Below are 55,402 nucleotides of genomic sequence, written 5' to 3'. Positions count from 1 at the left end.
GCCGAAGCCCGCGCGGGTCAGCAGGTAGGCGGCGACGAAGCCGCCGGTGCCGTAGAAGGCGGACTGGCCGAACGAGAGCAGGCCGGTGAAGCCGAACAGGATGTCGAAGCCGAGCCCGAACAGGCCCCAGACCAGGATCCTGTTCACGGTGTTCGGCGCGAAGCCGAGATGAGGCAGCACGAAGGGGGCTGCGATCAAGCCGATCGCAGTCAGGGCTTCGATCAGGAAGGGGCGTTGCTTGAGCATCAGGTGATCGCTTACTCGCGGCCCTGGACGCCGAGCAGGCCATGCGGTCGTACCACGAGTACGAGCGTCATCGCCGCAAACAGCATCACATAGGCATAGCCGGGGTTGAACATGGAGGTGACGCTGATGATCTCGCCGGCGATCAGGCCGCCGAGAATTGCGCCGGGGAACGAACCGACGCCGCCGATCACCACCACCACGAAAGTCTGGACCAGGATGTCGTCACCGATGCCCGGTGTCAGCGACACCACCGGCGCGTTGACGATGCCGGCAAAGCCGGCGGCCATTGCGCCGATGCCGAAGACCACCATGAAGACGCGATAGACATTGATGCCAAGCGAATCCACCATCACCGAATCCTCGATGCCGGCGCGCACAATCATGCCCAGCCGGGTCCGGTAGAGCACGATGAACAATGCGCCGAGGGCGATCGCGACGATGCCGACGACGGCGAGGCGGTAGGTCGGATAGAACATGAAGCCGAGATTGGTGATGCCCTGGAATAGCGCCGGCGGCGGCACCAGCTGCGACTGGCTCGAGAAGATCAGGCGCACGAGCTCGACGAAACAGATGCCGAGCCCGAAGGTCACGAGCAGCTGATCCTCGTGCGGACGATGATAGAAATGACGGATGATGACGCGTTCCATGAGAACGCCGAGCAGCATCACGAACAGGGAGCCCGCGATCACGGCAAGGATGAACGACTCCGTGTACTGATAGGCGACGAAGCCGGCATAGCCGCCGATCATGAACATCGCGCCGTGTGCGAGGTTGAGCACGCCGAGCGTGCCGTAGATGATGGTCAGGCCGGAGCTGATCAGCGCGAGCAGGGCGCCGAGCGCGAGCCCGTTGAAAAGCTGTGAAACGAGGTTGGGCCAACTTATCATGGGACAATCGCTGTTGTGGCGCGCGATGTTGCGCGTCAGAAAAAGGCGACGCCGCGGGACCGGAGTGCAGTCCGCGGCGTCACAGGGGTTGGCGAGGTCTCAGCTGTAGTCGCCGAGATGGCAGCCGAAGGCGTCGGGCTTCTGCATCAGGCCTTCACCCGGGACGATCTCGACGACGTCGTACCAGTCTTCCTTGTTCTTCATGTCCTTCTGCTGCTTGCCCTTGACGATGATCACCGGGCGGACGCATTGGTGATCCTCCGGGCGGTAATGGACGTCGCCGACCAGGGAGGGGATCGTCTCGCCCTTCTCGTAGGTCTTGATCACGTCAGGCGGACTGAAGCTGCCGGCCTGCTCGCACATGTGCGCCCAATGCGCGAAGCTGACATAGGCGTTCTCGGCGCCCCATTCGGGCTTGTAGCCGTACTTCTTCTCGAACGCTTCGTTGAACATTTTCGCCAGCGGGAACTTGTCCTCGATGGTCCACCAATAGTCGGTGGCGGCGTAGACGCCCTGCATCAGGCCCCCGGTCTCGCGCGCGATGAAAGGCACCTGGTACGGCACGACCAGCTTCATCTTGTCGAGCACGCCAAACTGCTTGGCCTGTTGTGTCGACAGTACCGCGTCGTGGCCCCAATTGACGTTGATCAGCACGTCGGCGCCGGAGTTGGCGACGTTCAGCAGGTATGAGGAATAGTCGGGGGCGCCGAGCGGGGCGACCTGGTTGGTCACGGTGGTCCAGCCGGCGGTCGCCAGGAAGTCCTGCATCGATTTGGTAACGGTGTGGCCGTAGGTGTAGTCGGGAGTCAGATACGCCGCCTTCTTGCCCTTGCCGAACTCACGTACCATCACCGGGCCGATCGCTGCGGCCGCAGTCTGGCCGTAGAAGTTCTGGCGAAAGCCGTAGCGGACGCAATCCTTGCCAGTGGTATCGTTCGAGCCGGAAATGCCGCACACGAAAATCACATGTTCGCGCTGGGCGAGCTTGTTCAGCGCCACCGCAACGGCGCTCGACGTGCCGCCGGTGATCATGATCGCCTTGTTCTCGCTGATGAAGCGCTGCTGCGCCTGCACCGCCTCGTTCGGCTTGGCCGCGGAATCGGCGACGCCGAACTTCAGCTCCTTGCCGAGCACGCCCTTGCTGGTCTTGGGCGAGATCTTCTTGATCAGCTCGTGGCCTTCATTGATGTGCTCGATCGCGAGCTGGTAGCCCTTGAGCTCGTCTTCACCCTGCACGGCATAGGTGCCGGTGCGCGGCACCGAGATGCCGATGAAGGCGGTGGAGCCCGAGACCCCTGCGGGGTAGGAGCCGATCGCCGGCTTGTCCTCGGCAAACGCCGGCATCCCCGGCAGAACCGCGCCACCGATGAGGCCCGCGGTGGTCTGAAGCAGGCCACGGCGCGAAAGGCCGCGGCGGATGAGATTGTCAGTCATGATCGTTTCCTCCGAACGTCGTTCTTGTTTGCAGGCAAAGCACGACCTGTCCGACGGCAGCCGGCCTCGAAGGCCTGTCCGCGCCGGGCACGTCACATCCGCGTGTAGCTCTTGGACGTAAGCATTGCTTGTGAACACCTTCTGTCAATTTCGTCTTTGGTCGAACGCCGAAAATTATCTCGTGAAAACATATCGTATCACGATATATATTAGCCTTTGTGAGTACGAGGCTGGCGGGTTCGGCGAGAGAAATGGCGCGGCAGACGACAGTGGCGGGCACCCGGAAGCGACGGTCATGGCCGCAAGGTGCGGAGCGGCAGGAGGCGGCGTGGCCGGTGGAGGAGGCGCACGGGCAGCGGGCGACACCGCAGTCCGGCGATGCCTCGCACATGCCCGATCCGCGCAACCGGCCGGCCGGCCGGCGCGGGCCCGTCGTCGGCCCCGTTCAGGCGAAGCGCGCACCAGGTCCGATGCAGAAGTTGAGCGTGCGCGCCCAGAACGTCCTCAAGGAGCTCGCGGTCGAGCTCACTGCCGAGCAGCCGCCGAAGGGGAACTGGTCGCCCTCGCGCGAATTGCTGCTTGCGCTGACGGCTGAACGCCTCGCGACCGCGCGCAATTGCGGTCCTCACACGATGAGGGAAATCATCGACTGGGCGCAGGGCTGTGGCGTGACGATCAAGCCGGTGATTCCGCCCGGGGGGTCGCTGTCGCAGATGTGGGCGGAGTTGATTAGCAATGCATCCGCGGGTGCCTTGACCAGCGCCGAGATTGCCGGCGCGCTGCAGCGCTCGATCCGGCGAAAGAGCGTCCGTATCCCGATCGCGTTCCAGGTCATCCTGGTGAAGATCCTGCTGTCCAGCTTCGAATAGGTGGCGATATTTGTGTGTCCGGGGCGCCGGTCGGTTGGTTCGGCTTGGCCTTCCTTGCTAGTCTCGGTGGGGCCGCCCGTTGCACCGGCTGGCTCGACGTCGCAGGCAGGGAATGGCCCCATCGAAGCGGAAGACGACACGCCCGGCGCGTGCTGTGCCCACAAAGGGTGGCGCGATGCGCGAGGCCGACTACGGGGCGCTTGCGCAGTTTCGCTATCAGCTCCGAACCTTCCTGGCCTTCAGCGAAGCCGCGGCCCAGAGCGCCGGCTTGACGCCGCAGCAGCACCAGGCGCTGCTGGCGATCAAGGGATTGGCCGCCCCTGACGGCGCCAGCGTCGGCGACATCGCGCGCTTCCTGCTGATCCGGCACCACACCGCGGTGGAGCTGGTGGATCGCATGGCGAAACTGAAGCTGATTGGCCGGGAAGCCGACCCCGATGATGCGCGGCGCGTCCTGGTCAAGCTGACAGCGAAGGGCGAGCGGAAGCTGCGATCCCTCTCGCGCATCCATCTGGACGAGCTCAGCGCCGCCGCGCCCGGTTTGGGCAAGATCCTGCGAGCGTTTCGAGCCAAGAGACGCTGAGGACACGCTGAAGAAAGCGCGAAGCCGCGAGCTCTACGCCGCCGCGCCCTGAGCGGCGAGCTGCGCGGCCTGGTGCTCGGTGGTCAGCGCGTCGGTCAGTTCGCCCAGCGCTTCGCCCGCCATCACCTGCGGCAGCTTATAGAGCGTCAAATTGATGCGGTGATCGGTGACGCGTCCTTGCGGGAAATTATAAGTGCGGATGCGCTCGCTGCGGTCGCCGGAGCCGACCTTCTCCTTGCGCTCGGCCGAGCGCGCCGCGTCGAGGCGTTGCTGCTCGGCGTCGTAGATGCGCGAGCGCAGGATGTTCATGGCGGAAGCGCGATTCTTGTGCTGCGAGCGGCTATCCTGCATCATCACCACGATGCCGGTCGGGATGTGGGTGATGCGGATCGCCGATTCGGTCTTGTTGACGTGCTGGCCGCCGGCGCCTCCGGCGCGCATCGTCTCGATACGCAAATCATCGTTCCGGATCTCGACGTCGACCTCCTCCACCTCGGGCATCACGGCGACGGTGGCGGCAGATGTGTGGATGCGCCCCTGCGTCTCGGTGTCCGGCACGCGCTGCACCCGGTGCACGCCGGACTCGAACTTCAGCTTCGAGAACGCGCCGCGGCCCTGCACCTCGGCGATGATTTCCTTGTAGCCGCCGACGCTGCCTTCGCTGGCCGAGATCACCTCGACCTTCCAGCCCTGCAGGGCCGCGAAGCGCTCGTACATCCGGAACAGGTCGCCGGCAAACAGCGAAGCCTCGTCGCCGCCGGTGCCGGCGCGGATTTCCAGCACCACGTTGCGATCGTCCATGGCGTCCTTCGGCAGCAGCGCGACGCGGATCTTCTGGACCAACTCCTCGATCTTCGGCGTCAGCTCGCCGCGCTCGGCTTCCGCCATGGCGCGCATCTCGGCATCGGTCGCGGGATCGGCGATCAGCGCCTCGGTGTCGGCGAGCTCCTTGAGGGCCGAACGATAGGTCTTGACCGCTTCGATCAATGGCGTGAGCTCGGCGAGCTCACGCGTGATCTGCACATAGCGTTCGGAGGCGAGCTGACCGAGCGATTCGGCCTCGAGTGAGGCGTGATGCGCGAGCAGGACGTCCAGTTTGGCTTCGGGGAGTGACGACATCGGTTCGGTCTCAAATGCGGAAAAGGGCGAGGCGGCAGGAGGGGGCGACAGGCCCGCTACAAGGCCAGGCCTTCGGCCTCGGCAAATTCCGTCAGCTTCTGCCGGATCGAGACGCTGCCGGCGGGCGCGTCCAGCAACGGCCCGAGCATCGCCTCGGCCTTCTTGGCGTCGAGATCGAGCACCATGGCCTTGACCGGGCCGAGCGCGGTGGCCGAGAGCGACAGCGAGCGATAGCCCATCCCGATCAGCGCCAGCGCGCCGATCGGTTTCGACGCCATCTCGCCGCAGAGCGACAGCGATTTGTTCGCGGCTTGCGTCTTGCGTGCGATGTCGCGAAGCGCGCGCAGGATCGGCGCCGACATGGTGTCGAAGCGCTCCGAGACTTTCGCGTTGCCGCGGTCGACCGCGAACAGGAACTGGAACAGATCGTTGGAGCCGACCGAGATGAAGTCGACCTTCTTCAGGAGCTCGTCGAGCTGATAAAGCAGCGCCGGCACCTCGACCATGGTGCCGATGTCGATCCGCTCCGGCAGCGTGTGGCCGTGCTGGCGCAGATAGGTCAGTTCGCGTTCGACCAGCGCCTTCGCAGAATCGAATTCACCCACCTCCGAGATCATCGGGAACATGATGCGCAGCGCGCGGCCGCCGCCGGCGCGCAGCAGTGCGCGGATCTGCCCGCGCAACAGGCCGGGACGGTCGAGCCCGAGCCGGATCGCGCGCCATCCGAGCGCGGGGTTCTCCTCGATTACCGCCTCCATATAAGGCAGCGCCTTGTCGCCGCCGATGTCGAGGGTGCGGAAGGTGACGGGCTTGGTGCCGGCGGCATCCAGCACGGTGCGATAGAGCGCGAGCTGGTCGCTGGTGCGCGGCAGGCTCTGGCCGACCATGAATTGCAGCTCGGTGCGGAACAGGCCGATGCCGGCGCTGCCGGTGTCTTCGATGTGCGGCAAGTCGATCGCTAGACCCGCATTGATCATCAGCTCGACCTTCTGGCCGTCCTTGGTGACGCAGGGCCGGTCGCGCAGCGCCAGATACTGCGCCTGGCGGCGGGCCCGGAAGCGCACGCGCTCGGCGAAGGCCGCTTCGACCTCCTGCGATGGGCGCACATAGATCATGCCGGAGGTGCCGTCGACGATGACGGCGTCGCCGGGATCGGCGATACCAGGCGCGTTCGGGACTTCGCCGACCGCGGGAATGCCGAGCGCGCGCGCCACGATCGAGACGTGGGAATTGGCGGTGCCTTCCTCCAATATGATGCCGCGCAGGCGCTTGCGGTCATAGTCGAGCAGCGCCGCCGGGCCCATCGCGCGCGCGATGACGATGGCGTTGTCGGGCAATTGTTCGCGTGACGGCGCGTGATCCTGGCCGACCAGCTGTCGCATCAGGCGATAGCCGAGATCCTCGAGATCATGCAGCCGGTCGCGCAAATAGGGATCTGTCGAGCGCAGCATGCGCGCGCGGGTGTCGGATTGCACACGCTCGACGGCGGCTTCCGCCGTGAGGCCGGTGGCGACCGCCTCGTGCAGCTTGTGCGACCAGCCCTGGTCGTTGGCGAACATGCGGTAGGCTTCCAGCACCTCGCGATGCTCGCCGCCCTCGGCGACGTCGCCGCGCTCCAGCATGCGGTCGAGATCGGCGCGCAGCTTGGCGAGCGCGGTGTCGAGCCGCTTGATCTCCTTTGGCAGGTCCTCGGCGATGTAGTCCTTGATAACCACGCGCGGCTCGTGCAGCACGACATGGCCGAGTGCGATGCCTTCCGACAGGATGGCGCCGACCTTCTGCGCCGAATGGCGCGCCGCGGGCTCATGGCCTGGCTGGGCCAGCGCAGACAGCTCGCCGGAGGCGATCAGCTCCGCCAGCACCATCGCGGTGGTCTGAAGCGCCTCGAGCTCCTCCTCGACATAGTTGCGCTTGGCGCGATTCTGCACCACCAGCACGCCGAGCGTGTTGCCGGCGCGCAGGATCGGCACGCCGAGGAAGGAGTGGTAAATCTCTTCGCCGGTCTCCGGGCGGAACGAGAAGGCCGGATGGCTTTGCGCATCGCTTAGGTTGAGAGGCGTTGCCTCGCTCGCGACCAGGCCGACCAGGCCCTCATGGGCGCTGAGCACGGTGTGGTGCACCGCCTCGCGGTTGAGGCCTTCGGTGGCATAGAGCTCGAGCGTGTTGTCGACGCGCAGCACATAGACCGAGCACACCTCGGCCACCATGTTGGCGGCGATCAGCACCACGATCTTGTCCAGCCGCTCCTGGGCCGAGACCTGCTCCGCCATGGTTTCGCGGAGCCGTCTCAACAAGACGCGGGGACCTCCCGACGCGCTCCGCATGAACCGTCAATCTCCTCCGTCTGCCGGGGCCGAAAGGACCCGCGGCGGCTCGCCCAGAAATCCAGAAAAACAACAAATTTGCTCGTCCGGCGCCAGCCCCGGCGGTTGCCTGGGCCGAATCAGCACCGCCTCAACTGGGGCACAGTTTCTGGCAGCCCACCCAGTTCGCCGTATAGCGAATTGGGGCTTGTTTTGCCAAGCAAAACGCCTGCCAAACGCGAAAGTGTGGACACCTTCGCGTTTGCTGCGACCGCTAAGAGAAAATTAGCCTAAGCCTGATCGAGACCGTAGAGCGTGTGCAGCGTGCGCACCGCAAGCTCGGTATAGGCGGTGTCGATCAGAACCGAGAATTTGATCTCGGAGGTTGTAATGGCCCGGATGTTGATATTCCGTCCTGCGAGGGCCGAGAACGCCTGGGCGGCAACGCCGGCATGGCTGCGCATGCCGCTGCCGATCACCGAGATCTTGGCGACATCGGTCGCGGTGTCGAGCCGGGCATAATTGATCTGGCTCTTGGCCGCGGTAATCGTCTCCTTGGCCCTGGTGTAGTCGGCGGCCGGGACCGTGAAGGTGAGGTCGGTGGTCTTGCCGTCCTCGGAGACGTTCTGCACGATCATGTCGACGTTGATGTTGGCATCCGCGAGCGGGCCGAAGATCGACGCCGCCACGCCGGGCTTGTCCTCGATCTGGCGTACCGAGATCTGGGCCTCGTCCTTCGAAAAGGCGATGCCGGTGACGACGTGGCTTTCCATGATCTCCTCCTCGCTGCAGATCAGCGTGCCGGGCGGCTGGTTGGCATGCGGGTCGATATCCTCGGGCTTGTCGAAGCTCGAGCGGACGAAAATTGGCATGTTGTGGACCATGCCGAGTTCCACCGAGCGGACCTGGAGCACCTTGGCGCCCTGGGAGGCCAGCTCCAGCATGTCTTCAAATGCGATCTTGTCGAGCCGGCGCGCCTTCGGCACGATTCGCGGATCGGTGGTGTAGACACCGTCGACGTCGGTGTAGATGTCGCAGCGGTCCGCCTTCACGGCGGCGGCGATCGCCACGGCCGAGGTATCGGAGCCGCCGCGGCCGAGCGTGGTGATGCGGTTGGTCTCGGGGTTGATGCCCTGGAAGCCGGCGATCACGGCGACTTCCTTGCGTTCCCTGAAGCGCTTGATGATCTCGCTGCCGTCGATGCCCTCGATCCGGGCCGAAGCATGGGCGTCGCTGGTCGTGATCGGGATCTGCCAGCCCTGCCAGGAGCGGGCCTGGATACCCATGCCCTGAAGCACGATGGCAAGCAGGCCGGACGTCACCTGTTCGCCCGAGGCGACCACGGCGTCGTATTCGCGCGCGTCGTGCATCGGCGAGGCCTCGGTGCACCAGGCCACCAGCTCGTTGGTTTTACCGGACATCGCCGAGACGACCACGGCCACTTCATGGCCGGCGTCGACCTCACGCTTCACATGGCGTGCGACGTTGCGGATACGTTCGATGTTGGCGACGGACGTGCCGCCGAATTTCATCACGAGGCGGCTCATGACGACGCGTGCATTCCTTCATAAGGATCAGTATGGTGGCCCGCACTGGACGGGCCTCGCGGACACCGACCGCGCGTATACATAGCGGCGGGGCCGGGGGCAAGCGGGTTCCTGCGGGGCAGGGTGCGGGGTAGTGGGTTAACCGAGATCATGGCGCGCTATATCGACGAGATCCTGCAGCCTGGCGAGAAGGTGCTGTATTCGACCAATGCGCACTGGATCTTCTATTTTCCGGCGATCCTGGCCTGGATCGTGGCGCTGGTCCTGTTCGTCCTGTCCCGGCAAACCACCGTCGAGGGGCTCGTCCTGCTCTGTCTGGTTGCGGCCGGCCTGGTCGCTCTGGCGGCGCTGTACTGGACTGTGAAGGGCTGGTTCCATCGCTTTACCACCGAGACCGACGTGACCAATTTGCGGGTCGTGCACAAGACCGGCTTCATCAAGCGCCGCACCTTCGAGATGGCGCTGGATAAGGTCGAGAGCGTCGATGTCGATCAGACCATTCTTGGACGAATTCTCAACTACGGCGATGTGACGATTCGCGGCGTCGGCGAGGGGATCGAGACGATCAAGACCATCGCCTCGCCGCTCGCCTTCCGTAGTTCGATCACCACGCGGTAGGACCGCGCGTAACCATGAGCATGCAGCAAAATACTTCCGCTACCGTAAGCCCGCAGCCGGGTTCGACCGTGGACGCCGCCGAGATCGCAAAGTTCTCAAAACTCTCGGCCGAGTGGTGGGACCCCAACGGCAAGATGGCACCGCTGCACCGGATCAACCCGCTGCGGCTCGGCTATATCCGCGATGCCGCCTGCCGCAAGTTCGAGCGCAACGCGCGCAGCCTCAACTGCCTCGGCGGTCTGCGCGTGCTCGACATCGGCTGTGGCGCCGGCCTGCTCTGCGAGCCGCTGTCGCGCCTGGGTGCGCAGGTCATCGGCGTCGATCCGTCGGTCAGCAACATCGCGGCCGCCAAGCTGCATGCCGACAAGGCGCACCTCGCGATCGACTATCGCTGCACCACGGTTGAGGAGATCGACCCGCGCGAGCGCTTCGACATCGTTCTGGGGATGGAGGTGGTCGAGCACGTCGTCGACGTCGGCGTTTTCCTGAAGCGCTGCGCCGCGATGCTGAAGCCGAACGGCCTGATGGTGGTCTCGACGCTGAACAGGAACTGGAAGAGCTTTGCGCTTGCCATCGTCGGCGCTGAATATGTCCTGCGCTGGCTGCCGCGCGGCACCCACGAGTGGAACAAGTTCGTCACCCCCGACGAGCTGACGAAATACCTGCTCGACAACCGCCTGGTCATCACCGAGCAGACCGGCGTCGTCTACAGCCCCTTCGCCGACAAATGGACCCTCTCGTCAGACATGGACGTGAACTACATGGTGGTGGCGGAAGGCATGGTGTGAGGCGTTGCCGCTTCCAAACATTCGGCGTCGTCCTGGCGAAAGCCAGGGTTTAGTTAGGCGAAAACTGATAATTACGAGTCTTCGCCAAACCACTCCCTGGGGTAATGGGTCCTGGATCTGCGCTTCGCTTGTCCAGGACGACACCGAATTCGTCAGGCAAGCATCGCACCCATGACATCCGCGTGATTGACCTGCTTGAGCGCGAGCGGCACGTTGACTCAACGTCCTCTCGCTCCCAGCGCAGTCCCACCCATGTTGACCATCGCCAGCCTCTGGATTCCCTTCACCGTCATTGCCGCGCTCGGCCAGGTCGCGCGCAATGCGATGCAGCGGTCGCTGACGAAGCCGCTGGGGACCTGGGGCGCAACCAATATCCGCTTCCTGTTCGGCTTTCCGTTCTCGCTGCTTTTCCTGGCGGTGGTGCTGGTCGCCACCGGCGATCATCTCGATATGCCGCCCGGTGTGTTCTGGCCGTGGCTCCTGCTCGGCGCGCTCAGCCAGATCGTCGCGACCGGCCTGATGCTGCTCGCCATGAACGACCGCTCCTTCGTGGTGACGACGGCCTATTTGAAAACCGAGGCGATCCAGACCGCCATCTTCGGCTTCGTCTTCCTCGGCGATCATCTGACATGGCTGAAGGTGCTTGCGATCGTGATCGCGACAATCGGCGTCGTCATCACCGCGCTGCGTCCCGGCGGCGAGAAGAGCTTTGCCGAATTGAAGCCGACCATCACCGGCCTCGTCGCGGCCGCGGCCTTCGCGCTCTCTGCGGTCGGCTTCCGCGGCGCCATCATCAACGTGCCTGATGTCTCGTTCGTGACTGCGGCATCGTTCACGCTGGTGCTCGGCCTGTTCGTGCAGACGCTGATCCTGACGGTCTATCTGCTCTGGCGGGCGCCAAAAGTGCTTCAGTCGATCCTGAGGCTTTGGAAGCCATCGCTGCTCGCCGGCTTCATGGGCGCCTTCGCCTCGCAGTTCTGGTTCCTGGCGTTCGCGCTGACGGCCGCCGCCAATGTCCGCACCCTCGCTTTGATCGAGGTGCTGTTCGCGCAAGGCGTGGCGTACTATTCGTTCAAGCAGCCGATCGCGCCGCGCGAGATTATTGGCATCGTGCTGATCGTGGTCGGCGTGGCGGTGTTGGTGGGAGTCTAATTCCGATCTTCCGGCAGCGTCGGCAGCGGCGACACCTCGATGCCTTCGTCGATCAGCGACTTGGCCTCGTCGGGCGAGGCCTCGCCATAGATCGGACGGTGCTCCTTGTCGCCGTAATGCATCGCGCGGGCTTCGGTGGCGAATCGCTCGCCGACATTGTCGGCGTTCTTCACGATGTGATCGCGCAGCTCCTTGAGCTTGGCGCGCAGCTCGCGCTCCTGCGCCATCAACAGCGAGGTCGGTGCGGATTGCGCAGCCTGAGGCGCGGTCGCCGTGGCGGTGGGCTCAGGCGGCGGCGTGGCGCGTCCGCGGCCCTTCTTGCCGACGATGCGCGGCGCCATGATCGCCTTGTCGACCTTGGCCGAGCCGCAGATCGGACAGGTCACGAGCTTGCGCTTCACCTGCTGGTCGTACGCGGCCGAGCTCTGGAACCAACTCTCGAAGTCGTGGCTCCGGTCGCAGCGGAGCGCGTAGCGGATCATGCCGATCCCCGCACCAGGTGCAGATGATCCGGCCCCGCCTTGGGGTCGGCGACGCCGAAGCGGCGGCCGTGCTGGAGTGAGGGTATCGCGCGGCGCGCGGTCTCGACCTTGGCCGGATCGATTTTTGCCATGATGATGCCGGGCTCGACATCGCCTTCGGCGAGGATCTCGCCCCAGGGATCGATGATCAGCGAATGGCCATAAGTCTCGCGCTTGTTCTCGTGCAGGCCTGCCTGTGCCGCGGCGAAGATGAAGCAACCGGTCTCGATCGCGCGCGCACGCAACAGCACGTGCCAATGCGCCTCGCCGGTCTTGCGGGTAAAGGCCGAGGGCACCGTGATGAAGTACGCGCCGCTTTCGGCCAGCGCGCGGTAGAGCGCGGGGAAGCGCACGTCATAACAGATCGTCAGGCCGACGCGGCCCCAGGGCAGGTCGGAGATCACGGCCGTCTCGCCCGGCTGGTAATTGGCGGATTCGCGATAGCTCTCGCCGTCAGGCAGCTCGATATCGAACATGTGGATCTTGTCGTAGCTCGCGAGCACATTGCCCTCGGGCCCGATCAGGAACGAGCGGTTGACCGCTTTCTCGTCCGAAAAGCGCAGCGCCAGCGAGCCGACATGGATGTGGATCTTCAGTTCCGCCGCGAGCGCCCGGTACGCCCTCAGCGAGCTGTCATCGTCTTGGCTCTGGAGGTGCTCGAACAGGGCCTTGCGGTTGAGCTGCATCATGTTGCTGACTTCGGGCGTCTGCACGTAGTCGGCGCCATTGGCTGCAGCCTGGCGGATCAGCCTGGTGGCCTGCGCGAGGCTCGGCTCGGGCATCAGGCCGGTGCGCATTTGCACCATAGCCGCCGTGAAAGTCCTGTTGTCGCTCATGACTCCGCCTTGACGCTCTCGAGCATGGCGTCGAGCTTGCCTTCGCGATCGAGCGCGTAGAGCTCGTCGCAACCCCCGACATGGGTTCCGGCGATCCAGATCTGCGGGAAGGTCGAGCCCTCGCCGGCGCGATCGTACATCTCCTGGCGCCAGGACGGGTTCTTGGCGATATCGAACTCCGTGAAGGTCGCCTTCTTGCGGGTCAGCAGCGACTTGGCGGCGGAACAATAGCCGCAGCCCGGCCTCGTGTAGATCTCGACAGCAGCGGTCATCTTGTCTGGCGCTCTCATGTCATGAATTCATTGAATTATATGGGACTTCACCGGCTCTCGACAACCCGGGCAAACACCAGCACGTCCACTTGCGCCGCTTTGGCCCGGAGCAGGGCCCGCGCACAGGCATCCAGCGTCGCGCCCGACGTCAGGACGTCGTCGATGAGGACAATGCGCCGACCCTGGACGTCCGCCTGGCGGTCGGGGGATACCTGGAATGCGCCCTGCACATTGGTGGCGCGCTGGGCCCGCGACAGGCCGATCTGCTGCTCGGTCGCGCGTACCCGGCGCAGCACCTCAGCCTTCACTTTCACTCCGCTCTGCCGCTCGATGATCCGCGCCAGCGCCCCGGACTGGTTGTAACGGCGGCGCCAGGCCCTTCGCCAATGCAGGGGAACGGGCACCAGCATGTCGGCTTCGGCGAGCAGTTCGCCGCCCGCGCGCGCCATCCAGCGGCCCATGGCGGGCGCCAAATCCGTGCGGTCCTGGTATTTCAGCGCATGCACCAGGGTGCGCGCGACGTCGTCATAACGCACCGCGGCGCGCGCCCGCTGGTAGGCCGGCGGGCTCGCGATCGCCTCCATCGACAGCATGTCGGGCCCGGGATCGTACACAAAAGGAATGCCGAGCCGCGGGCAGTAGGGCCGTTCGATGAACGACAGCCGCGCCCAGCACGCCGCGCACACGCCCTCGCCGTCGACCGGCTCGCGGCAGGACACGCACAGCGTCGGCAGCGCGATGTCGAGTGCAAGCCTTGGCAGATGCGCCATCACACCTCGGCAGGCCTGAAGCGCGCCGCGCAAATGGCTGGAAATGGAGCGTGGTGGTGATGCCTCGGCGTCCATTGGGCAAGGCTAGCGCCGTCCTGCGCCCCGCTCAAGTCAATGGGCTGTTCTCGTCCGCGCCGGCCTACGGCTCTTTCGGCAGCACGGGCCGGAAGAACGATCGCTCATAACGGCGAAAGCAGCGCGTTTGTCTTGCGAATTCGATCGCTTTCTGGACGTCCGGATCTTCGGCGCTGTCCTTCCGATATTGCTCGTACGCCGCGAAGCTCGGGAAGCTGAACATCGCGAGGGCGACGTCGCTGGCGCCTTCCGATGGCAGGAAGTACCCGTGGTGGATGCCGCCGAATCTTGGCACTAGTTCCAGCCACATCCTGCCATAGGCTTCGAATTCGGCGAGCTTGTCCGGGGGGATCTCGTATCGCAGATAACAGGTGATCATCGTTTGACGCTCCGGCGCCGCGGGCCTGGTGCGGATTGCTAGTTTGGAACACGGGGCCGGTGTCGGCTCCATGAGGCAAGGCTAGCGCCGCGCGCAGTGGATTGCCAGAACCAGCATGATCGGCGTAACCAGCGGCATGGCTCAAGACCCGCAAACCCCGCCCGCTTTGTTCGATCGTGCCTTGCTGCGCGCGCGACAGCGCCGCGCGCAGGCGCAAGGTGCCGCGAGCTTCCTGCTGGATCGGGTCGCCGAGGACATCTCCGACCGGCTGGCCGCGGTGATGCGAGAGTTTCACACAGCGGCCGATCTCTGGACGCCCGGCGAGGGTCTCGCGGTGCTGCGCGCGCGACTGCCCTCGATCGAGCGCATTGAGCTCGATGCGTCGGGTGCGGAGAAGCTGCCCTTTGTACCGGAGAGCCTCGATCTCGTGGTCTCGGCGCTGGCGCTGCAATTCGCCAACGATCTGCCGGGTGTGCTCGCGCAGATCCGCCGCGCGCTGAGGCCGGACGGGCTGCTGCTGGCGGCGATGATCGGCGGCGACAGCCTGACCGAGCTGCGCCAGGCCTTTGCCGCCGCCGAGGCCGAATGCGAGGGCGGCGTATCGCCGCGAGTCGCACCGTTCGCCGATCTGCGCGACGTTGGCGCGCTGTTGCAGCGGGCGGGGTTTGCGCTGCCGGTCACCGATGTCGACCGCGTCGTGGTGCGCTACGCCAACGCGTTCGCGCTGATGCAGGATATCAGGCGCATGGGCGCCGCCAATGTGCTGATCGAGCGGCGACGCACGCCGAGCCGGCGATCGACGCTGCTGCGGATGGCTGAAATCTACGCGGAACGCTTTGCCGACGCCGACGGCCGCATCCGTGCGACATTCGACATCATCTGGCTTTCCGGCTGGGCGCCGCATGCGAGCCAGCAGCAGCCGCTCAAGCCTGGATCAGCGAAGGCGAGCCTGGCGGAAGCGGTGAAGAAGGCCGGAGGGACGTAAGCTCTCTCCGCCGTCATGGCCGGCATGCCGTCCGAAGGACGGCGTCGCTTCCGCTCGCCTATGTCCCGGCCATCCACGCCTCTCGGTTCAGCACGAAGATCGTGGATGCCCGGGACAAGCCCGGGCATGACGCCGAGAGTGTGGTGCCCGCTTCGAATTCACATCAACAAATCAATCAAATGCGGGATCAGCGGAATGTCCGCGGGCGGCATGGGATAGTCGCGCAGCTTGTTGGCGCGAACCCAGGCCAGGGCCTGGCCTTCGCGCGGCGTGACCTGTCCCTCCCAGCGCCGGCAAATGAAGAGCGGCATCAGGAGGTGGAAGGTCTCGTAGCCGTAGCTCGCGAATGTCAGCGGCGCCAGACAGGGTTCGGCGACGGTGATGCCGAGCTCCTCGTGGAGTTCGCGGATCAGGCTCTGTTCCGGCCGCTCGCCGGGCTCGCACTTGCCGCCGGGAAATTCCCAAAGGCCGGCCAGCGTCTTGCCCTCGGGGCGCTGCGCGATCAGGACGCGCTTGTCGGCGTCGACCAGCGCGCAAGCCACCACGAGCGTCAGTTTGAGATCAGCCATGCCTGGAATTCCGCTCGCTGAAGGATCATCCGCAACGGTTCGTTAACCCTGTTACGGCCCGTGTTTCCGAGGTCTCCATAAGTCATATTTAATCCACGGTTCCTAGAGTGGACACGCTGAAACCATTTCGGGCCAGATCCATGCGCGCTGAGTGTCGTACCATCTTCCGTCGGTTCCTTCGCGACCGGCGCGGCAATGTCGCGGTGATCTTCGCAATCTGCTGCGTCCCCCTGATCACGTTCATCGGCACCGCGATCGACTACTCCCGCGCGACGCAGGTCCGGGCCAAGCTTCAGGGCGCGGCTGACGCGGCCAGCGTCGGTGCGCTCGCCAAGGCATCGCCGGGGTTTGCCGCCGCGGGCTCGATGACCACGGACGGCACGATCACGGCCGGCGTCGACGACGCCCAGAAAATCTTCGATGCCAATCGCGCCAACCTGACCGGCTATACACTCGACAGCGTCACCCCGACCGTCGTCAAGACCGGCTCGACCATCAACTCGACTGTCTCGTTCACCGCCACCATCAACACCATGTTTCTCGGCCTGATCGGCAAGACCACACTGACCATGAGCGGCACGTCGTCGTCGACGGCCAATATGCCGCTCTATGTCGACTTCTATCTCCTGCTGGACAATTCTCCGTCGATGGGCGTCGCAGCGACACCGACCGACATAACGAAATTGCAGGGAAAGACGGGTGGATGTGCATTCGCGTGTCACGACACCACCAAGGCCGCCGGCACAAGCAACTACGACATCGCCAAAGCAAACGGCATCACGACCCGAATTGACGTGGTGCGCCAGGCGAGCGCGAACCTGATGGACACAGCCCAGAACACGCAGACCTATTCGAACCAGTTCAGAATGGCGATCTACGATTTCGGCGCTTCGTCAGCGACGATCGGATTGAGAAATCTGTTCGCGCTGTCGTCGAGCCTGAGCTCCGCCAAGACTGCGGCGGGAAACATCGACCTGATGGCGGTCGCCGGTCAGAATGACTCGTATACTAAAGACAAAGATACTCCCTTCACCACGATTTTTCCCGCGATCAATAGCGCAATCGCCTCGCCGGGAGCCGGCACATCCGCGTCACCGCTGAAATACCTGTTTTTTGTATCCGATGGGGTCGCTGACGAAACCAACTCAGGCACGACGATGTGTAGTGTCTCGTCTTCTTCGTATCCTCTCGCGTCATCGAATCGCTGTCAGTCGCCGATCAATCCGGCGCTCTGCACGGCCATCAAGGACCGCGGTATCAAGATCGCGGTGCTGTACACGACGTATCAACCACCTACCGACACCTGGTACACCACCTGGATCTCGCCCTTTAACCCCGGGCCGTGGGGGCCGTCTCCGAACAGCAAGATCGCGCAGAACATGCAGAGCTGCGCTTCGCCGGGATTCTATTTCGAGGTCAGCCCCACCCAGGGCATTTCGGAAGCGATGAACGCGCTGTTCAAGAAGGCACTCGCGGATGCGCGGATCTCGGGGTGATTTTGATCACCCCGCCCGCTTGCGGGTCAAGCGGACTCACCGCGAGTCCGGCTACGACCTGTAATCCCCGTTGATCGCGACATACTCCTTGGTGAGGTCGCAGGTCAGTACGCGGTCGCGGCCCTTGCCGAGGCCGAGCGAGACCTTGATCGCGATCTCCGGCGCCTTCATCGCTTCCGACACCTGCGCCTCGTCATAGGACGGATCTCGCGCGCCGCTCTTGGCGACGCGGATGCCGTTGAAGGAGATCGAGAGCTTGTCGCGGTCAGCCGGCTCGCCGGCCTTGCCGACCGCCATCACCACGCGGCCCCAATTGGCGTCCTCGCCGGCGATTGCGGTCTTCACCAGCGGCGAGTTCGCGATCGACATCGCGATCTTGCGCGCCGAGGCCTTGGTCTTGGCGCCCTCGACGGTGATCTCGACCAGCTTGCGGGCGCCTTCGCCGTCGCGGGCCACTTGCTCGGAAAGATTGGCGAGCACCTGGTTGAAGGCCTTGACGAAGGCTTTCAGGAGCGGGTCGGTGGCGCGACTGATCTTCGGCGCGCCGTGTTCCGCAGCAGCACCGGTGGCAAAGGCCAGCAGCGTGTCCGAGGTCGAGGTGTCGCCGTCGATCGTGACCGCGTTGAAGGTGTCCTCGACGCCGCTTTTGAGCAGCGCCTGCAGCGCGGCAGGCGCGATCGGTGCGTCGGTGAAGATGAAGGACAGCATCGTCGCCATATCGGGCGCGATCATGCCGGCACCCTTGGCCATGCCATTGATGGTGACCTTGGCTTTGCCGAGCTTCACGGTCGCGGTCGCGACCTTCGGGAAGGTGTCGGTGGTCATGATCGCCTTGGCGGCCGCCAGATAATCGCCGGCCTCGGCGGTTTCCGCGAGCCGACCGAGCACGCCATCGAACTTGCTCGCATCCAGCGGCTCGCCGATCACGCCGGTCGAGGCCAGGAAGATCTCACCCTCGGTGCATCCGACGGCCTTGGCCGCGATCTTCGCGGTCAGTGCCGTGGAGCTGCGGCCGGTCTTGCCGGTGAAGGCATTGGCGTTGCCGGAATTGACCACCAACGCGCGGGCCTTGCCGCCTTTCAGCTTGGCGCGGCACCATTCCACCGGCGCGGAGGGACATTTCGACTTGGTGAAGACGCCTGCGACCGCGGTGCCCTTGTCCATCACCGCCAGCAGCACGTCGGTGCGGTTCTTGTAGCGAATGCCGGCTTCGGCCGTCGCGAGACGGACCCCCGCGATCACGGGCATGTCGGGAACGTGTTTCGGGGCGAGGGGGGAAACGGAGGAGGACATCGGGGCGCCTTGGTGGGATCTGGACATGCAGATGCCCGGCGCGGGGGCCGGGCATCACAAAGGCTTAGATACTCTTCACGTCACCGAAGTGACAGCGAATTCTTACTTCTTCGCCGGGGGCGCCATCTTGCTGTCGGACGGCTTGGCGTCAGCCGGCTTGGCCGCATCGGCCGGCTTGGCGTCCTTTGCCGCATCCGCCGGCTGGTCCAGCCGCTCGACCTTGGCTTCCGCGCGCAGCTTGGCGACGTAATCGGCCTGGGCCTTGCGGGTGACATACTGCTCGATCTGCGCCTTGACCTGCTCGAAGTCCGGCGCCTTGCGGCTGCGCTTTTCCTCGACCTTGATGACGTGCCAGCCGAACTGCGACTTCACGGGGTCAGAGATCTTGCCCGGCTCGAGCGCGAAGGCGACCGCCGAGAATTCCGGCACCATCTGCTCCTTGGTGAAGAAGCCGAGGTCGCCGCCGTCGGCCGAGCCCGGATCCTTGGACTTCTTCTTGGCGAGTTCGGCGAAATCGGCGCCCTTGTCGAGTTCGGCCTTCACCGCCTTGGCCTCGTCCTCGGTCTCGACCAGGATGTGGCGGGCGTGCACTTCCTGCTCGCCGGTGATCTGCTTGGAGGCCTCCTCATAGACCTTCTTCATGGCATCCGGGGTGGTGGCGGCCTTGCCCTCGCCGGCGAGCAGGCTGTCCATCAGCAGGCGGTTGCGGGCGAACGCGAGCCGCTTCTTGAACTCCTCGCCCTCGGCGAGCTTCTTGTCCTCGGCGGCCTTGCCGACGATCTTCATGTCGATCAGGAAGGACAGGACGTTCTCGTCCTTGGTCGCCGGGTCCATCTGGGCGAGGCTCGGCCCGAGTTCCTCTTCGGCCATGGCGACGTCGCTCTTCTTGATTTCCGCGCCATTGACCTTCGCCAGCACCGGATCGTCGGCAGCCCGGCCGGGACCCGCGATCAGCGCCAGCGCAAGGCAGCCCACGAGGGCGGTGGCGAGGCCGAAGCGCAGGCCGGTTCTGGTTACCGGGAACGAGGTGGTCATGGAAAATCCTTTTGTTGAAGCAGGGGGCTGCTCGAGCGGGGCGGACACTCGCCCAATTCAGGGGGCCTTGGCAACGCGAAAAGTCTGTCAAAATGATGAATTAGCCGCAATGCACCCGCCGTTGACAAGGCCCTGACCGGGCCATATCTCTGCCCGGTCGCGTCCATGCGATGGCGTTTATTTTGCTGCGTTTTTGGCCGTTGAACCCAGACTTGCCCAACTCCCACCCATATGGCGGATGGACCCCCCGCAGACGGGGCTCTGGCGCCCAGCAGGCGTCACGGTGAGTTGATAGGCAGGCGGGTGACAACCTCTTGGCTGCAACGCGAACGCGGTTGAATCGCGAACACAGGAACTAAGCATGATCGGCGCGCTCGCCCGCAAGTTTTTCGGCTCCGCCAACGACCGGCGGGTGAAGGGATATCAGTCCCGCGTCAACGCGATCAACGCGCTGGAGCCCGAGGTCTCGAAACTCTCCGACGAGGCCCTCAAGGCCCGCACCGTCGAGTTCAGGAAGCAGCTCGCCGAGGGCAAGACCCTTGACGACCTGCTGGTCCCCGCTTTCGCCACGGTCCGTGAAGCCGCCAAGCGGACGCTCGGCCAGCGCCATTTCGATGTCCAGCTGATCGGCGGCATGGTGCTGCACGAGGGCGACATCGCCGAGATGAAGACCGGCGAAGGCAAGACCCTGGTCGCAACGCTCGCGGTCTACCTCAACGCGCTCGCTGGCAAGGGCGTCCACGTCGTCACGGTCAACGACTACCTCGCCCGCCGCGACTCCGCCTGGATGGGCCAGATCTACGGCTTCCTCGGCCTGACCACCGGCGTGATCGTGCACGGCCTCGACGATTCCGAGCGCAAGATGGCCTATGCCTGCGACATCACCTACGGCACCAACAACGAATACGGCTTCGACTATCTGCGCGACAACATGAAGTACCGGCTCGAGGACATGGTCCAGCGGCCGCACTTCTACGCGATCGTCGACGAAGTCGACTCCATCCTGATCGACGAAGCGCGCACGCCGCTGATCATCTCCGGCCCGCTCGACGACCGCTCCGACTTCTACAACACCATCGACGGCTTCCTGCCCAAGCTCGACAAGTCCGACTACGACGTCGACGAGAAGCAGCGCACGGTGACGCTGACCGAAGCCGGCATGGAGAAGATCGAGACGCTGCTGCGCGATGCCGGCCAGCTCAAGGGTGAATCGCTCTACGACGTCGAGAACGTTTCCGTCGTGCACCACATCAATCAGGCGCTGCGCGCCCACACGCTGTTCACGCGCGACAAGGACTACATCGTCCGCGACGACGAGGTCGTCATCATCGACGAGTTCACCGGTCGCATGATGCAGGGCCGCCGCTATTCGGAAGGCCTGCATCAGGCCCTGGAAGCCAAGGAGCACGTGCAGGTCCAGCCGGAAAACCAGACGCTGGCCTCGATCACCTTCCAGAACTATTTCCGGATGTACGAAAAGCTCGCGGGCATGACCGGCACGGCGCTGACCGAAGCCGACGAATTGTTCGACATCTACAAGCTCGAGGTCGTGGAGATCCCGACCAATTTGCCGGTCGCCCGTCTCGACGAGGACGACGAGGTCTATCGCACCCAGAACGAGAAATACGCCGCGATTCTGGCCGAGATCGAGCGCGCCAATGCGCGGCTGCAGCCGGTGCTGGTCGGCACCGCCTCGATCGAAAAATCGGAAGTGATCGCCGAATATCTCAAGAAGCACGGCTATCGGCAGATCGATTTCGGCAACGAAAATTCGATGCAGAAGCTGTACGCGGCGGCCCGCGCCGGCAAACCGGCAAAGCTGTTCGCGGTGCTGAATGCGCGCTTCCACGAGCAGGAAGCCTACATCGTCGCGGAAGCCGGCGTCCCCGGCGCGATCACGATCGCGACCAACATGGCCGGCCGCGGCACCGACATCAAGCTCGGCGGCTCGCTGGAAATGCGCATCCAGCAGGAGGCCGCTTCGATCGAGGACGAGGCCGAGAAGGCCTTGAAGATCGAGCAGATCAAGGCCGACATCGAGCACTTCCGCGACATCGTGCTGAAGGCCGAGGAAGAGGTCGAGATCGAGCCCGCGAAGGGTTCGAAGCCCGCCAAGACCGTGAAGAAGCCCGGCGGCCTCTACATCATGGGCTCCGAGCGCCACGAATCCCGCCGCATCGACAACCAGCTCCGCGGCCGCTCCGGCCGTCAGGGCGATCCCGGCCGCTCGAAATTCTTCCTGTCGCTGGAAGACGATCTGATGCGCATCTTCGGCTCGGATCGCCTCGACAGCATGTTGCAGCGTCTCGGCCTGCAGGAGGGCGAGGCCATCATCCATCCCTGGATCAACAAGGCGCTCGAAAAGGCGCAGCAGAAGGTCGAGGCGCGCAACTTCGATATCCGCAAGAATTTGCTCAAGTTCGACAACGTCCAGAACGACCAGCGCAAGGTGATATTCGACCAGCGCGTCGACCTGATGAAGGACGACAGCGTCGCCGAGACCGTCGCCGACATGCGCCACGCCTTCATCGACGACCTCGTCGCCAAGCACGTGCCCGAGCATGCCTATGCCGAGCAGTGGGACGTCGCGGGCCTGAAGGAAGAGCTCAAGCGCGTGCTCGATCTCGACCTGCCGGTCGAGGACTGGGCCAAGGAAGAGGGCATCGCCGACGAGGAGCTGCTCACGCGCATCGAGACCCGCGCCGACGAGCACATGGCCGCAAAGGTCGCGCAATGGGGTCCCGACGTGATGCGTTACGTCGAGAAGACCATCCTGCTGCAGACGCTCGACCATCTCTGGCGCGAGCATCTGATCATGCTCGACCATCTGCGCCAGGTCATCGGCCTGCGCGGCTACGGCCAGCGCGATCCGCTGCAGGAGTACAAGACCGAGGCGTTCAACCTCTTCCAGGAGATGAGCGCGCATCTGCGCGAGGCCGTCACGGCGCAGCTGATGCGGGTCGAGATCGTGCCGCCGGAGCAGGAAGCCCCGGTGCTGCCTCCGATGGAAGCGCACAAGTTCGACCCGAACACCGGCGAGGACGAAATGGCGCTCGCCAGCGTCACGCTCGGAGCGCAGGCCACCGACGCGGCGTTGCGCGATCCCAAGAACCCGGCAAGCTGGGGCAAGATCGGCCGCAACGAGGATTGCCCCTGCGGCTCAGGCAAGAAGTACAAGCACTGCCACGGGCGGTACGCTTAGCGATCAGGTGTGAGGTGCGACGTCGGCGCCTCACATTCCACTGTCTTCGCCCGGTTTAGCCGGGCGACCCAGTACGCCACGGCTTCTCGGTTCAATCACGTCAGTCTCTGGAATACTGGATCGCCCGATTAAATCGGGCGATGACATCGAGTATGGGGCGCGCGGCTCCATCTCCTTCGCCGGGACGACCGTGTGGAGAGAGCTTGCTAAACACGCCAGCTCAATTCGAGCTGTCGATCAAGCTCTCCAGCAGCCGCTTCAATTCGCTCGTCGATTTGTCGCCGTAGCTCTCCAGGATGTGCTCTTCCTGGTCGACCGCGAGCGAGTTGAGCTTCTTGCTCAGCACCTTGCCGCGATCTGAGATGAACATCAGGACCTTGCGGCGGTCGTTCGGGTCCTGCACGCGGTAGACCAGCGTGTCCGAGACCATGCGATCGATCATCTTGGTCAGCGTCGGATGGTTGAGCAGCACGGCATCCGCGAGCTCTCCCATCGAATGGCCGTTGCCATCCGACAGGACTTTCAGAATGCGCCACTGCTCGACGGGCACGCCTTCCTTGCTCAACCGCAGTTCGAGCTGCCGGTTGATCTCCCGATTGGCTTGCGCGAGCAGGTACGCGAGGTGTTCGGTGATCGGGGTGTTCGGTTTTGCCACGGCTAAGACTTTGTCTTGACCCAAATGAGTGAATGTCTTGCAATCGATGCTGCATCTATATGCACTTCAATTCTTGAATATTCAATATTTTCAAAATAGGATATTGCCCAACAATAGGGCGGGTGCCGCGGCCGCCTGCTGAATGAGCTTTCAAGTCTGGTATCAGACAGGAGTTGGCGTGCGCGCGACGGTAAACTTCCCGGCTCACGGCGGTCCGGCGTTACCGCCGTCCTTGCTGTTCAGGAATCTGTCGCCCGCGGCAGCGGATTTCGACCTGTCGCCGGCTGATGCGCATTTCATGAAGCGCCGCGGCGCACACAACAAGCTCCGCATCGGGGGCTTCATTTGCTGCACCGGCTCGCCCGGTGTCTGGGGCCCGTGCGCGACAAGCAGCGCGCAGCTCGCGGTCGCCGAGATCAACAAGCGCGGCGGCATTCTCGGGCGCGAGATCGAGCTTTCGATCTACGATGCCGGCGGGCCGCTCGACGGGATTCTGAGCCGCGCCGAGCAGGCGATCGCTTCCGATGAGATCGACCTCATCGTGGGACTGCATACCAGCGCGGTGCGTGTGGCGCTGCGCAAGGTCACGACCCGCCACCGTATCCCCTACATCTATACGCCCGTCTACGAGGGCGGCGAGCAGACGCCGGGTGTCATGGCGATCGGCGAGACGCCGCGCTGGCAGAGCCGCCCCTCCATCCACTGGCTTGCCGACGTCAAGAAGGCGGCGCGCTGGTACCTGATCGGCAGCGATTATGTCTGGCCCTGGCAGTCGCACCGCGCGGTGAAGCGCTACATCAAGGAGGCCGGCGGCCATGTCGTCGGCGAAGAGTTCGTTCCCCTCGGCGAAGACAACCACGAGCCGCATCTGGAGCGCATCCGTGCCGCGAGGCCTGACGTCGTCCTGATCTCGTTGATCGGCACCGACAGCATCACGTTCAATCGCGCGTTCGGCGAATGCGGCCTCGGCGCCACGACGCTGCGGCTGGCCGGGGCGATGGACGAGACCGTGCTGCTCGGAATCGGCGCCGACAACAGCGAAAATCTGTTCTGTGCCTCCGGCTATTTCCCGGGCATCGGATCGCGGGCTAACGACGACTTCCAGAGCCGCTATCGCGCGATGTTCGGACCGAACGGCCCCCCGATCGGCTCGCTCGGTCAATCCAGCTATGAGGGACTGCGCTTCCTTGAGGCCGTGGCAAACAAGGCGGGCACGTTGGCGATGGGGCCCATGCTCGCGGCCGGCCGCAACATCGTCTATGGCGGCGCGCGCGGCCCCGTCACCGTCAGGAACGGTCATACCCGGATGCAAATGTATCTCGCCGGCGCGGATGGCCTCGATTTCAAGCTGATCAAACCGATCTGACGCCGGCGCCCCATCTGCAAACGCCCGAATCCAAAATAATACTTGAAAAGGAAAATATTTCCGTCTGTAATATCAAGGTAGAGCCGATGGGCGCGCGCCGCACATGCGCGCCGATGAGGCTCCAATGCCAGGGATTCCAATTCCAGGGATCAAGAAGCCTTTGAGGAGAGCGCCGTGACAGTTGTCCTTCCCACGCCAGCCCAATTGCGCAGTGTCGCCGACCAGTGCGGCCTTTCGCTGACCGACGACGATGTCGCCTCGTTCCGCGGTCTGATGCAGGGCTCGATCGAGGCCTACAATCTCGTCGGAGCCATGCCGGACGAGGTGCCGGAGGTCAAATATCCGCGCACGCCGGGCTATCGGCCCTCGCCGGAAGAGAACCCGCGCAACGCCTGGTATCGCAAGTCGACCGTGAAGGGTGCGGCGAGCGGCAAGCTCAAGGGCAAGACGGTCGCCCTGAAAGACAACATCATGCTCGCCGGCGTTCCCATGATGAACGGCTCGGCGACGCTCGAAGGCTACGTCCCTGATTTCGACGCCACCATCGTCACCCGCATGCTCGATGCCGGCGCCGAGATCGCCGGAAAAGTTCATTGCGAATCCTTCTGCATGTCCGGCGGCAGCCACACCAATGCGGTCGGCGCCGTCCACAATCCGCACAAGATGGGCTATTCGGCCGGCGGCTCGTCGTCAGGCAGCGGCGTCGTCGTCGCGCTCGGCGAGGTCGACATGGCGATCGGCGGCGACCAGGGCGGTTCGATCCGCATGCCGTCCTCGTTCTGCGGCACTTATGGCATGAAGCCGACCTGGGGCCTCGTGCCCTACACCGGCATCATGCCGATCGAGGTGTTCGTCGACCACACCGGCCCGATGACGGCGACCGTCGCCGACAACGCGCTGCTGCTGGAGGTGCTGGCCGGTGACGACGGCTACGATCCCCGCATCAAGGCGCCCAAGGTCGAGGAGTACACCAAGGCGCTCGGCCAGGGCGTCAAGGGCATGAGGATCGGCATCCTCAAGGAAGGCTTTGAGCAGGCGACGGCCGAAGCCGCCGTCAACGAGAGCGTGCGGGAGGCCGCAAAGCGTTTCAAGGATCTGGGCGCCACGGTCGAGAACGTTTCGATCCCGATGCATCTCATGGGCCCCGCGATCTGGACGCCGATCGGCACCGAGGGCATGACCCAGACCATGATGTATGGCGACGGTTATGGGCTGAGCCGATCCGACCTCTATTCGACCACTCTGATGGATTTCCATCGGGGTTGGCGCCGGCAGGCGGATTCTCTGTCCGAGACCACAAAGCTGTTCCTGCTGCTCGGCACCTACATCAACAACACTTTTGGTCCGCGCTATTACGGCAAGGCTCTCAACATTTCCCGACGCCTGACCGCGGCTTACGACAAGGCCTTCAAAGACTACGATTTGCTGCTGCTGCCGACGACGCCGATGAAGGCGACGAAGCTGCCGGAGCCCACGGCCAGCCGCGAAGACTATGTCGCGCGTGCGCTGGAGATGATCTCCAACACCGCGCCGTTCGACATCACCCATCATCCGGCGATGTCGCTGCCCTGCGGCATGGTCGACGGCCTGCCCGTCGGCCTGATGCTGGTCGGCCGCATGTTCGAGGAATCCACCATCTACCGGGCTGCCCACGCCTTCGAGCAGATCGGCGACTGGAAGAAGATGTGAGCGAGGCATTGATGCGGGCCAACGGAACAGGGAAGCGTTTTCGGACGCGTCAAGACAACGAGCCGGAGCCCCGTTCCGATTCCTTCGGAACGGGAAAGGCTCCGGCGCATGGCTAACGCGTTCGTCGCGGCGTTCGAGATCCTGAGCTTCGGCGCGATCATCGTCCTGATCGTGCTGGGGCTCGGGATCATCGCCAGCATGATGGGCATCTTCAACTTCGCGCAGGGCGAGTTCGTCCTGCTCGGGGCCTACATCACCTATCTTGCCTACGCCAATGGCCTGCCGATCTGGGCCGGCATGGTCGCCGCGCCCTTCGTCGTCGGCGCGCTCGGCTTCGTGCTGGAGGCGCTGATCATCCGACGCTTCTACGCAGCCCCCATCGTCGCCATGCTCGGCACCTATGCGCTCGGCCTGATCATCCGCGAATCCGTGCGCGGCTTGATCGGCGGCTTCTATCTCACCGTGCCGGAGCCGATCGGCGGCTCGATCGATATCGGTGCCATGCACATCTCGGCCTGGCGCTTCACCATCATCATCATCACGGCGCTGGTGATGGGCGGCTGCTATCTGCTGCTGGCGCGCACCAGCTTCGGCCTGCGCGTGCGCGCTACCCTGGAAAATCCTTCGCTGGCCCGCGCCTCCGGAATCTCCACGCCGCTGATCTACGGCGCCACCTTTGCGTTCGGCGCGGCGCTTGCTGGCCTTGCCGGCGCACTGATCGTGCCGGTGTTCAGCCTGTTCGCCGATCTCGGCCTGCGCTTCCTGATCCAGGGCTTTGTCGCGGTCATGGTCGGCGGCGTCGGCTCCTTCATCGGGCCGGTCGCGGGCGCCGGCGTCATCGGCACGCTCAGCGCCGCGCTGCCCTGGGTGATGGCGCCCGTCGTGGCCGATGTCCTCGTCTTCGTTCTCGCCATCGTCTTCATCAAATTCCGGCCGCAGGGCCTCATTGCTGGAAGAGGGGTTTAGTCACATGTCCGATCGTTCTCAGCTCTCCCGTCGCCGGTTCCTTTCGAATCTCGCCTTTGCCTCCGGTGCAGTCGCAACCGGCGTCGGCAGTTGGGTGATCCCGGCGCCCTGGGCCAATGCGGCCGAAGCCCCGATCAAGGTCGGCATCGCCACCGACCTCACCGGGCCGATTGCCTACGCCGGCAATGCCGACGCCAACGTCGCCAAGATGGTGATCAAGGAGATCAACGCCGGCGGCGGTCTGCTCGGCCGCCCGCTCGAGCTCTTTGTCGAGGACACCGCCTCGAACGAATCCGTCGCGGTCGGCAACGTCCGCAAGCTGATCCAGCGCGACAAGGTCGACATGGTATTGGGCGGCATCACCTCGTCGATGCGCAACGCCATCAAGGACCCGATCGTCGCGCGCGGCAAGACGCTCTACATCTATCCGCAGCTCTACGAAGGCAAGGAGTGCACGCCTTATCTGTTCTGTACCGGGCCGACGCCGGCGCAGCAGTGTGACGAGTTCATTCCCTGGCTGATCAAGAACGGCGGCAAGAAGTTCGCGCTGCCGAGCGCCAACTATGTCTGGCCGCACACGCTCAACGTCTACGCCCGCAAGGTGATCGAGGCCAACGGCGGCGAGGTCGTGTTCGAGGAATACTATCCACTCGACCAGGTCGACTTCTCCTCGACCGTCAACCGCATCATCTCCAACAAGGTCGACGTCGTCTTCAACACCGTCATCCCGCCCGGCGTCGGTCCGTTCTTCAAGCAGCTCTACGAGGCCGGCTTTCTCAAGAATGGCGGACGGCTGGCCTGCGTCTACTATGACGAGAACACGCTCAACATCAATCAGGCGGCCGAGATCGAGGGTCTCGCCAGCTGTCTCGATTATTTCAAGGTGCTCACCAAGGAGAACCCGTTCGACGCAAAGATCCAGGCGGCCTACGAGAAGGATTTCCCGGGCAACTTCCTGTTCGCTGCCGGCAGCGCCGCCACCGGCACCTATCGCGGCCTGAAGCTGTGGGAAGCCGCCGTCAAGGAAGCCGGCAAGGTCGATCGCGACTCGGTCGCCGCTGCGCTCGATCATGCCAAGATCGCCGAAGGTCCCGGCGGACCTGCCGAGATGGTGCCGGGCAAGCGCCACTGCAAGATGAAGATGTACACCGCTGTCGCCAAAGGCGGGAACTACGAGATCGTCGGACGCAGCGACGGACTCGTCGATCCCAAGGAATGCTAGAGTCGAATGCCGAAAGCGATGGGCGCAGTGAAGCAGGCAGTCCCCGCCGAGATCGGCGGGGAGCAGAACGTTGCCATGGTTGAACACGGATCAGCAGGGCAAGCCGGTTCGGCGCGGAAAATCCTGCCGATCGTGGAGGGCGTCGTGCTCGTCGCGGCGCTGCTCGCGCCGCTGGTGCTGCAGGACTACCTCACGGTGTTCGCGGCGCGCGTGATCATCCTCGCGCTGTTCGCGCTGTCATTCGACCTGGTGTGGGGCTATGCCGGCATCATGAGCTTCGGCCAGGCGCTGTTTTTCGGCTCGGCCGGCTATGGCGTGGCGCTGCTCGCGCGCGATCTCGACATTACCAACATCTTCCTGGTGCTGCCCGCGGGCACCATGATCGGGCTCACCTTTGCGCTACTGCTCGGCGGCTTCCTGCTGCTTGGACGGCATCCCTCCAGCGTGATCTTCGTCTCGCTGGGCACGCTGACCGGATCCTACGCCGCCGATCGGCTTGCGCGCGGCTGGTACTATCTCGGTGGCCAGAACGGCATCCCCTCGATCTCCTCGATGACGCTCGGCAGTTACGAGTTCTCGGAAGGGCCGCCGTTCTATTATCTCGTGCTTGGCCTGCTCGTCGTGGTGTATCTCCTCTGCCGCTTTCTGGTGCGCTCGCAGTTCGGGTTGGCGCTCGCGGGATTGCGCGAGAACGAGCAGCGCATCGCCTTTTTCGGCTACAAGGCGCAGCATCTGAAGGCGATCATTTTTGCGATCGGAGGCGCAGTGGCCGGCCTCGCCGGCAGCCTCTATGCCTTCCACGAAGGTTTCGTCTGGCCCAACATGGTCGGCGTCGTGGTCTCGACGCAAGTGGTGCTCTATGTGCTGTTCGGCGGCTCCGGCACGCTGATCGGCGCCGTCATCGGTGCCGTCATCGTTGAGGGCGTCAGCTTCTGGCTCTCGGACAATTACCGCGAGGTCTGGCCGATCATCCTTGGCGTGCTGCTCCTGCTGGTGATTCTGTTCCGGCCGCTCGGCCTGATCAGCTTCGTGCTCGGCGAGCGCGAGCGGGTCGGCAGCTTTGGTGGCAAATCCAGGAAGACCGGGAAGGAGAAGCGCGATGCCGCTCCTTGAAGCCAGCGGCGTCAAGAAGATCTTCGGGAAGCTCACCGCGCTCGACGGCGCCGCGCTGACCGTCGGCGAGAACGAGTTTCACGGCCTGATCGGCCCGAACGGCTCCGGCAAGAGCACGCTGATGAAGTGCATCGCCGGCGCCGAGGTGCCGACACAGGGCAAGGTCTCCTTCGTCAACGCCGATATCACCGCGTTCACGCCGACCGAGCGTGCCCGCGCCGGTATGAGCTTGAAATTTCAGATCACATCCGTGCTGCCGACGCTGACGCTCTACGACAACATTCTGCTCGCGCTGCAGGCGCAATCCTCGCTGTTCGATCTCGTGTTCTCGCGCACGCGCGGGCTCTTGCACGATCAGGTCATGACCATGCTGACGCAATTTCGCCTCGCCAACCGCGCTTTCGACGCGGCGGCGGCGCTGTCGCACGGCCAGCAGCAATGGCTGGAGATCGCGATGGCGCTGGCCTGCAAGCCGAAGCTTCTGCTGCTGGACGAGCCGACCGGCGGCATGAGCCTGGAGGAGCGCCGCGTCACCGGTGAATTGCTGCAGCCGATCAAAAAGCATTGCTCGCTGGTCATCGTCGAGCACGATCTCGATTTCATCCGCGACATCTGCGATCGTCTCACCGTGCTCGACCAGGGCAAGGTGCTGGCGTCCGGCACGGTGTCGGAGATCCAGGCCAACAAGGCCGTCCAGGAGATTTATTTGCGCCGTGCCTGAATTTTTGGACATCAAGCATCTCGACGCCGGCTATGGTCGCAGCCAGGTCCTGTTCGACGTCAACCTCGGCATTCCCTGGCGCGGCGGTGTCGCCGTGCTGGGCCGCAACGGCGCCGGCAAGACCACGCTGATGAAGACCATCGTCGGCGAACTGCCGGCGTGGAAGGGCGAGGTCGCCTTCGATGGCCGCGACATCAGCCGCCGCGCGACCCAGGAGCGCGTGCGCGCCGGCATCGGCTACGTGCCGCAGGAGCATTCGGTGTTCGCGCGCCTGTCGGTGCGCGACAATCTCGCGGTCGGGTCGCTCGCGAGCAGGAAAGCCGACGCGGTCGAGCACGTGCTGACCATCTTCCCAAAGCTCGGCCAGCGCCTCGACCAGCCCGCCGGCACGCTTTCCGGCGGCGAGCGCAAGATGCTCGCCATCGGCCGCGCCATGCTGGGCGATCCAAAACTTCTTCTGCTCGACGAGCCGACCGAAGGCGTCTGGATCGGCGTAATCGAGGAGATCACCGAGCGCCTGATCGAGCTTGCGAAAACCATCGCCGTCATCATCGTCGAGCAGCACCTCGACCTCGCGCTCCGCGTCGCCGATTACGCCTACGTGCTGGACCGCGGCCGCGTCGCGCTGCAAGGCGAAGCGGGCGAGGTGAGGGGCAATCCGGAGCTGCTGCGGTATCTGGCGCCGTAGGGCGCGCGTGAAGCGCGTCGCTCTCACACCGAACTCGGCTGTCATGCCCCGCGAAGGCGGGGCATCCAGTACGCCGCAGCTTCTCGATCGATAAGGGGTGCCTCTGGAATACTGGATTCCCCGCCTTCGCGGGGAATGACGGCGTCAGGCTGGGATGGATCGAAGAGATTAAGCGGAGCGCCCGCTTTACTTCACCGCCCCAAACCGGCTGTCGAACGAGTTCGATTGCACCACCGGCGCGGCGCCCATGATCTGGGTCGCTTCACCCGCGCCATCCGACACCGACGGCTTCAGCGTCGGGCGGGTTGCGGCGAGGCGGGTGTCGGGCTTCGCAGCTTCGGCGGGTTTGGCAGCGGCAACAGCCGGCTTCGGTGCATCCTTCGCTGCGTCCTTGGACGTGTCGCGGCCCGGTACGAACCGGGTCACCGCGGCCTTCAGCCGGGACGCTGCGGTGGTCGTCGTTGCAGCCGGAGCGACGGATGCCGTGGCCTGCGGCGGCGGCGTGGTCGCCGTGGCGTCGGCATTGCCCACACCCATCTTGCGGCCGAGATTGGAGAAGAAGCCGGATTTCTCGGGCGGAGCTGCGGTGGCGACGCGGGCGCTGGCGGCGGGCGCGCTGACGGCGACGACCGGCTCTTCCTGCGGCGAGGGCGCGGCTGCATCGAGATTCGGCTTCGGCGGATTGACGTGTCCAGGGATGGTGCCCGGCGCCTTCGCCATCGCCAACATCTGGAGCGTGGTGCCTTCGGCGCCCTCCGACAGGCCGGTCGAGCCTTCCGGAATCTTCGCGGCAAAGATCTTGTTCATGCCGCCGTCGATGCCGGTGTTCATGCGCGCAACGGGCGTGCCGCGCGAAACCAGCTTGTTGTACTCCGCCTGGTCGCGCGCATCCTTCTCGCGCACGGCGCTGGCGATCTCCTCGGGGATCACATAGGCCGGGCACTTAGCGGACGCGTCGAACACCGGATCGCGCTTGGCGTCGGGCGGCTTCGCCGCGTCGAACACGTACTTCTTCTCGCAGAAATCGACCTTCGGCTCCTGCCGCGTCACCTCGAAATGATCATAGCCTTCCTTGATCATCTTCCAGAACGGCATGTTCGGATTGTTCCGGTGCTTGGCCATGTTCACCGGCGTCATCTTGAACGGATAGGCCTGCAACTGGAACGCCTTCTGGCCGCCGAAGAAGGACTCGCGCCCGAGCGAATAGATCTCGGCGATCTGCTCGTCCGTCATCGCGTAGCAGCCGCGCGACGAACAATCGCCATGCACCATCAGCTGCGAGCCGCTGCGGCCCAAAGCCTTGTCGAACGCGTTCGGATAGCCCGTGTTGAACGACAAATAGTACGCCGATTGCGGATTCATCTGGCCCGGATTGATCGAGTAGAATCCTTCCGGCGCCTGACGATCGCCTTCGCGCACCTTCGGGCCGAGATCGCCCGACCAGCGACAGATCGGATAGGTCTTGAGCAGCGCGAACTGGCCGTTGCGGGTCTGCTTCCAGACCTCGAGCTCGGCCTCCTGCTTGAACAGGCGCACCAGGATCGGTGATTGCAGATCCATGTTCTTCTCGACCATCGCGGCGAGAAGCTTTGGCGGCACCGGCTGGTTGGCCTTGGCATTGGTCGCAAGCGAAACCTGGTCGGTGTCGCAGCCGGCCAGCACGAAGCTGGCGGCAAGCGCCACCGAAACCAGAAACGCGCGAGCAAGCGAACGAGAAATCAAGATGGACCCCACACCGTCCAAGGCATCGCGCGCAAACCCCAATCTTGAAGCATGATCCGACCGGAGACCGGGACCCGTCGCGACGGGCTTTTTCGCAATCACGCTCCAGCGCTTATGCCCTGAAGCCATTGATTAAAATTCTAACCTCTGGGTCATGTGGTCGCAACCCGCACGGGGATCACGAGCCCGTTGGCCCAAAGGCGTGGTCAACGAAGACTTAAACTGGGCTGAAACTTGGGCCTTTCGGCCAAACCAGCACTGAGATCGCTGATTTGGGCAAAAAAAGGGTTAACGCGGGGTTACCGGGGGCCTCCGGGACGGTTTGGCCGGCCTCAAATTCAGCGTCGTCTCGGCGAAAGCCAGGACGACGGCGGAGGGGGACGCGTCCAACGGGCCCCAAAGCCCGCCCGAATCAGCCCAGTTTCCGGCCAATATCGAGGAATTTCTGCCGCCGATGCTTGCGGATGGCGTCCCCGTCCAGACCCCGGAGTTCGTCAAAGGCCTTGGCAATGGCGTCGCCCGTGGTGGCGATCATGGCGGCGGGGTCGCGATGGGCGCCGCCGACCGGCTCCTTCAGGATGCTGTCGATCACGCCGAAGCGGAGCATGTCCTGGGCCGTGATCTTCATGTTGTTGGCGGCTTCCTGCGCCTTGGAGCCGTCGCGCCAGAGGATCGAGGACGCCGCCTCGGGCGAGATCACGCTGTAGATCGCGTGCTCCAGCATCAGGACCTTGTTGGCGGTGGTGATGGCGATGGCGCCGCCCGACATGCCCTCGCCGGTGATGATGGCGACGTTCGGCACGGTCAGCGCCATGCAGGCATCAGTCGAACGCGCGATCGCCTCGGCCTGGCCGCGCTCTTCCGCGCCGATGCCGGGATAGGCGCCGGCGGAATCGGCGAGCGACAGCACCGGCAGGCCGAACCGCTCCGCCATCTCCATCAGCCGCACGCATTTGCGATAGCCCTCGGGCCGCGCCATGCCGAAATTATGCTTGATGCGGCTCTCGGTGGAATCGCCCTTTTCCTGGCCCATCACGCAGATGGCCTCGCCGCGGAAGCGGCCGAAGCCGGCCACCAGCGCCTCGTCCTCGCCGAACTTGCGATCGCCGGCGAGCGGGGTGAACTCGGTGATCAGGCCCTTGATGAAGTCGTTGAAATGCGGCCGCTGCGGATGCCGCGCGACCAGCGTTTTCTGCCACGGCGTCAGGTTCAGATAGAGGTCGGCCATCGCCTGCGCCGCCTTGTCCTCGATCCGCCCGATCTCCTCGGCGATGTCGCTGCCGGAGGCCGCAAGCGTCCGCAATTCATCGAGCTTGGAATCGAGCTCGGCGACGGGCTTTTCGAAATCGAGATAGCTGCGCATCTGGTCTGGCATCAACTCAATATAGGGAGGACGGGGCGAGGCGGCGAAGCGGATTCGATGTCGCGGAAAGAAGTGTAGGTTCGTCAATGAGTTGACTTGTGTGCTCGCAACGAGCGCAGGCCAAATCATCGTGAGGCCCCGGCTCTTTCTGCGGAGATGTGGCCGAAGTCAAGGCGGTTTCATCGTTCCAGTACCGTAGCCCGGATGAGCGAAGCGATATCCGGGGCAGGTCGCCCGATCGTCAATCCCGGATGTCGCTTCGCTCATCCGGGCTACTGCAGCTACGGCAGCAACTATTTCTCCGCCAGCGGGTGCAGGTCGCGGACCAGGCTCTTCAGCCGCTCCTCGACCACGTGGGTGTAGATCTGGGTCGTCGAGATGTCGGTATGGCCGAGCAGCGTCTGCACGATGCGCAAATCGGCCCCGTTGTGCAGCAGGTGGCTGGCGAAGGCGTGGCGCAGCACGTGGGGGGAGACCAGCCGGGCCTGCAGGCCCGAAGCGACTGCGAGCTCCTTCAGGTCGCGGGCAAAATGCTGCCGCGTCAGATGTCCGCTCTCGCCGAACGAGGGGAACAACCATTTCGAGGCCGCCACGCTGTTCTTCTTGTCAGTCTTGTTGTTGTCCTTGGCCGCCTCCGTCGCCGCGAGATAATCGGCCATCGCCTGGCGCGAGGCCTCGTTGAGCGGCACCAGCCGTTCCTTGTTGCCCTTGCCGCGCACCACGATCATGCGGGCGTCGCGCTTCGCGGCCGTACGTGGCAGCGCCACCAGTTCGGAGACGCGCAGGCCGGTGGCGTAGAGCACCTCGAGCAGACAATAGAGTCTCAGGGCGCGCAGCCGTTTCGAGAGCGAAGCATCCTCCGCCTCGCTCAATTCCTTGGCGCGGCGGAGCATGCGGTCGACATCCGCAATCGACAGCACCTTCGGCAGGCCGCGGCCGCGCTTGGGGCCGGACAGGATCGCCGCGGGATCGTCGGTTCTGATGCGTTCGTTCAGGAGGAAGCGATAGAGATGCCGCATCGCCGACAGCCGTCGCGCGACGCTGGTGGACTTGAAGCCCCGCGTATCGAGATCGGCGAGATAGTCGCGCAGCGTCTGTGTTTCCGCGTCCGCGAATGCATGGCCGGCGCGACCAAGAAACTCGGAGAAGTCGGTGAGGTCGCGGCGATAGGCGTCGAGCGTATTGGGGCCGGCGCCCTGTTCCGCCGCGAGCATGTCGAGGAACAGGCCGGTGAGCTTGGCGTCTGAGGACTTGTTATCGGAAGATCTGGCACGCATGCCGGCAGCCTAGCTGCTATTTCTTGAGAAACTTATCCGGCGGGATCGTCACCGTCATTTCCCGCGGCTTGGGATTGACGAAGTTCGCCAGCGCGAAGACCACGCCATAGACGATGCCGGCGATCACGGCGACGACCGTCAGGAAGCGGAACAGGCTGGGCATCGGCAGGATCTCGGAGAGGGTCTCGGTCAAGGGCTTGGCGGGCAAATTAACCAATGAAATCATCCAACACGTTCGCCGTTTCGTGGCAAGAGTCCTCTGGCGAGGGCCCCTGCGGGGTCGTATAGGTGGCCAAAGGATGCCGCCTTTGGCGGCAGATCGAGCGAGACCCATTCGAGCGAGACAAATGCCCGACGCCGCGTTGCCGATCCAAGCCTCGCCCGAGGCCGACATCCTGTCGGCGCTGGGGACGCGCTCGATCGTGCTCGTCGGCATGATGGGGGTGGGCAAATCCACCATCGGCCGCCGCATGGCTCTCCGGCTCAAGCTGCCCTTCGTCGATGCCGACACCGAGATCGAGGCGGCGGCCGGCATGACCATACCGGAAATCTTCGAGCGCCATGGCGAGCCGCATTTCCGCGACGGCGAGGCCCGCGTGATCGCGCGTCTGCTCGACGGCGGCCCCATCGTCCTGGCGACCGGCGGCGGCGCCTTCATGCGCGAGGAGACGCGGACCCGGATCGCGGCAAAGGCGATCTCGATCTGGCTCAAGGCCGATCATGACGTCATCATGCGCCGTGTGCGCCGGCGCGCCGACCGTCCGCTGCTCCAGACCGCCGATCCCGAAGGAACCGTGACGCGCCTGCTCACCGAGCGCGAGCCGGTCTACGGCCATGCCGACCTCACTATCGCCTCGCGCGACGTGCCGCACGACAAGATCGTCGATGAGACCATCGAGACGCTGCGCGCGCATGTTTGCGGCGAACAGGCGTCCCCGCCACCAGCCGACGTCGCGAGTGCCGCACGATGACCGCGCCTTTGAAACATTCTGATCCCGTCAATGTCGAGGTCGCGCTGGAGAATCGCGCCTACGACATCGTCATCGGCCGCGGTGTGCTGGCCTCGCTCGGCGAACGGGTAGCGCGTTTGCGTCCCGGCGTGCGCACCGCGATCGTGACGGATCGCACGGTCGCGAAATACTGGCTCGAACCCGCCGAGGCATCGCTTGCAGCCAGCGGCATTGCGACATCGCGCATCGTCGTCGAGGAAGGTGAGATCTCGAAGACCTATGCCGGTCTCGAAAAGGTCAGCGAAGCCCTGATCGCCGCGAAAATCGAGCGCAACGATCTCGTCATCGCGCTCGGCGGCGGCGTGGTCGGCGATCTCGCCGGCTTTGCAGCGGCGATCCTGCGCCGCGGCGTCGATTTCGTGCAGGTGCCGACCTCGCTGCTGGCGCAGGTCGATTCCTCCGTCGGCGGCAAGACCGGCATCAACTCGCCGCAGGGCAAGAATTTGCTCGGCGCCTTCCACCAGCCGGTGCTGGTGATTGCCGACACCGCCGTGCTCGACACGCTGTCGCCGCGGCAATTCCGCGCCGGCTATGCCGAGGTCGCCAAATACGGCGTGCTCGGCGACGAGGCGTTCTTCGCCTGGCTCGAGAAGAACCATTCCGATATCTCCAAAGGCGGTTCGGCGCGCGAGCATGCGATCGCGACCTCCTGCCGCGCCAAGGCCGGCGTGGTCTCGCGCGACGAGCGCGAGACCGGCGAGCGCGCGCTGCTCAATCTCGGCCATACGTTCGGCCATGCGCTGGAAGCCGCGACCGGCTTCTCCGACCGCCTGTTTCACGGCGAGGGCGTTTCGATCGGCATGACGCTGGCGGCGCAGTTTTCGGCGAAGCTCGGCATGATCGGCGAAGCCGATGCGATGCGAGTCGAGCGTCACCTCATTGACGCCGGCTTGCCGACGCGCTTGCAGGACATCGCGGGCTTCGCGCAGGAGGGGCTTGCCGATGCCGACGCGCTGATGACGCTGATGGCGCAGGACAAGAAGGTCGAGCGCGGCAGGCTCACCTTCATCCTGCTGGAGGCCGTGGGGCGGGCCGTCGCCGTGAAGAACGTCGAGCCGGCTCCGGTGCGCGACTTCCTGAAGGACAAGCTCGCGCAAAAGGCATGACGCGAGGCTGAACGGCGCTACAGCGTTTTCGCGCGAAGTGGGTACCGGTTCGCGTAAGAAACGCGTCAAAACAAGAAGCCAGAGTGGTTCATGGATTGGCTCGGATTCACCATCGTCATTCTCTGCCTGCTGGTCTCCGGCTTCTTCGCCGCGAGCGAGACCGCACTGACGGGCGCCTCGCGCGCCAGCATGCTGCGGCTCTCCAAGCAGGGTAATCGCGATGCCGACGTGGTCTCGCAGCTGCTCGACATGCGCGAGCGCCTGATCGGCGCCCTGCTGCTCGGCAACAACATCGCCAATATCAGTGCATCCGCCCTGGCCACCAGCATCTTCACGGCCTGGTTCGGCGACGTGGGCGTGCTCTATGCCACCGGCTTGATGACCGCACTGGTCGTGATCTTCGCCGAGGTGCTGCCCAAGACCATCGCGATCAACGCGCCCGACCGTATGGCGCTCGCGGTGGCGCGCCCGATGCGGCTGACGATGTACGTGCTGGGGCCGCTGCTGCGGATCGTGGAAGTCATCGTGCGGCTGTTGATGCGCCTGTTTGGCCTTGCCGGCGAGCACCAGGCGATCCTGTCGCCGACCGAGCGCCTCCGCGGCGCGGTCGACCTGCTGCATCATGAAGGCAAGTTTGAGAAGCACGACCGCGACATGCTCGGCGGGCTGCTCGATCTGCGCGAGCTCCAGGTCTCCGACGTCATGATCCATCGCACCGAGATGACGATGATCAACGCCGACCTGCCGCCGGAGGATCTGGTGCGCGAGGTGCTGGCGGCCGAATACACCCGCATCCCGTTGTGGCGGGAAAAGCCGGAAAACATCATCGGCGTGCTCCACGCCAAGGATCTGCTGCGCGCGATCCGCGCGTCCGACGGCGACACCGCGCGCATCGACGTCTCCACCATCGCGCTGCCGCCCTGGTTCGTGCCGGAAATGCGGCCCGTCTCCGAGCAGCTCAAGGCGTTCCGCCGCCGCAAGACTCATTTCGCCCTGGTCGTCGACGAGTACGGCGAAGTTGAAGGTCTCGTGACGCTGGAAGACATTCTGGAAGAGATCGTCGGCGACATCTCCGACGAGCACGACGTCGTGGTCGCGGGCGTGCGCGCCCAGCCGGACGGCTCGGTCGTCGTCGACGGCTCGGTCCCGATCCGCGATCTCAACCGCGCCATGGACTGGCACCTGCCCGACGAAGAGGCAACGACGGTCGCCGGCCTCGTCATTCACGAGGCGCGCTCGATCCCCGACCGCGGCCAGAGTTTCACCTTTCACGGCTTCCGCTTCCGCGTCCTCCGCCGCGAACGCAACCGCATCACCGCGCTCCGTATCTCACCGGTGCCGCGCGAGACGGAAATGGAGGAAGCCAAGCGGCGGCGGGCGGGGACGTCGTTTTGAAGCGGTAGCTGTCATCGTCCGCCTTGTGCGCGCTTGCGCACTGGGGCGGACGATCCAGTAAGCCGCAGCGGCTCGATTCTAGCCGCGCCGCCTCGGACTACTGGATGCCCGCCTTTGCGGGCATGACAGCCGCATCGGCGAGCTAGCTGCCGCCTTCTCCCGGCGCTTGCGCGTGGATCGCCAGCGCGTGCACGCTGCCGGAGAGTTCCGCGGCCAGCGCCGAATTTATCATGCGGTGGCGATCGACCCGGCTCTTCCCTTTGAAGGCGGAAGACACAATATAAACCCGAAAGTGCGTCTCGCCGCTCGGCCGATGGCCGGCGTGGCCCTCATGCAAATGTGACTCGTCGACGACTTGCAGGCTTTCCGGCGTGAAAGCTTCCTGCAACTTGTTGCTGATAGTGTCTCTGATGGCCATCTGGGTCATTACGGTGCGAGATCGCTCTCCGTATTGCATAGGCCGCCTCTAGCGGCCGTTCAAGGACGCCTCAGCATAGTTTCGGCTATGCTTTTCAGCTAATTGCAATGTCAAGACTTGAAGGTTTTTGCATTGCGTAGTCAAAGTCAGCCATGCCGATCGATTCATCAAAGTTCTTCGACTCCATCCGGATCAAGCCGAAAGGCAAGCAGCCGGAGGTGAAGCCGCGCGACGCCGTGGTCAATTGCGAATGGACCGGGTGTCAGAACAAGGGCGCGCATCGTGCGCCCAAGGGTCGCGACAATCAGCGTGAGTACTGGCACTTCTGCCTGAACCACGTGCGCGAGTACAACCAGAACTACAATTTTTTCTCCGGCATGAATGCCGACGCTGTCGCGCGCTATCAGAAAGATGCGCTGACCGGTCATCGTCCGACCTGGAAGATGGGCGCCAATGGCGGCGTCAAGAAGGGCGCCGAGGCCGAGATCGACGGCGCCTTCGATCCGTTCAGCATGTTCCAGGAGCTGAACGGCCGCACCGGCTGGCGCGCCGGCCCGCAGGCCGCGCCCAAGGCCGAGACGCGCAAGATCATGAACGCCGAGCGCAAGGCGCTTCAGGTGATGGGCCTCGGCCCCGAGTCCACGCTCGCCGACGTCAAGTCCAAGTACAAGGCGCTGGTGAAGCAGCACCACCCCGATGCCAACGGTGGCGACCGCTCCACCGAGGATCGCCTGATCGAAATCATCAAGGCGTATAATTATCTGAAGACCGTGGTGCGCGAGGCGTAGGCTTCGCGCGCGCTTTCTTCCCTTCTCCCCTTGCGGGAGAAGGTGGCGCGAAGCGCCGGATGAGGGGTTTCTCTCGGCGAATTCAACTGCAAGATATGAGGGTGTCGAGACAACCCCTCACCCGTCTCGCCGCTTTGCGGCGAGCCACCCTCTCCCGCAAGGGGAGAGGGGAAGCACGCGCTCCGGGCTACGCATTCCCTACGCCTTCGGCATCGCGCCCACATATGACGAGCTCGGCCGGATCAGCCGCCCGGTCCGCTGCTGCTCCCGCGCATGCGCCGTCCAGCCGGCTGCGCGCGCCACGGCGAAGATCGGCGTGAAGGCCTGCCTCGGAATCGCCAGCGCATCGAGCAGGATCGCGGTGAAGAACTCCACATTGGTCTCCAGCGGCCGGTCCGGATTCTTCTTGCGCAAGGCTGCGCGGATATAGGCCTCGACCTCGCCGGCAAACGGCAGGTCGGCGCCGTCCGAGGCCAGCGCCTCGATCGCGGTCTTGAGCACGTCGGCGCGGGGATCGCGCACGCGATAGACGCGGTGGCCGAAGCCCATCATTCGCTCGCCGCGGGCGAGTGCCGCGTCCACCCAGGGCTGGATGCGCTCGCGCGAGCCGATCGCGTCGAGCATTTCCAGCACCGGCTCCGGCGCGCCGCCATGCAGCGGACCCGTCAGCGCGCAATAGCCGGCGGTGACGGCGGCAAACAGATCTGCGTGCGTTGAGGCCACCACGCGCGCGGTGAAGGTCGAGGCGTTCATGCCGTGGTCGCTGGCGGTCACGAGATAGGCGTCCAGCGCCCTGACCTCGCGTGGTTCGGGCGCGCGCCCGTGCAGCATGCGAAGCGTATCGGCAGCCTGGCTCACGTTCGGATCGGGCGCCACGGGATCGAGACCCCTAGCCCGGCGGACGAGCGCGCCCGCAATCACCGGGAATGCGCCGACGATCGTCGCCTCATGGGCGAGCCCGTGCTCGGCGCGAACTCCCGCGACCGCCGCGCGAAATCCGTCGATGATGCCCATGCCGCGCGTTGCCGGCAGCAGCTCATCCAGCCGCGCGAAGGCGCGCTCGCGTGCGGCGCCCAGGCTCGCGCGCACATCGGCTTCGCTCAGCGTGGTCGTGCTGGCGCCGTTCCAGAGCCGGGCGGTGACGCCCTCAAAGCTCGACTGGCTCGCCAGTCGGCCAACATGCTCGCCGGCGATGATCAACTCGCCGCGCTCGCCGTCGACATGGCTCAGCACGGTTTCGGCCGCGGGAACGCCGTCCAGCCCGATCTGGCTCTTGGTGAGGTGGATGTTCATGGCCCAAATCTCCTTTGCACCAGCCAAAGATCAGGCCTCTCGACAGATTGATCAATCTTGATTACATTAATCAATATGAAAAATTCGGAAGGTCTCTACCTCTCCGCCCGGGAAGCCGCCGCCGAGCTCGCGATCTCGCCGGCCACGCTCTACGCCTATGTCAGCCGCGGCCTGGTCCGCTCCGAGCCGACGCCCGACTCGCGCAAGAACCGCTATCGCGCCGAGGACGTCCGGGCGCTGAAGGAGCGTCGGGTGCCGTCGCCGGAGCCGCGCGGCCTGCGCAGCTTCGATGCCGATCTGCCGGTCATGGACACGGAGATCTCCACCATCACCGAGGAGGGCGCGATCTATCGCGGCGTCAATTGCGTCGATCTCGCGGAGAACGACACGCTGGAGCACACGGCGACGCTTCTGTGGGACGTCTCCGGCGTCGATCCCTTTGCGCCGGACAATTTTCCCGCGGTGTCCGATGAGATGCGCCTGATCGCGCAGGCCGCGCGGCGCGCCGCGCCGATCGATCGCGCCATTGCCGTGCTGGCGCTCGCATCGAGCGCCGATCCCCGCGCCTTCACCCGCGCGCATGATGGACGTGCGATGGTCGGTGCGCGCATCGTCCGGCTCCTGGTCGCGACCATGCTCAATACGGAGCCGTCCGCCGAGCCGCTGCACCAGCAGATCGCCAGTGCCTGGGCTCCCGACAACAAGCACGCGGCCGATCTCATACGCCGCGCGCTGGTTCTGCTCGCCGAGCATGAGTTGAACGCGTCCACCTTCACCGCGCGTTGCGCAGCCTCGACCGGTCTTAATCTTTATGATTCCGTCATCGCCGGCCTCGCCGCGCTGAAGGGACCGAAGCACGGCGGTGCCGGCGTGCTCGCCTCGCAGCTCGTCAAGGCGCTGGTCGATCGTGACGTCGAGCCAATGGTCCGCGAGCGTGTCGCGCTCGGCGAACGCTTTGCCGGCTTCGGTCACGGCGTCTACAAGCGGGGCGATCGGCGCGCGCAATCGCTGCTCAACGCGCTCTCTCGCGCAGGCGCACCGCGTAAATTCACCAAGGAGGTGCCCGAGCGGATCGCGGAGGCGACCGGCGAACTCGTCAATATCGACTACGCGCTTGCGGTGCTCGTGCACGCGCTGCGCCTGCCTGGCGGCAGCGAGCTCGCCCTGTTCGCGATGGCCCGCAGCGTCGGCTGGATCGCGCATGCGAGCGAGCAGTTGCAGTTCGGCAAGCTGATCAGGCCACGGGCGAGGTATGTGGGACCGGCGCCGGGGCGGAGGGGAGGCGCTGCTAGCTAGGATCGCTGCTGCGGTCGTCTTGGCGGAAGCCCGTGCTCGGGTACCTGATCAATCCGCAAGCCCTAACACGAACGCCAAAGCAATCCCGATCCGCGCCATATCCTGGCTGCCGAGGCGCCCGATCTTCTGTCCGATCCGTTCGCGTCTCACGGTGATCGGCTTGTCGGCCATCGCCTGCGATCTCAGTCGTAATCCATTTTCGCGGGTTGGCTCGATAGTCACCCGAAAATCCGGGGCGTGCGCCAGTTCGGAAGTCAACTGGCAGATCACGACGGAGGCATGAGTTTCAGGGAAAGCGTCGCTCTGCACGATGACCGCCGGGCGGGGTTTGCCATAGTCGCCCGTTGCAGCGACGGTCACGACGTCACCGCGTTGCATCTGCATCAAACTCGGAGACCGACTCGATCCACTGCAGCGCGTTGCGCTCGCGATCGGGGTCGAGGCTGGCAACTTGCTTCGCCACCCGTCGTCGAACTGACCGCGAGCGAGCATCAGCTACGACCAGGCGCAGTTCGCGCAAGCCCCGCAGCCGCCTCCGCTGGCGCATCATTTTCATTCTTTCAGCGGGTGCAGTCATTGGAAACGATTCCACGTAACGCGTTACAATGTAACGCGTTACGGCTTAGAGGCAAGGGCCGCCACGTTGCGAAGTCCCCAAACCGCAGTGCGCCGCTCGACGCTATCACCCTCGCGGCTTCGCCACCGCCACGCCGCCGCCGTTCCGGCGGCGATAGATCCAAACCGCCAAGCCTACGACGATTGCCACGCCGACCACGGTCAAAATCCACATATGCTTATACGGATGCCCATGGTGCGGCAGCCCGGCATATTCGTGCAGGGCCGACACCGCCAAAACGCCCGGCAGCACATGCGCCGGCGCCCAGACCAGGATCGCCGGGATGTTGATGGCGTAGAAGCGGGCCGGGGGCATGCCGAGCGCGCCCGCCGTGACCGGGACGAAGGCACGGATCGGCGGCACGAAGCGGGCGAAGAACACCGCCCAGGTGCCGAAGCGGTGGAAGAAATTCTCGCTCTGTTCGACCACACGCGGATAATTGGTCAGCGGCCAGGTGTTGAGGATCTCCCGTTGTTGCCGGTGTCCGATCCAGTAGGCCGAACCATCGCCGAGCACTGCGCCGAGCGCCGCCGCCAGCAACACCCATTGCAGCTTGAGCTCGCCGCCCGGGACCAGGGCGCTCAGCGCCAGGATGATCGTCGAGCCGGGGATGACCGACCCCACCACCGGAACCGCCTCGAGCAGGGCCGCCAGAAACAGGGTCAGATAGGCCAGCCACGCATGGGCCGAGACGAATGAAATGAGGGGATCGAGAAAGGACGTCACATCGTCTCTGCGGTGGGATTGGGCCTTGGGGTTCGGACCCTATATTCAGACCCTACATAAGTAATGAGCGGCGGTAAAAGTGCCACCCGCGTCGGCAGGACGGTGCCTTCGGCACGAAATTCAGGCGTGATTCGCAGGGCAGCCTTCCAAAAATCGCGTTCCTTGCCTATCTAAATGAAAAGACAACGGAACTTTGATCGGGGGGCGGGCTTCTGCCCGCCCGTTGTCTCTGATAGGTTCGCAACAGCACCCAGCCGCAGCCAACGTGCAATAACTGGTCTCGGGATCGCCCGGGACCTCGGAGGATTGATGACGACCGCCGCGATGTCCAAAGTTGAGGAAGTTTCCGGTTTGCCCGACATGAAGGTGTCGGTGCGCCAGGTGTTCGGGATCGACAGCGATCTCGAAGTCCCCGCCTATTCCGAAGTCGATCCTCACGTCCCCGAAGTCGATTCCGATTACCGCTTCGACCGCGCCACCACGCTCGCCATTCTCGCCGGCTTCGCCCACAACCGCCGCGTCATGGTCACGGGCTATCACGGCACCGGCAAATCCACCCATATCGAGCAGGTCGCTGCGCGACTGAACTGGCCCTGCGTGCGCGTCAACCTCGACAGCCACATCAGCCGTATCGACCTCGTCGGCAAGGACTCGATCGTAGTCCGCGACGGCAAGCAGGTCACCGAATTCCGCGACGGCATCCTGCCCTGGGCGCTCCAGCATAACGTCGCGCTGGTCTTCGACGAATACGACGCCGGCCGCCCGGACGTGATGTTCGTGATCCAGCGCGTGCTGGAAGTCTCCGGCCGGCTGACGCTGCTCGACCAGAACAAGGTGATCAAGCCGCATCCGGCATTTCGCATGTTCTCGACCGCCAACACCGTCGGCCTCGGCGACACCTCGGGCCTCTATCACGGCACCCAGCAGATCAACCAGGGCCAGATGGACCGCTGGTCGATCGTCACCACGCTGAACTATCTCAGCCATGACGAGGAAGTGGAGATCGTGCTGGCCAAGGCCAAGCACTATCGCACCACGGAGGGCCGCGACATCGTCAACAAGATGGTTCGCCTCGCCGACCTCACCCGCAACGCCTTCGCGAATGGCGATCTGTCGACGGTGATGAGCCCGCGCACGGTGATCACCTGGGCGGAGAACGCCGACATCTTCAGCGACATCGGCTTTGCGTTCCGGGTCACCTTCCTCAACAAATGCGACGAGCTCGAACGTCCCCTCGTCGCCGAGTTCTACCAGCGCTGCTTCAACGCGGAGCTGCCGGAATCGTCGGTGAACGTGGCGCTCAGCTGATCGCTCTCGGTGTGTCGTCCCGGCCGAGTGCGCAATTGCGCACGGGGGCCGGGACCCATACCGCGAGGTCCCTCTGTGAAGCGACGCTGCTAATTTCTCCTGACGCAATGATTGCCGGCGGTTATGGGTCCCGGCCTTCGCGGGGACGACGGGTAAGGGCGAGATGAGCACCACCTCCAACTCCAAATTCCGCAACACCAAGGAAGCCCCGACCGAGCCGTTCAAGCGCTCGGTGGCCTCCTGCCTGAAGGCGATCGCCAAGGAGCCCGAGCTCGACGTCAGCTTCGCCGCCGAGCGTCCCGGGCTCGCGCCGGGCAAGGCGCGGCTGCCCGAGCCCGCGCGAAAGATGACCAGGCGTGATGCCGCCATCGTGCGCGGCCACGCCGATTCCATCGCGCTCAAGCTCGCCTGTCACGATCCGAAGGTGCATCGCAAGCTGATGCCGGGCAATCCGCAGGCGCGCGGCGTGTTCGAGGCGGTGGAGCAGGCCCGTGTCGAGGCGATCGGCGCGCGGCGCATGGCGGGCGTTGCGAAAAACCTCACCGCGATGCTCGACGACCATTTCCATCGCGGCAAGTTCGACGAGATCACCGATCGCGCCGACGCGCCGCTCGCCGACGCGCTGGCGATGCTGGTGCGCGAGCGCCTGACCGGCATGGCGCCGCCGACGGCCGCCAAGAAGATGGTCGATCTCTGGCGCCCTATTCTCGAAGACAAGATCGGCAGGCGGCTCGACCGGCTCGATACCGTGGTCGAGGACCAGACCAGGTTCGGCGATGCCGTGCATGATCTGCTGACGGCGCTCGAGATCGGCGACGAGCGCAGCGCCGACAGCGAAGACAATGACGAGAACGACGAGAACCAGGACGGCGACAACGATCAGTCCGGCGCCGAGGGCTCGCCCGATTCCGACGCCGCGCAAGAGATGAGCGCCGATCAGGCCCAGGCGTCGAGCGAGGAGATGAGCGAGAGCGCGATGGAAAGCGCGCAGGCCTCGACCTCCGACACCTTCGACGACGGCGAGCTCGGCGACGACGAGACGCCGGGCGAGGCGACGCGACCGAATTCGCACGGCAAGAACGAGCCGCGTGGGCCGGAATACCACGCCTTCGCGCCGAAGTTCGACGAGGTCATCGCCGCCGAAGACCTCTGCGACCATGACGAGCTGGAGCGGCTGCGCGCCTATCTCGACAAGCAGCTCGCGCATCTGCAGGGCATCGTGGCCCGTCTCGCCAACCGGCTGCAGAGGCGCTTGATGGCGCAGCAGAACCGCGCCTGGGAGTTCGATCTCGAAGAGGGCATTCTGGACCCCGCGCGGCTGTCGCGCGTGGTGACCGATCCCTATCACCCGCTGTCCTTCATGCACGAGAAGGAGGCGACGTTCCGCGACACCGTGGTGACGCTGCTGCTCGACAATTCCGGCTCGATGCGCGGGCGGCCGATCACGGTCGCGGCGACCTGCGCCGACATCCTCGCCCGCACGCTGGAGCGTTGCGGCGTCAAGGTCGAGATTCTCGGCTTCACCACGCGCGCCTGGAAGGGCGGGCAATCGCGCGAGGCGTGGCTTGCCGCCGGCAAGCCGGCCAGCCCCGGCCGCCTCAACGATCTCCGCCACATCATCTACAAGTCGGCGGACGCCCCCTGGCGTCGTGCGCGGAAAAACCTCGGCCTGATGATGCGCGAAGGGCTGTTGAAGGAGAACATCGACGGCGAGGCGCTCGACTGGGCGCATAAGCGCCTGCTCGGCCGGCCCGAACAGCGCAAGATCCTGATGATGATCTCGGACGGCGCGCCGGTCGACGATTCCACGCTGTCGGTCAATCCCGGCAACTATCTCGAGCGGCACCTGCGCCACATCATCGAGGAGATCGAGACCCGCTCGCCGGTCGAGCTGATCGCGATCGGCATCGGCCATGACGTGACGCGCTATTATCGCCGCGCGGTGACGATCGTGGACGCCGAAGAGCTCGGCGGCGCCATCACCGAAAAACTCGCCGAACTGTTCAGCGAGACCAACACCGCGCCCACGCAGCCGGCCAACCGCCCGCGACGCAAATTGCATTCGTGAGCAACCATCGATCCCGCCGCAGCTTCATCGGCCACGCGGCGGCGGGATTTTCCACTCTCGTACTGTCTCGCCTGGCGCAGGCACAGCCCGCGCCGAAGCCGGCGCTGATCGAGCACGCCGTCGCCGCGCCCGTTGGCATCGAGGTCAACGCGCGGCCGATCCCCAATTTCGAGCCGCGCGACCGCGCGCGCACGCGGTTCGGTTCGCTGGACTATCGCGGCGGCCTGGTGCTGACCTCGCCGCATCGCGGCTTCGGCGGCCTGTCCGGCTTCCGCTTCCTCGACAGCAAAGGCGAGCGCTTCCTCGCGATCTCCGACCAGGGCACCTGGTTCACCGGTCGCATCCGTTATTCCGGGCGGAGCATGACGGGTCTCGACGACGTCGAGGCCGCGCCGGTGCTCAATGCGGAGGGGCGGCCGATCACGGAGAAGCGGCTGTGGTACGACACCGAGTCGCTCGCGCGTGACGGCGACCTCGTCTATGTAGGGCTCGAGCGCGTCAACCAGATCATGCGGTTCGATTTTGCGAAGGGCGGCACACGCGCGCGCGGCGAGGTGCTGCCGACCCCGCCGGCGGTGCGCAAGCTGCCCTACAACAAGGGGCTCGAGGCGCTGGTGTTCGTTCCAAAGGGGCAGCCGCTCGCGGGCACCTTGATCGCGCTGTCGGAGGGCGGCTTCGATGCCGACGGCAATCTGATCGGATTTTTGCTCGGCGGCCCCACACCGGGCCAATTCAGCATTCGCCGCACCGACCAGCAGCTCATCAGCGACGCCGTGCTGCTGCCCTCGGGCGATCTCCTGATCCTCGAACGCAAATTCTCCTGGTTCACCGGCATCGATATCCGCATCCGCGCGATCCCCCTGAAATCGATCGCGCCGGGCGCATTGGTCGACGGCCCCGTGCTGTTCAAGGCCGATCTCGGCCACGAGATCGACAACATGGAAGGCATCGACGCCCACGTCACGGCCGACGGCGAGACCGTGCTGACGCTGGTGTCCGACGACAATTTCTCGATGCTCCAGCGCACGCTGCTGCTGCAGTTCGCGCTGGTGGAGTAGGGCGGCGCGGCCGCAATGCATCCCCCGCGAGCCGCCATGCCCCCCGCGCGGCTGGCAATCGGCGCATCGCCCACTACACTCTCTCCATCTCCCTGCCCTCCATCCTTTTCGGAACTCCCCCGCATGAGCGCCCTGTTTTCCCCGATCAAGCTGCGCGGCCTGACTTTGAAGAACCGCGTCGTGGTGTCGCCGATGTGCCAATATTCGGCGGAGGACGGCGTTCCCACCGACTGGCACTTCACCCACATCAACAATCTCAGCCTGTCGGGCGCGGCGATGTTCTGCATCGAGGCGACCCATGTCGAGGCGATCGGCCGCATCACGCCGGGCTGCCTCGGGCTCTACAGCGATGCCGCCGAGGCCGCGCTGAAGCAGATCCTCACCTCGGTGCGGAAACATTCCTCGACCGCGGTCGCAATGCAGCTCGCGCATGCGGGCCGCAAAGCCAGCAGCGCGCGGCCGTGGGACGGCGGCCAGCTGATTCCGCAGGATGCGGGCGGCTGGCAGACCGTGGCGCCGTCGGCGCTGCCGCACAAGGAGGGCGAGGCCGCGCCGCTGGCGCTCGATGCCGCGGGCCTCAAGCGCATCCGCGAGGCCTTCGTCGATGCCGCCAAGCGCGCCGATCGCATCGGCATCGACGCGATCGAGCTGCACGGCGCGCACGGCTATCTCCTGCATCAATTCCTGTCGCCGATCTCGAACAGGCGCACCGACGAATATGGCGGCTCGCTCGAGAACCGCATGCGCTTCCCGCTGGAGGTCTACGACGCGGTCCGCGCCGTATTCCCGCACGACAAGCCGGTCGGCATGCGGGTGTCGTCGACCGACTGGGTCGAGGGCGGCTGGGACCTGGCGCAGACCATCGCATTCGCAAACGCGCTGAAGGCGCGCGGCGTCGACTGGATCGATGCCTCCTCCGGCGGCGTCTCGCCGCTGCAGAAGATCGCGCTCGGCCCCGGCTATCAGGTGCAGTTTGCCGAGGCCATCAAGCGCGAGACGGGTTTGCCTACCATCGCCGTCGGCCTGATCACCGAGCCGAAGCAGGCCGAAGAGATCGTCGCATCCGGCAAGGCCGACATGGTCGCGCTCGCCCGCGGCTTGCTCTACGACCCGCGCTGGGCCTGGCACGCCGCAGCCGAGCTCGGCGGCGAGGTCGAAGCCCCGCCGCAATACTGGCGCTCGCAGCCCTCGACCCAGAAGGCGCTGTTCGGCAAGACGACGTTCGGGGCGCGGTGAGGGGGCGAGTGTGGCGCGAGGACCGCGCCGCAAACTCGTCATTGCGAGGAGCCCTTGCGACGAAGCAATCCAGGCTGTGTCCGCGGAAAGAGCCTGGATTGCTTCGCTGCGCTCGCCATGAGGATGGGGAGGCAGCCATGCGACACACGCCAAGGTCGTTGCTCCGCGTACCTTTTGGTCCCGTGCCGTTCCGCCTCACGCATCCGTAAACCCTCTCAGCTTCCACCCCACCCAAATCTGGCCTAACCTCGCGTGCGTCCAACGCCTCGCGGAGGCCCGCCATGCGATTTCGTGTTCGAAAAGCTGCCCACGTCATCGAGCGCGTGGGCCTTGCGATGGCGGGCGCGGCGTGCGGGCTGTTTGTCGGCGCTTATGTGGGATCGGCGATCCCCGCGCTCACCACCGAGGGCTTCCTGCTGCTGATGATGGTGCTGGGCTTCGTCGGCTTCTATCTCGGCATCGACACGCCGCAATTGCCGTTCGACGAGGCCCACGGCGACATCGACGCCGCGGAACTGTTGAGCGCCGCCGGCACGCTCTGCGCCACGCTCACCGCGCTCGCCTCCGTCGCCATCATCGTGCTCCGCCTCGATCCGCATATCGCCTGGAGCTGGTTCGCCTTGTTCGGCTGGATCGCCGGCGTCGCGATGCAGATCGTCGCGGGCGCAAAGGCGCGGATGCGGAAGCCGTGAATTTGTTGTGTTGGGAGAGATCGCGCCGCAAGTACACTGCGTTCCCTCCCCCTTGTGGGGGAGGGCTAGGGAGAGGGGTAGCCGCACGGCATGCTCTGTCGAATGAAGCGACACTCTGTTGCCATCGCTTCGCACGTAACTAACACCTTTTGCTGGGCCACCCCTCTCCCCAACCCTCCCCCACAAGGCGGGAGGGAGCCGAGCGGAGTGTGGAGCGCGGCCTTGTTCAGCAGCTGGAAGGAGTCAAAACACCACGCCCACCTTCGAGCCGCGCTTCCACGCCACGCGGCAGCGTTTTTTCGTGTTCACATGCAGCAGCTCGAAGCGATCGGGAATCTTCACCTGGCCGCCGAGATCGACGCAGGCGCCGCCCGGCGAATAGTCGATCAGCGTGCAGGGGATCACCGGCGCGCGCGGGTCGGTGATGATCTTGGCCTGGCGGGACACGAGGCCCGCGGGTTTGACGCGGGCGTGTCGTCGCGGATGCATTGGCACTCTCCTCCAATTTCCGCGGATGGCGCGGGTGGTCGGGAGATGATGCCAAGGAGTTGATTCGGTCCGGCTAAGGCGGGCTGGAGAATTTTAATGAAAAGTGTCGGCGAATGGAGAAAGCGGCGGTAGCGGGGTGGTCTGCTTTCCCCTCTCCCCTTGTGGGAGAGGGTGGATCGCCACGAAGTGGCGAGACGGGTGAGGGGTCTCGCACGGCATACGAAGCTTTCGCGTTCGCGGCGACAACGCCTCATCCGGCGCCATAGCCGATGCGAAGCATCGGCGTTTTCAAGAACGGCGGCCGAAGACCGCCTATGCCACCTTCTCCCACAGGGGGAGAAGGGAAGGCCCTCACCCCACCACGATCTCCCCCGACTCCGCCGCCATCCCCACACCCGGCGGCACCGGCATCGGCACCGTCACATACTCCTTCGGCAGATTCACCGGCCGATAGCCCGGCTCCACCGCCATCCGCTTCACCACGCTCTCATGCACATGCGCGCCTTCGGGGATGAGGCGCGGTTCGCAATCGGGGATGTAGAGCCCGAGAAACACCTTTCGCGCCGGCCATTCCTTGTAGGTCGCGCTCTTCGGCAGATATTCCAGCACGCGCCAGGGCACCGTCATCGAATCATGCAGCTCGCCCGTCTTGCCGGTGTAAGCCGGCGGCACGTATTGGAACGGCGAGTTCTTGCGCTGGATGCCCCAGGCGAGCTGGTTCACCGTGCGCGGGTTGAAGTTCAGCCCCGCCTTGGTCGCCTCCTCGATCATCCAGAGCAGCGGATACTTGGACTCGCCGCTCTCGACTTCCGGATAGCCGCCACCGACGTCGCAATGCACGCCGGCGAACCACACCTGCAAAATGTCCTGCGGCTCCTTCTTGTCGTCGGGCACGAAGCGGTTGCGCCAGTAATCCTGCGGCTCCTCATACGCCTTGAGGCGGAACATGCAGCGCCGCTCGTCGATCGCGATCGCCTGCCGGAAGATGTTGACGCTGGGATTGCGCAGCGTGAAGGCGAGCTCCTCGAAGCTCGGCAAATAGCCCCGGTCGGCGCGCGGCACGATCACGCTCGCCACCGTGTCCCAGACGCCGATGAAGTGGATGGTCGGCCAGCGCGACGAGGTGATGCGTGCGAACTGCGCGGCGAGATCGAACTTGTTTTTCGGCAGCGGCCCGCTGTCGTCAAAACCCTCATCGATGAGGTCGCTGACATCGTTGCCGCGCCCGGTGCCGGAATATTGCTTGTAGGCGACGAGGCCAGAGCCTGCGAGGTTGGCCTGCTCCGGCGAGATCAGGCCAATCTTGTGGATCAGCCCCGCCAGCACCCGCACCGTATAGGCACCGCGCGAAAAACCGAACAAATAGATCCTGTCGCCCGGCGCGTAATGCTCGACCAGGAAGCAATAGGCCGACAGCGTGTTGTCATCGAGCCCGTAGCCGGTGGCGAGCCCCAGCACCAGATTGATGTTGGCTTTCCAGCGGTGCCACGTCGAGGGCTCCGTCACCGTGCCGACCCCGGGATCGTAGAACACCAGCTGCCGCGGCCGCGTCTTGGCGGTCTTGCGCAGGCAGCGATAGAGCTTCAGGACGTTGGAGATGTTCTCCGAGATCTCGTTGCCGGTGCCGTCACAGCAGATGACGAGGTTCTTCGGCTCGGATGTGTGCTCGGCGTTGCGCTCGTGATCCACAGGATGCCCCTCCCGCTGATGCTACCCGGGCGAGTATAGCGGAAAACGGCGGGGAGAGGGAGATGACGCTTCTTCCCCTCTCCCCTTGTGGGAGAGGGTGGATCGCCGCGAAGCGGCGAGACGGGTGAGGGGTCTCTCTCCGCGTGCGAATCTCTCGCGTCAGAACTCCCGGAGACAGACCCCTCATTCGGCGCCATAGCGATGCGAAGCATCGGCGTTTTCAAGAACGGCGGCCGAAGGCCGCCTATGCCACCTTCTCCCACAAGGGGAGAAGGGAAAACAGCGCCCGCACCTCTACTTCTTCTTCTGGCCGATCTCCGGCTGCCACGCCGCGTCCTTGCGGCTCGGCGCTGCGGCGCTGGTCTTGATCTTGTCTTTCTTCGGCTTCTTGGTCTCGCGGTTGCTGCGTTGCTGTCCCTTGGCCATGACGTCGTCTCCTCCTGGGTTTCGAGTTCGTCCGCGTGCGAGATCGGCGCTGCAATGGTCGCTGGGCGGGGCTGTGAGATGCACCCGCCCGAACCAATGAAGATCGCCGCCGCGCACACGAGGCGCGAAAGATGCAGCGCAACATCGACGCGCGGCAATTGCGTGAGCTGCGCTGACGTGGTCGAGCGTACGCCCGCGTCCTGCCGATTGCGAGGACTAAAACGCCGCGTGCGAGCGCCGCGCTTGCCGCTTAAGTCCCGGCCCACGCTGACATAATGCTGGCTATTGCCGGGTAACAAGCGCATGGTCGTGACCAGCTGGTGTCGGTTGGGGCCCCTTCTTTGCGAAAGGCAGGCGCGCATGACCATCCGCTCGCGGCGAGAAACCATCACCTTCAAGCATCCATTCCACATCCGCGGCCTCGAGCGCCAGTTGCCGGCCGGCGCCTATGAGGTCGTCACCGACGAGGAGATGATCGAGGGCCTGTCGTTCGCGTCCTATCGTCGCGTCGCCACCATGATCACGGTGCCTTCCGAAGGCGTGCGCGGTGCGACGGAGATGCTGTCGATCGGCTCGGTTGACCTGGCGGATGCCCAACGTATCGACGCGAGTGCCGCCAATGACTGAAATTCCGGTCGATCTCGACAGCCACCGCGGCATGGCCGCCCAGAAGGCAACCGATCTGCGCCGCGCGCTGGCCGATGTCGAGGCCCAAGTCAGGGAGCTGCGCGAGCGCGAGGCCGAGCTCGAAAACCGCATGATGTCGGTGCCCGCCACCTCCTGGCCGGAGGCCGCCGTGAAGGCCCGCCATCTGCTCAACCTCTATGCTGCGAGCCTGCCCAGCGAGGACACCCGCCACCGCGCGCTGGTGGCCGCGCTGTTCGACGATTTCGCAAGGCTCAACGGCGACGGCTGATCGGCGAGGCAACGCGCGCGACCACCGGCGTCGTCCCGGCCGAGTGCGCAATTGCGCACGGAGCCGGGACCCATAACCACCGAAGTCAGTTGTTGTGCACCCTCGTGCCACAGCCTGCTTCGGCAACGCCGACCGGCGCCGCCCCCAGTGCGCAATTGCGCAAGTCCGGCACGACGCGGACGCAAAAGGAGTACCCCATGACGCTCACCACTAGCCGCTTCATCGCCCACGACCAGGACCGCGGCATCGTCCAGTTCTCGATGCAGGACGGCAGTAAGGAGATCGCCTGCGCGATCTCGACCTCCGCCATGGACGACCTCGAGCGTGGCCCGCGCGCCAGGCCGAGCGAGCGCGAAGAGCAGTTCACGCGCCTGCGCGAACGCATCGAAGCCTGCACCGGACGCAAATATCAGGCGACGGAGTTCGAAGGCACGCCGCCGGGGATCGTGCTGCGGAGCATTGATTTTCGGGGGTAGGGACGCCTACTTCGGCGGCTCCTGGGGCTTGTTCTGGAATTGGATGTTACACTTCTTTGCGATCGAGGCCTGTTCGACCGCGATCAATTGTCCCTTCATTTGCGCAAGTTCGGCCGCAGCTTGTTTGTCGCCTCCGACCAGAAACGCTGCGGGCCAGAACACAACGACGGCAACGCCCGTCGCGACCTGATCCTTGGTGCGCTGGCTGTCTTGCAGCCGGAGAGGGTCGCAGCTCTAGCGGATACCGACTGCGCCTCAAGCGCGAGCTGCTGGCAATTGTACTGCTGATACTGCACCGGCGAGACGTAAGCCGCCGATATGTCAGATGAAGACGACGCACAGCCAGCAAGTGCGGCCGCAAGGACCGCCAGGCCCAAATTACGCATTAGAAGAATCCCCCCGGAAAGTTGCACAGAAGCGCAACCACTGCGGGAGATCAATAGAACCTTGGCTTAGCTAGTAGCACTACGGGGTGGCAGTCGTTTTCGGCGGCAAGTGATGGGCCGACAATTCTGAATAATTAGATCGACGCCACGTCGCCCAGTCTCGATGCAGGACGGACCCAAGGAGCTCGCCTGCGCGATCTCGACCTCCGCCGTGCACAGGGCACGGGTTTTTTCTCTATCAACCGCTGA

General features: G+C 64.8%; 55 protein-coding genes (1 of these 55 running past the window's edge). 28 read left to right on the top strand and 27 right to left on the bottom strand.

What is annotated here, in order from left to right; genetic code table 11:
* The 3 genes from AC0L3B_RS18820 to AC0L3B_RS18810 all read right to left on the bottom strand — a co-directional run.
* On the bottom strand, positions 1-246 hold the 5' portion of the coding sequence (locus AC0L3B_RS18820) for a branched-chain amino acid ABC transporter ATP-binding protein/permease (protein ID WP_473380884.1). Its footprint begins 1,602 nt before the window's first position; only the first 246 of its 1,848 coding nucleotides appear in the window; the start codon lies at positions 244-246; the stop codon falls past the left edge of the window.
* 11 nt (positions 247-257) lie between these two features.
* Entirely contained in the window at positions 258-1,133 is an 876-nt protein-coding gene (locus AC0L3B_RS18815; RefSeq protein WP_085348400.1) for a branched-chain amino acid ABC transporter permease, read from the bottom strand.
* A gap of 99 nt (positions 1,134-1,232) precedes the next feature.
* A complete protein-coding gene (locus tag AC0L3B_RS18810; protein ID WP_018452891.1) occupies positions 1,233-2,567 on the bottom strand; it encodes a substrate-binding protein in 1,335 nt (444 codons plus the stop codon).
* Between the two features lie 251 nt (positions 2,568-2,818).
* Between AC0L3B_RS18810 and AC0L3B_RS18805 the strand changes: the two genes are divergently transcribed.
* A complete protein-coding gene (locus AC0L3B_RS18805) occupies positions 2,819-3,436 on the top strand; it encodes a hypothetical protein (RefSeq protein WP_473380883.1) in 618 nt (205 codons plus the stop codon).
* 112 nt (positions 3,437-3,548) lie between these two features.
* On the top strand, positions 3,549-4,019 hold the full coding sequence (locus AC0L3B_RS18800; RefSeq protein WP_026232413.1) for a MarR family winged helix-turn-helix transcriptional regulator: 471 nt from the start codon (positions 3,549-3,551) through the stop codon (positions 4,017-4,019).
* Between the two features lie 33 nt (positions 4,020-4,052).
* On the opposite strand, the gene prfA is transcribed toward AC0L3B_RS18800, so the two are convergent.
* From prfA to AC0L3B_RS18785, 3 genes are all read right to left on the bottom strand, one after another.
* Entirely contained in the window at positions 4,053-5,138 is a 1,086-nt protein-coding gene (gene prfA / locus AC0L3B_RS18795) for a peptide chain release factor 1 (protein ID WP_085348398.1), read from the bottom strand.
* A gap of 56 nt (positions 5,139-5,194) precedes the next feature.
* Complete coding sequence (ptsP, locus tag AC0L3B_RS18790) at positions 5,195-7,462, bottom strand: phosphoenolpyruvate--protein phosphotransferase (protein WP_026232414.1); 2,268 nt, start codon at positions 7,460-7,462, stop codon at positions 5,195-5,197.
* A gap of 269 nt (positions 7,463-7,731) precedes the next feature.
* Entirely contained in the window at positions 7,732-8,988 is a 1,257-nt protein-coding gene (locus AC0L3B_RS18785; RefSeq protein WP_027515136.1) for an aspartate kinase, read from the bottom strand.
* Between the two features lie 150 nt (positions 8,989-9,138).
* On the opposite strand from AC0L3B_RS18785, the gene AC0L3B_RS18780 reads away from it, so the two are divergent.
* From AC0L3B_RS18780 to AC0L3B_RS18770, 3 genes are all read left to right on the top strand, one after another.
* Entirely contained in the window at positions 9,139-9,606 is a 468-nt protein-coding gene (locus tag AC0L3B_RS18780) for a PH domain-containing protein (RefSeq protein ID WP_247473712.1), read from the top strand.
* A gap of 14 nt (positions 9,607-9,620) precedes the next feature.
* A complete protein-coding gene (gene ubiG / locus AC0L3B_RS18775) occupies positions 9,621-10,394 on the top strand; it encodes a bifunctional 2-polyprenyl-6-hydroxyphenol methylase/3-demethylubiquinol 3-O-methyltransferase UbiG (protein WP_473380882.1) in 774 nt (257 codons plus the stop codon).
* Positions 10,395-10,646: 252 nt separating this feature from the next.
* A complete protein-coding gene (locus AC0L3B_RS18770) occupies positions 10,647-11,546 on the top strand; it encodes an EamA family transporter (RefSeq protein ID WP_018452899.1) in 900 nt (299 codons plus the stop codon).
* Here AC0L3B_RS18770 and AC0L3B_RS18765 read toward each other — a convergent pair.
* The 5 genes from AC0L3B_RS18765 to AC0L3B_RS18745 all read right to left on the bottom strand — a co-directional run bounded on the left by AC0L3B_RS18765 (position 11,543) and on the right by AC0L3B_RS18745 (position 14,399).
* Positions 11,543-12,028: a DUF1178 family protein gene (locus AC0L3B_RS18765; protein ID WP_368506888.1), complete on the bottom strand. Its 486-nt coding sequence runs from the start codon at positions 12,026-12,028 to the stop codon at positions 11,543-11,545. The two genes, AC0L3B_RS18770 and AC0L3B_RS18765, sit on opposite strands and share 4 nt — an antisense overlap.
* Entirely contained in the window at positions 12,025-12,903 is an 879-nt protein-coding gene (locus tag AC0L3B_RS18760; RefSeq protein ID WP_085348371.1) for a carbon-nitrogen hydrolase family protein, read from the bottom strand. The genes AC0L3B_RS18765 and AC0L3B_RS18760 overlap by 4 nt, the downstream gene beginning before the upstream one ends.
* On the bottom strand, positions 12,900-13,175 hold the full coding sequence (gene grxC, locus AC0L3B_RS18755; RefSeq protein WP_473380891.1) for a glutaredoxin 3: 276 nt from the start codon (positions 13,173-13,175) through the stop codon (positions 12,900-12,902). Before grxC ends, AC0L3B_RS18760 begins: the two co-directional genes overlap by 4 nt.
* Positions 13,176-13,222: 47 nt before the next feature.
* Complete coding sequence (locus AC0L3B_RS18750; protein WP_026232415.1) at positions 13,223-14,020, bottom strand: ComF family protein; 798 nt, start codon at positions 14,018-14,020, stop codon at positions 13,223-13,225.
* Positions 14,021-14,084: 64 nt separating this feature from the next.
* Positions 14,085-14,399, bottom strand: a complete 315-nt coding sequence (locus tag AC0L3B_RS18745; protein WP_007599187.1) for an NIPSNAP family protein — start codon at positions 14,397-14,399, stop codon at positions 14,085-14,087.
* A 115-nt stretch (positions 14,400-14,514) separates the two neighbouring features.
* On the opposite strand from AC0L3B_RS18745, the gene AC0L3B_RS18740 reads away from it, so the two are divergent.
* Entirely contained in the window at positions 14,515-15,384 is an 870-nt protein-coding gene (locus AC0L3B_RS18740; protein ID WP_085357817.1) for a methyltransferase domain-containing protein, read from the top strand.
* Between the two features lie 158 nt (positions 15,385-15,542).
* Here AC0L3B_RS18740 and AC0L3B_RS18735 read toward each other — a convergent pair whose 3' ends face one another.
* Positions 15,543-15,953: a (deoxy)nucleoside triphosphate pyrophosphohydrolase gene (locus AC0L3B_RS18735; protein WP_085348366.1), complete on the bottom strand. Its 411-nt coding sequence runs from the start codon at positions 15,951-15,953 to the stop codon at positions 15,543-15,545.
* 140 nt (positions 15,954-16,093) lie between these two features.
* Here AC0L3B_RS18735 and AC0L3B_RS18730 point away from each other — a divergent pair, with 140 nt between their 5' ends.
* A complete protein-coding gene (locus AC0L3B_RS18730; RefSeq protein WP_085357815.1) occupies positions 16,094-17,449 on the top strand; it encodes a TadE/TadG family type IV pilus assembly protein in 1,356 nt (451 codons plus the stop codon).
* 51 nt (positions 17,450-17,500) lie between these two features.
* Here the strand turns inward: AC0L3B_RS18730 and argJ are convergent, their stop codons facing one another.
* Together argJ and AC0L3B_RS18720 are read right to left on the bottom strand one after the other, a co-directional pair.
* Positions 17,501-18,742 (bottom strand): bifunctional glutamate N-acetyltransferase/amino-acid acetyltransferase ArgJ, encoded by a 1,242-nt coding sequence (gene argJ / locus AC0L3B_RS18725; protein WP_473380881.1) that lies wholly within the window; start codon positions 18,740-18,742, stop codon positions 17,501-17,503.
* Between the two features lie 102 nt (positions 18,743-18,844).
* Positions 18,845-19,777, bottom strand: a complete 933-nt coding sequence (locus AC0L3B_RS18720) for a peptidylprolyl isomerase (protein WP_018452911.1) — start codon at positions 19,775-19,777, stop codon at positions 18,845-18,847.
* A gap of 361 nt (positions 19,778-20,138) precedes the next feature.
* On the opposite strand from AC0L3B_RS18720, the gene secA reads away from it, so the two are divergent.
* Positions 20,139-22,979 (top strand): preprotein translocase subunit SecA, encoded by a 2,841-nt coding sequence (gene secA, locus AC0L3B_RS18715; protein ID WP_085394759.1) that lies wholly within the window; start codon positions 20,139-20,141, stop codon positions 22,977-22,979.
* Positions 22,980-23,199: 220 nt separating this feature from the next.
* Here the strand turns inward: secA and AC0L3B_RS18710 are convergent, their stop codons facing one another.
* Entirely contained in the window at positions 23,200-23,634 is a 435-nt protein-coding gene (locus tag AC0L3B_RS18710) for a MarR family winged helix-turn-helix transcriptional regulator (protein ID WP_007599198.1), read from the bottom strand.
* Positions 23,635-23,812: 178 nt separating this feature from the next.
* On the opposite strand from AC0L3B_RS18710, the gene AC0L3B_RS18705 reads away from it, so the two are divergent.
* From AC0L3B_RS18705 to AC0L3B_RS18675, 7 genes are all read left to right on the top strand, one after another.
* Entirely contained in the window at positions 23,813-25,000 is a 1,188-nt protein-coding gene (locus AC0L3B_RS18705; RefSeq protein ID WP_085384113.1) for a substrate-binding domain-containing protein, read from the top strand.
* A 174-nt stretch (positions 25,001-25,174) separates the two neighbouring features.
* On the top strand, positions 25,175-26,689 hold the full coding sequence (locus AC0L3B_RS18700) for an amidase (RefSeq protein ID WP_085351652.1): 1,515 nt from the start codon (positions 25,175-25,177) through the stop codon (positions 26,687-26,689).
* Between the two features lie 108 nt (positions 26,690-26,797).
* Positions 26,798-27,655, top strand: a complete 858-nt coding sequence (locus tag AC0L3B_RS18695) for a branched-chain amino acid ABC transporter permease (protein ID WP_473380880.1) — start codon at positions 26,798-26,800, stop codon at positions 27,653-27,655.
* Positions 27,656-27,659: 4 nt separating this feature from the next.
* Entirely contained in the window at positions 27,660-28,877 is a 1,218-nt protein-coding gene (locus AC0L3B_RS18690; RefSeq protein ID WP_018452916.1) for a substrate-binding protein, read from the top strand.
* 6 nt (positions 28,878-28,883) lie between these two features.
* Positions 28,884-29,990: a branched-chain amino acid ABC transporter permease gene (locus AC0L3B_RS18685; protein WP_473380879.1), complete on the top strand. Its 1,107-nt coding sequence runs from the start codon at positions 28,884-28,886 to the stop codon at positions 29,988-29,990.
* On the top strand, positions 29,977-30,711 hold the full coding sequence (locus tag AC0L3B_RS18680) for an ABC transporter ATP-binding protein (RefSeq protein ID WP_018452918.1): 735 nt from the start codon (positions 29,977-29,979) through the stop codon (positions 30,709-30,711). Before AC0L3B_RS18685 ends, AC0L3B_RS18680 begins: the two co-directional genes overlap by 14 nt.
* Positions 30,704-31,399, top strand: a complete 696-nt coding sequence (locus tag AC0L3B_RS18675; RefSeq protein ID WP_026232421.1) for a branched-chain amino acid ABC transporter ATP-binding protein — start codon at positions 30,704-30,706, stop codon at positions 31,397-31,399. The genes AC0L3B_RS18680 and AC0L3B_RS18675 overlap by 8 nt, the downstream gene beginning before the upstream one ends.
* Before the next feature lie 186 nt (positions 31,400-31,585).
* On the opposite strand, the gene AC0L3B_RS18670 is transcribed toward AC0L3B_RS18675, so the two are convergent.
* The 4 genes from AC0L3B_RS18670 to AC0L3B_RS18655 form a co-directional block, all read right to left on the bottom strand.
* Entirely contained in the window at positions 31,586-33,121 is a 1,536-nt protein-coding gene (locus tag AC0L3B_RS18670) for a L,D-transpeptidase family protein (protein ID WP_473380878.1), read from the bottom strand.
* 412 nt (positions 33,122-33,533) lie between these two features.
* Positions 33,534-34,496: an acetyl-CoA carboxylase carboxyltransferase subunit alpha gene (locus AC0L3B_RS18665; RefSeq protein ID WP_007599220.1), complete on the bottom strand. Its 963-nt coding sequence runs from the start codon at positions 34,494-34,496 to the stop codon at positions 33,534-33,536.
* Between the two features lie 281 nt (positions 34,497-34,777).
* Positions 34,778-35,761 (bottom strand): site-specific tyrosine recombinase XerD, encoded by a 984-nt coding sequence (gene xerD, locus AC0L3B_RS18660; RefSeq protein WP_247360805.1) that lies wholly within the window; start codon positions 35,759-35,761, stop codon positions 34,778-34,780.
* A 16-nt stretch (positions 35,762-35,777) separates the two neighbouring features.
* Entirely contained in the window at positions 35,778-35,924 is a 147-nt protein-coding gene (locus AC0L3B_RS18655; RefSeq protein ID WP_035669499.1) for a hypothetical protein, read from the bottom strand.
* A 184-nt stretch (positions 35,925-36,108) separates the two neighbouring features.
* On the opposite strand from AC0L3B_RS18655, the gene AC0L3B_RS18650 reads away from it, so the two are divergent.
* From AC0L3B_RS18650 to AC0L3B_RS18640, 3 genes are all read left to right on the top strand, one after another.
* Positions 36,109-36,732 carry a shikimate kinase gene (locus AC0L3B_RS18650; RefSeq protein WP_473380877.1) on the top strand — a complete coding sequence of 208 codons (624 nt, stop codon included), beginning with the start codon at positions 36,109-36,111 and terminating at the stop codon, positions 36,730-36,732.
* Positions 36,729-37,877: a 3-dehydroquinate synthase gene (gene aroB / locus AC0L3B_RS18645; protein WP_473380876.1), complete on the top strand. Its 1,149-nt coding sequence runs from the start codon at positions 36,729-36,731 to the stop codon at positions 37,875-37,877. The genes AC0L3B_RS18650 and aroB overlap by 4 nt, the downstream gene beginning before the upstream one ends.
* Positions 37,878-37,967: 90 nt before the next feature.
* Positions 37,968-39,272 carry an HlyC/CorC family transporter gene (locus AC0L3B_RS18640; RefSeq protein ID WP_247360809.1) on the top strand — a complete coding sequence of 435 codons (1,305 nt, stop codon included), beginning with the start codon at positions 37,968-37,970 and terminating at the stop codon, positions 39,270-39,272.
* 142 nt (positions 39,273-39,414) lie between these two features.
* On the opposite strand, the gene AC0L3B_RS18635 is transcribed toward AC0L3B_RS18640, so the two are convergent.
* Positions 39,415-39,690, bottom strand: a complete 276-nt coding sequence (locus AC0L3B_RS18635) for a BolA family protein (protein WP_026232423.1) — start codon at positions 39,688-39,690, stop codon at positions 39,415-39,417.
* A 152-nt stretch (positions 39,691-39,842) separates the two neighbouring features.
* On the opposite strand from AC0L3B_RS18635, the gene AC0L3B_RS18630 reads away from it, so the two are divergent.
* Positions 39,843-40,478 (top strand): J domain-containing protein, encoded by a 636-nt coding sequence (locus tag AC0L3B_RS18630; RefSeq protein ID WP_027515160.1) that lies wholly within the window; start codon positions 39,843-39,845, stop codon positions 40,476-40,478.
* Positions 40,479-40,676: 198 nt separating this feature from the next.
* On the opposite strand, the gene AC0L3B_RS18625 is transcribed toward AC0L3B_RS18630, so the two are convergent.
* Positions 40,677-41,771: a citrate synthase/methylcitrate synthase gene (locus AC0L3B_RS18625; protein WP_018452928.1), complete on the bottom strand. Its 1,095-nt coding sequence runs from the start codon at positions 41,769-41,771 to the stop codon at positions 40,677-40,679.
* 75 nt (positions 41,772-41,846) lie between these two features.
* Between AC0L3B_RS18625 and AC0L3B_RS18620 the strand changes: the two genes are divergently transcribed.
* Complete coding sequence (locus tag AC0L3B_RS18620) at positions 41,847-43,067, top strand: citrate/2-methylcitrate synthase (RefSeq protein ID WP_085358851.1); 1,221 nt, start codon at positions 41,847-41,849, stop codon at positions 43,065-43,067.
* 48 nt (positions 43,068-43,115) lie between these two features.
* Here AC0L3B_RS18620 and AC0L3B_RS18615 read toward each other — a convergent pair whose 3' ends face one another.
* The 3 genes from AC0L3B_RS18615 to AC0L3B_RS18605 form a co-directional block, all read right to left on the bottom strand.
* Positions 43,116-43,445, bottom strand: a complete 330-nt coding sequence (locus AC0L3B_RS18615; protein WP_026232424.1) for a type II toxin-antitoxin system PemK/MazF family toxin — start codon at positions 43,443-43,445, stop codon at positions 43,116-43,118.
* Positions 43,432-43,644 carry an antitoxin MazE-like protein gene (locus AC0L3B_RS18610; RefSeq protein ID WP_143273843.1) on the bottom strand — a complete coding sequence of 71 codons (213 nt, stop codon included), beginning with the start codon at positions 43,642-43,644 and terminating at the stop codon, positions 43,432-43,434. The genes AC0L3B_RS18615 and AC0L3B_RS18610 overlap by 14 nt, the downstream gene beginning before the upstream one ends.
* 105 nt (positions 43,645-43,749) lie before the next feature.
* Entirely contained in the window at positions 43,750-44,409 is a 660-nt protein-coding gene (locus AC0L3B_RS18605; RefSeq protein WP_018452932.1) for a DedA family protein, read from the bottom strand.
* A gap of 309 nt (positions 44,410-44,718) precedes the next feature.
* Here AC0L3B_RS18605 and cobS point away from each other — a divergent pair, with 309 nt between their 5' ends.
* The 5 genes from cobS to AC0L3B_RS18580 all read left to right on the top strand — a co-directional run bounded on the left by cobS (position 44,719) and on the right by AC0L3B_RS18580 (position 50,771).
* Positions 44,719-45,717 carry a cobaltochelatase subunit CobS gene (gene cobS, locus AC0L3B_RS18600; protein ID WP_018452933.1) on the top strand — a complete coding sequence of 333 codons (999 nt, stop codon included), beginning with the start codon at positions 44,719-44,721 and terminating at the stop codon, positions 45,715-45,717.
* A gap of 163 nt (positions 45,718-45,880) precedes the next feature.
* Positions 45,881-47,785, top strand: coding sequence for a cobaltochelatase subunit CobT (cobT, locus tag AC0L3B_RS18595; RefSeq protein ID WP_473380875.1), 1,905 nt, complete (start codon positions 45,881-45,883; stop codon positions 47,783-47,785).
* Positions 47,782-48,843, top strand: a complete 1,062-nt coding sequence (locus tag AC0L3B_RS18590; RefSeq protein WP_085351644.1) for an esterase-like activity of phytase family protein — start codon at positions 47,782-47,784, stop codon at positions 48,841-48,843. The genes cobT and AC0L3B_RS18590 overlap by 4 nt, the downstream gene beginning before the upstream one ends.
* A 123-nt stretch (positions 48,844-48,966) precedes the next feature.
* A complete protein-coding gene (locus tag AC0L3B_RS18585) occupies positions 48,967-50,079 on the top strand; it encodes an NADH:flavin oxidoreductase/NADH oxidase (protein ID WP_368506893.1) in 1,113 nt (370 codons plus the stop codon).
* A 281-nt stretch (positions 50,080-50,360) separates the two neighbouring features.
* On the top strand, positions 50,361-50,771 hold the full coding sequence (locus AC0L3B_RS18580; protein WP_026232425.1) for a hypothetical protein: 411 nt from the start codon (positions 50,361-50,363) through the stop codon (positions 50,769-50,771).
* Between the two features lie 243 nt (positions 50,772-51,014).
* Here AC0L3B_RS18580 and AC0L3B_RS18575 read toward each other — a convergent pair whose 3' ends face one another.
* The 3 genes from AC0L3B_RS18575 to AC0L3B_RS18565 form a co-directional block, all read right to left on the bottom strand.
* On the bottom strand, positions 51,015-51,260 hold the full coding sequence (locus AC0L3B_RS18575) for a PilZ domain-containing protein (protein ID WP_027515169.1): 246 nt from the start codon (positions 51,258-51,260) through the stop codon (positions 51,015-51,017).
* A 351-nt stretch (positions 51,261-51,611) separates the two neighbouring features.
* Positions 51,612-52,949 (bottom strand): DUF2235 domain-containing protein, encoded by a 1,338-nt coding sequence (locus tag AC0L3B_RS18570; protein ID WP_473380874.1) that lies wholly within the window; start codon positions 52,947-52,949, stop codon positions 51,612-51,614.
* Between the two features lie 294 nt (positions 52,950-53,243).
* Complete coding sequence (locus tag AC0L3B_RS18565) at positions 53,244-53,375, bottom strand: hypothetical protein (protein WP_007599247.1); 132 nt, start codon at positions 53,373-53,375, stop codon at positions 53,244-53,246.
* Positions 53,376-53,735: 360 nt separating this feature from the next.
* Here AC0L3B_RS18565 and AC0L3B_RS18560 point away from each other — a divergent pair, with 360 nt between their 5' ends.
* From AC0L3B_RS18560 to AC0L3B_RS18550, 3 genes are all read left to right on the top strand, one after another.
* On the top strand, positions 53,736-54,002 hold the full coding sequence (locus AC0L3B_RS18560; protein WP_377791081.1) for a hypothetical protein: 267 nt from the start codon (positions 53,736-53,738) through the stop codon (positions 54,000-54,002).
* Positions 53,995-54,291, top strand: a complete 297-nt coding sequence (locus AC0L3B_RS18555; protein ID WP_085351639.1) for a hypothetical protein — start codon at positions 53,995-53,997, stop codon at positions 54,289-54,291. Before AC0L3B_RS18560 ends, AC0L3B_RS18555 begins: the two co-directional genes overlap by 8 nt.
* A 197-nt stretch (positions 54,292-54,488) precedes the next feature.
* Positions 54,489-54,767 (top strand): DUF1488 family protein, encoded by a 279-nt coding sequence (locus AC0L3B_RS18550; protein ID WP_007599254.1) that lies wholly within the window; start codon positions 54,489-54,491, stop codon positions 54,765-54,767.
* Positions 54,768-55,402: the final 635 nt, after the last annotated feature.

It is taken from the genome of Bradyrhizobium sp. Kon56 (assembly GCF_055807635.1).
This window is presented reverse-complemented; position numbering and strand designations above follow the sequence as displayed.

Coding starts and splice junctions, on each gene's coding strand:
- AC0L3B_RS18815 (WP_085348400.1), bottom strand. CDS start 1,133: ATGATAAGTTGGCCCAACCTCGTTTCACAGCTTTTCAACGGGCTCGCG.
- AC0L3B_RS18810 (WP_018452891.1), bottom strand. CDS start 2,567: ATGACTGACAATCTCATCCGCCGCGGCCTTTCGCGCCGTGGCCTGCTT.
- AC0L3B_RS18805 (WP_473380883.1), top strand. CDS start 2,819: ATGGCGCGGCAGACGACAGTGGCGGGCACCCGGAAGCGACGGTCATGG.
- AC0L3B_RS18800 (WP_026232413.1), top strand. CDS start 3,549: ATGGCCCCATCGAAGCGGAAGACGACACGCCCGGCGCGTGCTGTGCCC.
- prfA (WP_085348398.1), bottom strand. CDS start 5,138: ATGTCGTCACTCCCCGAAGCCAAACTGGACGTCCTGCTCGCGCATCAC.
- ptsP (WP_026232414.1), bottom strand. CDS start 7,462: ATGCGGAGCGCGTCGGGAGGTCCCCGCGTCTTGTTGAGACGGCTCCGC.
- AC0L3B_RS18785 (WP_027515136.1), bottom strand. CDS start 8,988: ATGAGCCGCCTCGTGATGAAATTCGGCGGCACGTCCGTCGCCAACATC.
- AC0L3B_RS18780 (WP_247473712.1), top strand. CDS start 9,139: ATGGCGCGCTATATCGACGAGATCCTGCAGCCTGGCGAGAAGGTGCTG.
- ubiG (WP_473380882.1), top strand. CDS start 9,621: ATGAGCATGCAGCAAAATACTTCCGCTACCGTAAGCCCGCAGCCGGGT.
- AC0L3B_RS18770 (WP_018452899.1), top strand. CDS start 10,647: ATGTTGACCATCGCCAGCCTCTGGATTCCCTTCACCGTCATTGCCGCG.
- AC0L3B_RS18765 (WP_368506888.1), bottom strand. CDS start 12,028: ATGATCCGCTACGCGCTCCGCTGCGACCGGAGCCACGACTTCGAGAGT.
- AC0L3B_RS18760 (WP_085348371.1), bottom strand. CDS start 12,903: ATGAGCGACAACAGGACTTTCACGGCGGCTATGGTGCAAATGCGCACC.
- grxC (WP_473380891.1), bottom strand. CDS start 13,175: ATGACCGCTGCTGTCGAGATCTACACGAGGCCGGGCTGCGGCTATTGT.
- AC0L3B_RS18750 (WP_026232415.1), bottom strand. CDS start 14,020: ATGGACGCCGAGGCATCACCACCACGCTCCATTTCCAGCCATTTGCGC.
- AC0L3B_RS18745 (WP_007599187.1), bottom strand. CDS start 14,399: ATGATCACCTGTTATCTGCGATACGAGATCCCCCCGGACAAGCTCGCC.
- AC0L3B_RS18740 (WP_085357817.1), top strand. CDS start 14,515: ATGATCGGCGTAACCAGCGGCATGGCTCAAGACCCGCAAACCCCGCCC.
- AC0L3B_RS18735 (WP_085348366.1), bottom strand. CDS start 15,953: ATGGCTGATCTCAAACTGACGCTCGTGGTGGCTTGCGCGCTGGTCGAC.
- AC0L3B_RS18730 (WP_085357815.1), top strand. CDS start 16,094: ATGCGCGCTGAGTGTCGTACCATCTTCCGTCGGTTCCTTCGCGACCGG.
- argJ (WP_473380881.1), bottom strand. CDS start 18,742: ATGTCCTCCTCCGTTTCCCCCCTCGCCCCGAAACACGTTCCCGACATG.
- AC0L3B_RS18720 (WP_018452911.1), bottom strand. CDS start 19,777: ATGACCACCTCGTTCCCGGTAACCAGAACCGGCCTGCGCTTCGGCCTC.
- secA (WP_085394759.1), top strand. CDS start 20,139: ATGATCGGCGCGCTCGCCCGCAAGTTTTTCGGCTCCGCCAACGACCGG.
- AC0L3B_RS18695 (WP_473380880.1), top strand. CDS start 26,798: ATGGCTAACGCGTTCGTCGCGGCGTTCGAGATCCTGAGCTTCGGCGCG.
- AC0L3B_RS18690 (WP_018452916.1), top strand. CDS start 27,660: ATGTCCGATCGTTCTCAGCTCTCCCGTCGCCGGTTCCTTTCGAATCTC.
- AC0L3B_RS18685 (WP_473380879.1), top strand. CDS start 28,884: ATGCCGAAAGCGATGGGCGCAGTGAAGCAGGCAGTCCCCGCCGAGATC.
- AC0L3B_RS18680 (WP_018452918.1), top strand. CDS start 29,977: ATGCCGCTCCTTGAAGCCAGCGGCGTCAAGAAGATCTTCGGGAAGCTC.
- AC0L3B_RS18665 (WP_007599220.1), bottom strand. CDS start 34,496: ATGCCAGACCAGATGCGCAGCTATCTCGATTTCGAAAAGCCCGTCGCC.
- xerD (WP_247360805.1), bottom strand. CDS start 35,761: ATGCGTGCCAGATCTTCCGATAACAAGTCCTCAGACGCCAAGCTCACC.
- AC0L3B_RS18655 (WP_035669499.1), bottom strand. CDS start 35,924: ATGCCCAGCCTGTTCCGCTTCCTGACGGTCGTCGCCGTGATCGCCGGC.
- AC0L3B_RS18650 (WP_473380877.1), top strand. CDS start 36,109: ATGCCCGACGCCGCGTTGCCGATCCAAGCCTCGCCCGAGGCCGACATC.
- aroB (WP_473380876.1), top strand. CDS start 36,729: ATGACCGCGCCTTTGAAACATTCTGATCCCGTCAATGTCGAGGTCGCG.
- AC0L3B_RS18640 (WP_247360809.1), top strand. CDS start 37,968: ATGGATTGGCTCGGATTCACCATCGTCATTCTCTGCCTGCTGGTCTCC.
- AC0L3B_RS18635 (WP_026232423.1), bottom strand. CDS start 39,690: ATGGCCATCAGAGACACTATCAGCAACAAGTTGCAGGAAGCTTTCACG.
- AC0L3B_RS18630 (WP_027515160.1), top strand. CDS start 39,843: ATGCCGATCGATTCATCAAAGTTCTTCGACTCCATCCGGATCAAGCCG.
- AC0L3B_RS18625 (WP_018452928.1), bottom strand. CDS start 41,771: ATGAACATCCACCTCACCAAGAGCCAGATCGGGCTGGACGGCGTTCCC.
- AC0L3B_RS18620 (WP_085358851.1), top strand. CDS start 41,847: ATGAAAAATTCGGAAGGTCTCTACCTCTCCGCCCGGGAAGCCGCCGCC.
- AC0L3B_RS18615 (WP_026232424.1), bottom strand. CDS start 43,445: ATGCAACGCGGTGACGTCGTGACCGTCGCTGCAACGGGCGACTATGGC.
- AC0L3B_RS18610 (WP_143273843.1), bottom strand. CDS start 43,644: ATGACTGCACCCGCTGAAAGAATGAAAATGATGCGCCAGCGGAGGCGG.
- cobS (WP_018452933.1), top strand. CDS start 44,719: ATGACGACCGCCGCGATGTCCAAAGTTGAGGAAGTTTCCGGTTTGCCC.
- cobT (WP_473380875.1), top strand. CDS start 45,881: ATGAGCACCACCTCCAACTCCAAATTCCGCAACACCAAGGAAGCCCCG.
- AC0L3B_RS18585 (WP_368506893.1), top strand. CDS start 48,967: ATGAGCGCCCTGTTTTCCCCGATCAAGCTGCGCGGCCTGACTTTGAAG.
- AC0L3B_RS18580 (WP_026232425.1), top strand. CDS start 50,361: ATGCGATTTCGTGTTCGAAAAGCTGCCCACGTCATCGAGCGCGTGGGC.
- AC0L3B_RS18575 (WP_027515169.1), bottom strand. CDS start 51,260: ATGCATCCGCGACGACACGCCCGCGTCAAACCCGCGGGCCTCGTGTCC.
- AC0L3B_RS18565 (WP_007599247.1), bottom strand. CDS start 53,375: ATGGCCAAGGGACAGCAACGCAGCAACCGCGAGACCAAGAAGCCGAAG.
- AC0L3B_RS18560 (WP_377791081.1), top strand. CDS start 53,736: ATGACCATCCGCTCGCGGCGAGAAACCATCACCTTCAAGCATCCATTC.
- AC0L3B_RS18555 (WP_085351639.1), top strand. CDS start 53,995: ATGACTGAAATTCCGGTCGATCTCGACAGCCACCGCGGCATGGCCGCC.
- AC0L3B_RS18550 (WP_007599254.1), top strand. CDS start 54,489: ATGACGCTCACCACTAGCCGCTTCATCGCCCACGACCAGGACCGCGGC.